The organism is Thiomicrorhabdus immobilis (genome assembly GCF_021654855.1).
Classification (GTDB): Bacteria; Pseudomonadota; Gammaproteobacteria; order Thiomicrospirales; family Thiomicrospiraceae; genus Thiomicrorhabdus; species Thiomicrorhabdus immobilis.
Window position 1 is genome coordinate 1384113 of the sequence record NZ_AP024202.1, and the last position, 57671, is coordinate 1441783.

The following is a 57671-nucleotide window of genomic DNA, read 5'->3' on the forward strand; positions in this document are numbered from 1 at the left end:
AGCATTTAGACTACCTTTACCTGCTGACGGTAGCCGATGTCTGCTCTACCTCCGCCGATGTCTGGAACGATTGGAAAAACTCCTTGTTTTTAGAGCTGTATGACGAAACCTCAAAAGCGCTCGCCTTAAGTATCAATACACCTAAAGACCGACAGAAGAAAGCTTTGCAAACCCAAGAAAAATCAAGAGAAATCCTTGCCAAGCGCGGTATCGCATCCGTCGAATTCAACAACCTCTGGAAAAGCTTTGCCAACAGTGATTTCTTTAGTAAACAGAACCCGAACGAAGTCGCCCGCATCACCAAACTCCTCTATCAATGCAATCACGAAGAAAGCCATATTTTCTTAGAAGAACAATCTCAACGTGGTGCCTCGGAACTGATTATCTACATGCCGGATAGAGACTACCTGTTTGCCTATATCGCCAATGCATTGGACTCTTTAGGTACCGACGTGGTGGAGGCTCGAATTTTCAGTAGCACCGACCATATGACGTTGGTGATGATCTACTTCCTGAATAGAGATACCCACGACTACTTGGATAAAAGCCGCCATTTCGAGGTGATTGATAAGATTAGAACCCAACTTACTCGAGATGAAATTGAACCACTAGATACAACTAGCATGCTGAAAAATCGTCGCACCAGGCACTTTGATACCCCAACCGAGATACTGTTCACTCAAATCAATGATTCATTGACTGAACTGAGCATCACCACTAAAGACTCACCAGGCCTGCTCGCTCGAATTGGCTGTGCCTTAAAGACTGAAAACATTCGCTTACACGATGCCAAAATCCATACGGTCGGTGAAAAAGCGGAAGACGTGTTTTTAATCAGCAACACCCAAAACCAAGGAATAAAGAGCAAGGAACGTCAAACCAAGTTAACCGAAGCGCTACTTGAAATGATTGAACGTGAATAGAAAACCGAAGCCAACTGACCAGGCCTGGTCAATTGAATTTTAAAACCTAAATTTTTGACAGAAAATCAAGCCGTCGCATACTCAAACAATTCAAAAGCATTATCATCCAAGTCTTTGCAAAACAACGCCTTTCTACCCGACTGACTCAAAGTGAAAGCCCACTGCATAGCCGTCAGCTTTTCCACAAATTCCGCTATGGAATCCACACGTAATGCAAAATGGAAATCACGTCCGCCATGCTCTGGTCGCTGGGTTGATTCATTGGGGTTATCCAATTGCATGATATGCAAGCTCTGCCCGGCATGTAAATCGACCCAATAACCTGGAAAACCTAGGTTAGGTCGTTCCAATAGCTCAACCCCCAACAAGGATTGATAAAAACCCAAAGAAGCTTCAGCATCCTTGACAATAATACTGACATGATCCAATCCAATAACTTTTGCCACAAAAACCTCTTAAATCAATTTATTTAGCCGGTGAACAGTCGTTACATCAACCATAAATGAACAACACTAACAATCCAATTAGCGCATTATAGCAAAAGCCGAGAAGGACAAATGTGATTGAAAGGATTAAGAGACGTGTTACAGATAGTTTAGGAATTAGGAATCCGTTACTCAGCCAGAACAGCCGAGTAACGATCATTTTCAAATAAAGAGATTATTTGAAAACATGCTGACCAATTAGTCGTTACTAAATCAGTCGTTGCTATGTAGTGTGCTGTTTAGCCCACTCCATAAGGTACCGTCAGTCATGATTGCTTCAACCGCACCGGTTTGGCTATGACGACGGAACAGCAGTTTTGACTGGCCAGAAAGTTCACGGGCAGAAACGATTGAACCATCAGGCATTTTCACTTTAGTACCTGCCGTGATATACAAACCAGATTCAACAATACAGTCATCACCCAAAGAGATACCAAGACCCGCATTGGCACCCAATAGGTTTCTTTGCCCCATAGAGATGACCTGCTTACCACCACCGGAAAGTGTTCCCATAATGGAAGCGCCACCACCAATATCAGAGTTATCCCCGACAACCACACCGGCACTGATACGACCTTCAACCATAGAGTTACCTAAAGTACCCGCATTGAAGTTTACAAAACCTTCATGCATAACCGTTGTACCTGGAGCAAGGTGTGCTCCTAAACGAATACGATCCGCATTACCGATACGAACACCTTCAGGAATCACATAATCCGTCATACGAGGGAACTTATCGATAGACGTTACGTTCAATTGATGTGCTTCACCGGCAATCGCTTCACGCAAATTTTCAACTTCTGATGGCAAAACAGGGCCGGCACTTGTCCAAGCTACGTTGGTCAATAGACCAAAAACACCATCTAGATTGATTCCGTGAGGTTTAACGGCACATTCAGACAATAAGTGAAGACGAAGATAGGCGTCTTCAGCTGACTTTGGTGCATCGTCAACCGAAGCAATCTCTACCGTTACAAAATCACTTTTAATCAAACCCGCCTTTAAAGCCAAACAGTTACGGGCGATCTCTTTATTAGAACGGGGAAACCATACATCCAAAGTTACGCCAGTTTTAGAATCGCTATAACGGTGTCCAATTCGCTTGATTGTCATAATGCTATCTCTCAATAATTGTTAAAAATAAATAAACAGATAAGTATACCTTCTCTGCAAGACAACGGACACTTTATTAAGGCAAAATTAAGACAAAAACAGAAAATTTAACCTGGCTAAATCCCCTAACTTTACTCTAAACACACTAAAATAGTGCGTTATATTTTATAATTACGCAAACACAACTATCCGAGAGTTACTCCATGAAGATGTACGGCATTCCAAATTGCGATACGGTTCGCAAAGCACAAAAATTTCTAGACAATGAAAAAATCAGCTATCAATTTCACGACTTCAAAAAACAAGGGCTCAGCTTAGCAACCATTCAAAACTGGCTGGAGTCACAGCCGATAGAAGTCTTGGTCAACAAACGTAGCACCAGCTGGAAACTCTTGACTGAAGAGCAAAAAGAAAAACTGATGTCAAAAGAGGATTTAACGGTATTAACTGAAATGCCAACTCTGATCAAGCGCCCGGTATTAGAGACAAACTCGGGGATTTTAGTGGGCTTTAAAGCCGAAGAGTACCAAAAGCTTAATGGATAAAACTGATTTTTATTCCCGCGCTTTCCAAAGCCGATTCACTCAAAATCAATTTGCCTATTTATCACTTCTCAAATAGGCATTTAAAGCCTAAAATGGGCTTTCAAACATAGAACTAAAGATACTAAACATGACAGAAACCATCCAGCTAGCCCAAAAACTCATTCAAATAGATTCGGTAACTCCAAACGATAAAGGCTGCCAAAAGATCATCGCCGACTATCTTAGCCCGCTTGATTTCAAAATCGAAAACTTGAAATTTGGAGATGTCGATAATCTATGGGCTCGCCGTGGAACTGAGTCGCCATGTTTTGCCTTTGCCGGTCACACGGACGTTGTTCCAACCGGCCCAGAAACTGCCTGGACACACCCGCCCTTCTCTGCGCATATTGAAGGCGACATGATGTTTGGGCGCGGTACCGCCGATATGAAAAGCTCAATCGCATGTTTTATGGTCGCCAGTAAACGTTTTGTGCACAACTACCCAAACCACAAAGGTTCTATCGCGTATTTGATTACCAGTGATGAAGAAGGGCCCGCGGTTGATGGAACCGTTAAAGTGGTGGAAACCTTGGAAGCGCGTAATGAAAAGATTGATTACTGCCTAGTCGGCGAACCATCCAGCAGTAAGAAACTGTGCGACTCGATTAAAAACGGTCGCCGTGGCTCTTTAAGTGGTCATTTGACCGTTAAAGGTATTCAAGGGCATATTGCTTACCCTGAACTTGCCGACAACCCGATTCACAATGTCGCTCCTGCCTTGGAGCAACTGGTGCAGGTTCAATGGGATCACGGCAATGAATACTTTCCACCGACCTCTTTCCAGATTTCCAATATCAACGGCGGAACCGGAGCGACCAATGTGATTCCTGGTGACGTGGTCATCCAATTCAATTTCCGTTTCTCGACCGAACACTCTCCCGAATCTTTACAGGAAAGTGTTCACGCGATATTAGACCATCACAACCTGGAATACACACTTGACTGGAACCTATCTGGACTACCATTCATCACTCCTGCGGAAGGCGAGTTGATTCAAGCGATTAGCAAAGCCTCAAAAGCGCAGTTAGGTTATGAACCAGAGCTTTCCACCGGCGGCGGCACATCAGACGGACGTTTTATTGCTCCGACCGGTGCCCAAGTCATTGAACTTGGCCCGCTTAATGCAACCATTCATAAAATTGACGAACAAGTGAGTGTCAGCGATTTAAACCAATTGACCGAACTTTATTACCAGACTTTAGTGAATTTATTGGCTGAATGATGTTTATGACAATTAATGCTTAATTTGGTTTTAGCATGCATGATCAACGCTGCCTGTTAACACCAAACATTCATAAAAAGAGCTTACTATGACGGAATCAGAACTTCCAACCTCCATTCAGTTTCTTCTGATCGCTATACAACTTGTGGCTTTAGGGGTGTTTCTCTACTTTGTGATACCGCTTGTTAAGAGTGAGGATTGGAAGGCAAAGTTTATCGATAATAAAACCGCTCGCTCGATCCTTATCGTATTTATTCTCATTCTTAGCTTTGTGTGGGGTTTAGGGGCTTTTTTCGATGCATTTTTTCCCGTTGAAGAACTCAAATAAAAAGCGACCAGGCCTGGTCAGACTTTCAACCCTAAAAGACATCGCAAAATACCTATTCAATATCCCTTATTTTTTATAAGTATTGTTACCCTATTGACTGTAAAGTTTTTATAGATGGTTTAGAATGGATTCAACTATTATCAATTGCCACTAGGATCTACCATGAATATTGCAAAAACGATTTCAGAAACCATTTTAGGACAAGATGTCACGGTTGAAGAGTGTGAAACCCTTTCTGCTGCGGTGACCAAACGTAACTTAACGGCCGGTGAGGTTTTATTTGAACCGGGAACTAAAGATGAAACCTTATACCTATTGATTAGCGGTAAACTTGAAGTCATCAAGGTACTTGGTAATAACAAAACCATCCATATCGACACCCTTAAGGAAGGTGCCATGACCGGTGAATTAAGTTTTATAGATGGCAACACCCATACCATGCGTTTAGTGGCCAAAAAAGACTCTGAAGTCTTGATGCTGCACAAAGACGCCTTTGAATCCTTAGTGGAGAAAGAGCCAATGCTGACTTACCATGTGATGCGTTCGATCCTGCGTTATTCTCATGTGATGCAACGTAAGATCAACACTAAGTATTTAGAGATGCATCGCATGGTACAAAATCAATATACCGCTGAATATTGATTGCCACGAAAACGCACACTAGAGTTAATACCCTAGTAATAAAAAAGGAGGCACAAGCCTCCTTTTTTATCGAATCTAAAACACCTTAGACAATGGCGATTATCAACGCCCCCTATTCCAAATATAAACTACATAAACCGCCAAAGAGACAATCACCATTGGCCAGAGATTCTCTTCTGAAACGAGGTTTGAAGCAAACACCACAATAATCGCAACCGGTGTAATCCATTTCAAAACCACTAAGAAAAGTTTCATCATCCCAGCTGTTAAGGATAACTCTTGCTGACGGGTTTCATCTTTAAAGACCCAAGCGACAAACACCGCCATTAACAGCCCGCCTAAAGGCAACATAATATTAGCGGTGATAAAATCGATTGAATCAAAGAAAGTCCTATCCGCCAAGAAGTGAACATCAGCCCATTCATTGAAAGAAAGAACCGTTCCGATACCGATAAACCAAATTAAACCGCCCAATATCCAAGCCGCCTTGGTACGCTTGATCCCCCAGTTTTGATCAAACCAGCTCACTGCGGGTTCAATCAAGGAAATTGAAGAACTGAAAGCCGCCATAATCACCAAGGCAAAAAACAAAGTCCCAAAAAACCATCCCCCGGTCATTTCACCAAATGCGACTGGTAAGGTTTGAAACAGTAATCCTGGCCCTGCTCCCGGCTCTAAACCATTGGCAAATACAATTGAGAAGATGACCAGGCCTGCCAATAAAGCCACCGCGGTATCGGCAAAAGCGATCCACAACCCCGCTTTGACAATAGAATAGTCTTTTTGCAGATAAGAGCCATAAACCATCATGGTTCCCAAACCGATACTTAAGGTAAAAAAGGCATGGCCCATGGCAATCAAGACCGCTTGCCAAGTCAATTTGGAAAAGTCTGGTGCAAACAAAAAGTTAAAACTTTGAGCAAATGCCCCTGTGGTGGTGGCATACCCCAATAAAACCAATAAAATCAAAAATAGACCGGGCATCATAAAGTTAATGGCTTTTTCAATTCCGCTCTTAACCCCTTTAGAGACCACAATCACCGTAAACAAACTCACCAGCGTATGCCAAAAAAGCAGTTCGAAAGGGTTGGCCAACAAATGACTAAAATGCTCACCGACACCTTTGGCATCAATACCAATGAACCCGCCTTGTAGACTTTCTACAAAATAGGCAACCGCCCAACCTGCAATCACGGTGTAAAAAGAGAGGATTAAAGCACCTGCCAAAACGCCATTGAAACCCAATAAAGTCCATAAACGACTGGCACCATTCTCTCTAGCGATATTCGCCATGGCTTGTACTGGGTTGGCTTTTCCTGAACGTCCCATAGCCAATTCTGAAAACAGCACTGGAATACCAATCAACAAAATACACGCCAAGTAAACAAGTACAAACGCGCCGCCGCCATTTTCTCCAGTTATGTAAGGAAATTTCCATAAATTACCCAAACCAACAGCGGAACCGACAGCGGCCATAATAAAAACCGTTTGAGACGACCAATAATCTTTAGAAAGTTTTAACTGGCTCATTCATCTTCCTTTATAATAATCTCAATTTAAAACTCATTATACACAAGACTGATATGCACATTCAGGCCAACCACTCCCTACTGCCCTACAACACTTTTAACATTAATGTTAAATCGCAATACTATATAGAAATCAGTAAACAAAGCGATATTCTCACCCTAAGAAGCGACCTTAAAATGGCCTCTTTGCCTTGGCGCATTATTGGCGATGGCAGCAATATCCTGTTTACCCAAGATATTGAAGGGGTGGTTGTTCGCTGCACCTATGACAAACTCAAGATCGTTAAAGAGGATGATGAGAATGTTTGGTTATCCGTCGGCGCGGGAATGAAGTGGCATGATTTAGTGACCTATACCGTGAAGCACGATTGGTGGGGATTGGAGAATCTAGCGCTTATTCCTGGTACCGTAGGTGCTGCTCCGGTGCAAAACATCGGTGCTTACGGTTCAGAAGCCCGTGACACCATCACCCGTGTGCAAACCTTGAATATCTATGATGGTCAACGAATCGAGTATCGTAATGCCGATTGCAAATTCGGCTATCGAACCAGCATATTCAAACAAGAATTCGTCAATAAACTGCTGGTACACCGTGTGACCTTTCGCTTAAGAAAGCTGCGTTTCGGTAAAGCCAATTTAGTTTATGAGCCGCTTAAAAATGCCTTGAGTGATTATTCCAAAGAGAGTCTGACACCACAAATGGTTTATGATGCGGTCGTCACCATTCGACAAAACCGCTTGCCCAATCCAGAACGTCAAGGTAATGCGGGAAGTTTCTTCAAAAACCCAATAATCGACCCCGATTATTTTGAAACCCTTTTGGCTCAGTATCCAGACATTCCTCACCATAAAACCTTGGACGGTAACTATAAAATCCCAGCCGCATGGTTAATCGAGCAGACGGGATGGAAAGGCCGCTCACATGGTCACTCTGCCGTTTCCGCTAAACACGCCTTAGTTCTAGTGAACCTCGGTGGTGCCAAGGGTTCCGACATTGTCGAACTTTATCAGCTCGTTCAGGAAGATGTGAACCATAAATTCGGTATTTATTTAGAGCCCGAAGTCATTGTTATGTAAAACAATACCTTGCATTTTTTTAACCGGGAAAAATCTTCGCTAACGATTTCGTCAATTTAAAGATTTACTCCCTGAATAGCTTGGCGATGAACACTTACACATCTTTGGTCGGAATATTCGCTTCAATCATGCTTTCGATGTCTGAGTTTTGAATATGTAATGTACGGGTTGGGAACGCCATTTCCGCACCATGTGCTTCAACGATATCATTAACCTTCAATAAAACGTCTTGTTTGATTTCGTGAAACTCAATCCAATTGGTGGTTTTGGTGAACGTATAGATAAAGAAATCCAACGACGAAGCGCCAAAACCGTTGAAATTTACAATCAAGGTTTGTGTATTATCAATATCATCATGTTCTTTAAGCATCTCTTTAACTGCCGTTATGATTGCCCGCATCTTACTGGCATCCGCATAACGGATCCCCATGGTCTCTTTTATCCTGCGATTGGTCATGCGAGATGGGTTTTCAATGGCAATATTGGCAAAGATACCATTTGGCACATACAACGGACGTTTATCGAACGTACGGATAGTGGTTCTGCGCCAGCCGATTTCCTCTACGGTTCCTTCAATCTCTTTATCAGGAGAGCGAATCCACTCACCGACCGTAAACGGCTTATCCATATAGAGCATCAAACCACCAAATAGATTGCTTAACAGGTCTTTGGCAGCAAAACCGATGGCTATACCACCTACCCCACCAAAAGCCAGCAATCCGGTCAAACTCACACCAAACGCGTTTAAGAAGAATAGCCCCGTTAAGATGAACACCAACAAACGGATGATTTTTGCAAAGGCTTCTACCGTGACCTCATCCAAACGCTCGTCGCCTCGTGCCAACTCTTTTAAATGAAACTCCAGACGTTGCACTAGACGAATCGCAAACCAACCAAAAGAGAGGGTTAATATCGTCTCTTTAAAAGACAAAATATAGGGCACTAAATTGGTATAAACCTCAAAATGGTTGATGCTGGTTGTCAACATCAAGACCAGCCCCGTCACCCAGATGAAGAAAGAAGCCGGCGATCTAGCGGCATCCACAAAACTGTCTACCCAAACATGTTCGGTTTTTAATAGACGATAGTGAACAATCCGCAAAACATAACGCTGTACGACATCCAAAATCATGGTGACGGTTAGAATCGATAAAAGCAATAACAGCCAAACCTGTCCACCAAAAAGTATCACTAAATCCGTCCAGACTTGTGTTAACCATTCCATTTAAATTAAATCCTGTTGATCTTGTTGTTGATTGATTCTATCGACGACAGAAACCGCCGCTTGCCACAAAGGGTCATACTGTAACTTGGAATATTCGAATTTGCCGTGTGCATGCAAACGGATCAAACGTGCATGCGACAAGGTATTTGAGTGCCAATGCACTTTACTGAGCACCTCATCCGCCGCAACAGGGTCATTACAGACCAGCACCAAATCGCAACCCGCTTGCAAGGCGTTGGCCACTCTTTCAGGAGCACTGCCAAATTCCGTAGCCGCTTTCATACTCATATCATCACTGATGATAGCGCCTTCAAAATGGCACTGTTGACGCAACACTTTTTGCAACCAAAACTCAGAAAAGCCCGCCGGATTTTTATCGACCTTAGGGTAAATCACATGGGCGGGCATCACCGCATCGACACCATTCTCTATCAAACGAAGAAACGGCTGTATATCGTGTTGCTGAATTTCAGCTAAAGAGCGGTTATCAACCGCCACTTCTAAATGGGTATCCGCCTCAATAAAACCATGCCCAGGAAAATGTTTGGCCACCGATGCCATACCCGCTTTACGCATGCCGTTCATCAAGTGAAACGCTAAATGACCTACCGCAATCGGATTGGCATGAAACGCTCTGTCACCAATCACTTTGCTACCGCCATAATCCAAGTCCAAGACTGGCGCAAAACTAAAATCCACGCCCACCGAGAGAAGCTCCGCCGCCAGCAACCATCCAAATTTTTCGGCCGTTTCAAAACTCTGCTTCTGGTCTTTCTCATACAGTTCGCCCAACACACGCATTGGAGGTATATGGGTAAAACCGCTTCTAAAGCGCTGTACACGCCCACCTTCATGATCCACTCCAATCAACAGCTTTGGATGGCGTAAATCGTGAATCTCCTGGGTCAAGCTTTTGATTTGTTCAGGCGATTCAAAATTCCGGCTGAAAAGTATCACCCCTGCAACCATAGGGTCCATTAAACGTTCAATTTCGTGAGCTTGAAGTCGTACGCCTTCAATGTCCACCATAACACTACCTAATGACATGGATTTACCCGCTACGTGTTGCATTGTTACCCTTTAATCCTGTATCTGAAACTGTATTAAAATAAATGAAGCATATCATACCCAAAAACTGGATTGTAAACACAAGCTTAACCCTACTGTAATATTCATTGATTACCATTGTGAGAAAAATAGAAGGAAAAATGAATGGCTAAACTGATTGGCATTGCAACACATCAAGACTCTAGAGGTGAAATCCACACTCACAATGAGATTCAAATCTCCCTGGAAACCGGATTGGAAAAAGACTACCAAGGTAAGAAAAACCCTAATACGAGTGTAACCCTACTTTCTAAAAAAAGCTGGGAGCTTGCTTGTGCACAAGCAGGTAAAGAGCTTAATTGGACCGAACGCCGTGCCAATTTATTAATCGATGATATCGAATTCTCAGACTTGATGGTTGGTCAGCAGATTCAGATTGGCAATGTCTTGCTAGAAATCACCAAAGAAACCGACCCTTGTAGCCGCATGGATGAACTGCAACCTGGCTTGAAAGAGGCATTATCCCCAGATTGGCGTGGAGGAGCGCGTTGCAAGGTTTTGCGTAAAGGTGAAGTCACCATCGGTGACAAGGTGACCATCCTAAAGCGCTTTTAAACAGCTAGTACTCTTATCTCACTATCTGAATATCTAAATAAGTCCAAAAGACAAGTTGAATTTATTGTTCTCAAACAATTGTCTTTAAAAGCGACAAAAAACGACCAGGCCTGGTCATTCCATCTTAGCGTTTTTTATGTAAAAATTATTTAACCGAACGGGTTCTTACATCTAAGTAATCGCGCCATTGGTCACCAATCAGGTTGACCGCCAAAACCACCATCATCAAAGCTAATCCGGGCGCCAGCACCAAATGAGGTGCCACCAATAGATAACGGGTTCCCTCCTTAATCATACTGCCCCATGACGCTTCAGGCGGCTGCACACCCAAACCTAAAAACGACAATCCCGCTTCGGAAATCACCGCACCGGCAATCCCAAATGTCGCTTCAACCCCCAAGGGGGCAAGAATCAATGGTAAAACATGACGGTACAGCATGATTGGCGTCGGAACCGCTAAAGCCCTTGCTGCCAAAATGTGTTCACGGTGGCGAATACTCATGGTTTGGGCTCTTGATAAGCGAGCATAGCCAACCCAGCCAACAACCACTAAGGCGAACACCACGTTCTCAATCCCAGGGCCAAGAATCGCTGCCAGGGCAATCGCCAACAACAAACCGGGAAAAGCCAAGAATACATCAATCACCTTGGTAATGACGCGGTCAACCCAACCCCCTAGATAACCGCTCAACACACCGATGGTGGTACCGATAATGGCCGAGAAAAACACCACCCCTAGCGCCACAAATAACGAGGTTTGCGCCCCTAAAGCGACACGTTGCAAAACAGGACGCCCCAACTCGTCGGAACCTAACCAGGCCTGCTGATTGGGTGCGGATAAAAAGGCATTTAAATCAACGAAATTAGCATCATCGCCAATCAAAAAGCCCAATATAGCCAAAGCCAACCAGGCAAAGACAATCACATAACTCACGACTCTCAACATTAACTCGCCACCCTGATTCTTGGATCCAGCCAAGCATAAACCAGCTCTGTAAGACCGTTGATGGTGATGTAGGCAACACTGATGACCAAGATACAACCTTGCACCACCGGATAATCACGACGTTGGATAGACTCCACCAACAATTGCCCCAAGCCTGGCCAATCGAAAACCACCTCGGTGATTACCGCGCCACCCAATAAGGTGCCAAGCTGTAAACCTAAAATGGTGACTACCGGCAGCAATGCATTCAATAGAGCGTGCTTTCCGTATACGATAGAAGACGGCAACCCTTTGGCTTGTGCGGTACGAATATAATCTTCGTGCATCACCTCTAACAAGGAGGCGCGTAACATTCTGGCCAAGATAGCCGCCAAGGCCGTTCCCAAGGTGATAGACGGCAAAACCCAAGCAAAAGGTTGTTCCACACCACTTACCGGTAGCCACGACAGGCCCAATGAAAACACCAAAATCAACATTGGCCCAAGCCAAAAATTAGGAATTGACACACCTATCAAAGAAACGGTCATCGAGAGATGGTCCGGCCATTTACCGGCACGTAATGCCGCCCAAAGCCCAAGCGGAAAAGCGATCAACACCGCCACCAACAAGGCCATGACCGCCAACTGCAATGTCATTGGAAACCGCTCGGAAATCAGTTCGGCTACGGGTTGTTGAAAAAACAGCGATTGCCCTAAGTCAAACTGCAACAGGCCTGTTAGGTATTGGATATATTGTGTCCAAATCGGCAAATGCAAGCCCAGCTGTTGGCGTAAGGCGTTCTCATCTGTCGGGCTAGCCCAATCGCCTAACATCACCGCAACCGGATCCCCTGGGACTAAATGAATCAAAAAGAACACAAGAGTCCCGACAATCCAGGAAACGAATAACACCGAACCAATCAAACGAAGCATATAAGCGATCAAGCGACAATCTCCACTGGCGTCTGGATATCGATCAAATCGAACAGCTCGATAATATCCTGGTTACGCATACGGATACAGCCATGTGAAACAGGTTGCCCCATAGGCTCTCTGTCGGGGGTACCGTGAATATAGATATAGCGTTGCATGGTATCCACTGAACCCAATCGGTTAATGCCTTTTTCAGTGCCGGATAACCAAAGGATACGGCTTAAAATCCAATCTCTATCTGGAAATTGTTGTGCCAACTCAGCCGAATAAATTTCACCGGTAGCTCTTCTAGCCACAAACACCGAGTTAATCGGCTGGTTTCTCCCTATCATGGCTCGCACGATGTGTTTACCTAAAGGGGTTTGTCCAGAATCTTTCTGACAACCAATGCCATTAAAAGCGGTGCTGACCGGATAGGTTTTGGATAAAACCCTATTCTCAAAAAGCGTGAGGGATTGGTCTGAAATTGATATGCGGATTGAATACGACAAAAATGATCACTGAACTAAATTAAAAAACAGCCATTATTCTACCCTTGATTCACCAAGCATTAAATGGATTACGAAAAATAAAACAACATGGGTGATATATTTTAAGATTGTAGACGGAAAACCAAAATATCGACACATAACAACATCTTAGCTTGATAGAAGGTACGCAAAGTCCTATATAATCGGCAATGTCATAAATAAGTCTGTTTCAAATCCATAAAAATTTTCATAGAGTAAATCATTAAATCTCACCCTAGAGGGTGATTTGCATAACCAAGCTATATCCCTAAACTAGAATTAAATCGACAAACTACTGCTTACACAGATTAGTTTTCGAATTTAAACAATTATTTGTTGCGCCAAACTTGTTGTGAAGCAAGGACGGAAAGCCAAGGGTCTTATTGATATCAAGCTTATAAGATAGCCGGTTGCCAAATAATGAATGGTCTAATAGTTCGCTCTAATAGGTCACTCCATTATTGTCCCTTCTCACATTTTTGTGCCTTCAATATCTCAATATCGAACAAAGATAAGATATTAAAGGAAATAAAAATGAAAAATTCAATATTCAAAACAGCCTTAGTTACTTTTGCCATTTTAGCCGTAAGCAGTCCATATGCGGTTGCCGGTAAATGGAATCAACAAAGCTCAACATCAACCGACACTCAAACAGCAACCACCTCTTCCTTAACCAGTTTTGAAAGCGACAGCTTAAAGTTCATGCGTGAAGAAGAAAAACTAGCACGAGATGTCTACCTAAGTTTATATGACGTTTGGGGTATGCCTATTTTTCAAAACATAGCCGATTCAGAACAGAAACATACCGATAGTGTTGCCAGTTTGTTAACTAAATATGGTATTGAAGACCCTGTTAAGTCGGATGCGATTGGAGAGTACACAGACCCAGCTTTTACCGAACTTTATCACGCATTGGTTGACTATGGTTCATACAGTTATGAACAAGCATTGAAAGTGGGAACGGAAATTGAAGAACTTGATATTGCTGACTTAAACAACCAACTGAATATCGTGAAAAAATCCGACATCCAGAATGTTTACAGCAACTTACTGAAAGGTTCTAGAAATCACTTAAGAAGTTTCTACAGCCTTGTTGTTGACGGTGGATTCGAATACACACCGACACACATCAGCCAAGAAGAGTTTGATGCGATTGTATACTCTGAAAGCGAGACCGGAAACATTAACGATACAACCAGCACTTCAACGTCCACAACCTCGGGTGGAAAAGGAAGACGTTAAAAAAACCGAAGCATAAAAACTGAAGCATAGGGACAAAAGCGCTCTCTCCTCTGCACGACTCAAAACGTCTCTACCTGAAATGCTTTGAAGTTTGTTTGATACGGCCTTTATGGTTACAAAACCATAAAGGCCGTATTTTTAGAACCACTAATCCTCTTTCTCGCCATTCGAAATCAAGTCACACTTTGTGACAATCAAGCAAGCCATCCAAACGTCCATCCGAGTAGAGAACATTTCCGCTTACGCCCTTTCTCGCCACCGCATACTGGTCTTCGTACCACAAAGGCATCGTCGCTAAGGTTTTTTGCAAATGACGCTGCAAGGTTTGGTAGAGCTCGGCTTGTTTTGCCAATTCTTGGGTTTTACCGGCTGAACGAATCAACGCATCCGCTTCAGCATCACGGTAACGTCCCCGATTCGCTCCACTGGGGGGAATCGCTTCAGAATCGAATACATACTGGAAAATATCCGGGCTCTTTATGCCGACCCACGCCAAGCTATAAAGCTGAAATCGGCCTTTTTTAATATCGCTGTAAAAGGTTCCCCAGTCATAACTTTGTATATTGAGGTGAATCCCCACTTGTTTTAATTGCGATTGATAAATCGTCGCCAATCGTATACGCGTGGGATCATTGGAGGTTTTATAACTCAAGCTGATAATCGGTTCATTCTGTTCATTAAAAGTGACCAGGCCTGCTGGTAAAGAAGAGAAATCGAGCTCTTTTAATAAGGATTTCGCCTTCTGAGGGTTGTACTCATAAGCGGGCATATCCTCTACACCACACCAATGCTCCGGAACCAGCAAACCACCGGCTAGACGGGCATGGCCGGAAAACATCGCATCCACAATAGCTTGCCTATCAATACCGTGGGCGATGGCCTGGCGCAATTCGGGCTGTGCGAGTAACGGGTCTTCAAAGTTGAAACCGATATAACCCAAATTGGTTCCTTTATGCCAAGTTACCGCTAATTCAGGTTGTTTTAAACAGTACTGCACCAATTCTGGCGAAAGGTCGTTTTGAATAATATCCAATTCCCCTTTCTTAAGCTTCAAGACCCTGACCGTAGCGTCTTTAACCGGAATAAACACCAGTTGGATGTGATCATTACGACGTTGAATCACCAGCTTCTGTTCCGATAATGACACGAACTCACATGCACCGGAACCGACCGGTTTCTCATGGAATGGATGCTGTTGCTCAAGCAGATTTTTAGGCAGGATTCCAATCACCAAACGCCCTACAAACAAAGCATCGGCTTTCTCTAACACAAACTCTACTTGCTTAGGGTTCAACACCTTAATTGAAGTGATGCCTTTCAAAGAGCCTCTATGAGCAGAGCCAAAATCCGGGTCGAGAATACTTTGATAGGTCGCGGCCACATCTTCCGCAGTCAGGGGCTGGCCATTATGAAACACCGATATTTCTTGCAAAGTGAATACATAACGGGTATCGGAAACTTGTTGCCAAGAAGCCAAGTCTGGAACCGCTTCAAAACGCTCATTAAAATCAATTAACTGGCGATAGAGTAAACGGTTGATACGACTGGAAAGTGCATCCGTAGCTTTGCGAGGGTCTAACATTCTAGGTCGTGCAGTAATACCGACTAGGATTTGAGAAGATTGTGCCTGAGAGTGGCAACCAACCAGGCCTGCTAAACCAAGAGAACTGGTCGCCACTAAGGAGTTTTTAACAAACTGGCGACGATTAATATTCAAATAACGCTACTCCGCTTGATTTTGAATGAAGAGGAGTCAAAAACTTAACTGATGGCATAAAAATCAACGCTATTTTTGCACCGTTTGCAATAAAGGCTCAAAGACCTGAAGGTCTTCGACCGTTAAATTACCCAAGCTCGCCTCAAGTTTTAAACGGTTAATCACTTGATTGTGTAAAGCTTCGATCAAGTTCTTATGTGCGTTTGTTTGATTGGTTCTGGCCGTTAAGACTTCAAGCAGGCTTTTCAAACCGACCTTATAACCTTCTTCGGCTGATTCCAAAAATGCATCGTTAGATTTGACCGCCTCTTTAAGGGCTAAAATCAACTGTTCTCCACGTTCAATATTGAGTACTTGGGTTCTGACACTCAAACGCGCACTTTCTTGCGCATCCCTTAACGATTGCTGAGCAGCAACCGACTTGAATTTAGCCGCTTTGACTTCAGAGTTTGTGCCTCCACCAGAATACAAAGGCATAGAAACGGTTACCCCAACCGAAGTCTTGTTGCTATCATTGAACTGAGCCGCATAGGCGGAATGGTAATCGGAGTAGGCACTATCGCTATATTTTGCTTGTAAAGCCACTGTTGGCCAATACCCACTGCGTTGCACTTCAATCTCTTCACTTGCAGTGGCCAGTTGGGCTTGAGCTTGTTGAACACTTAGGTTTTGCATCTCAGCTTGTTTTTCTAACGCGTTTAAAGCCAAAGAGATTTTCGGCAGGGCTACCGTTGGTAATAACGCTTTTAAGCCACTGTTTTTTAACTGCGACATCGATTGACCGGTAATTTTCGCCAAAGCTTCTAGAGCGACATCTAGATTATTTTCGGCATTGATGGTCTCAGACTTTGACAAGTCATAACTCGACTTAGCCTGTAATACATCTACCCGACTCGATAAACCAAGTTCTTCTGACGCTTGTGCGGTCTGATATTGGGTATAGTCTGCCGCTTCTTTAGTTTTCGACAACTCCAAACTGGTTTGCGCCAATAAGACATCAAAATAGCTTTGAGACACTCTTAAAATCAGATCTTGTTCCGCATTTTTAAAGGTGGCTAAGGCGGCATCAGAAACATATTTGGCTTGTTCATAACGTGCCCAGCTGCTGTGTTGGTACAGCGACTGATTCAGAGTCAAAGATAAATCACGGGCATTGACATCAGCAGAATCAATACTGCTATCGGTTACAAAATAACTACCATCCGCCTGGATTTGAGGCAGTAATGCCGCACGAGCACTTTCAACACCTTGAGAATCCGCTTTATAAAGAGAATCCGCTTGCGCTAATTTGGCATCATGGTTCAAAGCCATTTGGTAAACATCGGTCAAGCCTAAAGCCGTTGCAAAAGCAGATGGACTGCTTAGCGCTAACATAGAAGCGACTAATATGCTTTTACGGAATGATGGCCCAAGCGGTTTGGTTAATGATTTCATTACACGATGTTTATTACTGTTTTTCATTTTCTGTCCAACTGTTAAAGGGGTGTTTACTTAAACTGATATTGTAAAAACGTACTTCTTCGGTGACTTCTCTTCCCGCCCAGGAAGGGATTTCAAACTCTTCGTCTTCACTTTGCATTTCCACTTCAGCGATAACCAAACCTTGATTATCACCAAAAAACTCATCAATTTCCCAAATATGAGTATCTACCTTCACTAAATAACGGTCTTTTTCTATGACCGGTCCGGTAGCCAAGGTAGCTAAAATCTTACGACCCTCCTCTAACGGAATCTCATACTCATATTCGTCTCGACTTAATCCGATCTCTAAACTTTTAATGTTCATATTGGCTTTATCACCTTCAATACGAACCCTGACGGAGCTTTTGGCGTTTTTATCTGATATATCGTTAAGATACCCTTGAGCGAAATGGGTTTTCTGATGCGCTAATGCTTTCCATTCTTGATTCTTTAATAAGAACTTACGTTCTATTTCTCGTGCCATGCTGTTCCTAAAACTTACTGAATAATGATATGAGACTCGGATTTCGAGCTATGGATTATACACACCTGTTGATAGGTAGCGGTCACCTCGGTCACAAATAATACACACAATCACCGCATTCTCAACTTCCTCAGCCACCTTCAAAGCCGCGGCAACCGCACCGCCGGAAGAAACCCCTCCAAAAATTCCCTCTTCCACAGCTAAACGACGCATGGTATCTTCAGCCAACTGCTGTGACATATCGATGGTTCGGTCTACCCGAGTAGCTTCATAAATTTTAGGCATATATTCGGCAGGCCAACGACGTATCCCGGGAATGGCGGCACCGTCTTCTGGCTGAACCCCGACAATCTGCACCTCAGCACTCTGTTCTTTTAAATACATCGACGTGCCCATGATTGTGCCAGTCGTTCCCATTGCACTCACAAAGTGAGTTATGGTGCCTTCGGTATCATGCCAGATTTCTGGCCCCGTCGTATGGTAGTGAGCCAAAGGGTTATCAGGGTTAGAAAATTGGTCTAAAACAATGCCTTCGCCGTTTTTAGCCATTTTGTCGGCGAGATCACGTGCACCTTCCATCCCTTGTTCTTTGGAAACCTCAATCAACTCTGCGCCATAGGCTGCCATCGAAGCCTTACGCTCCATGCTCATATTATTCGGCATAATCAATTTCATTTTATAACCCATCATGGCTGCAGCCATCGCTAACGCGATACCGGTATTGCCGCTAGTTGCTTCAATTAAAGTATCTCCTGGTGCAATCTCACCTCTCAGCTCAGCTTGCTTAATCATATTAATGGCTGGTCTATCTTTTACAGAGCCGGCTGGGTTATTGCCTTCCAATTTCGCTAAAACCACACTATTGGTCTTAGGATTCACCATTCGTTGAAGTTTTACTAAAGGCGTATTTCCAACAAAATCCATTAATGTTTTATATTGCATTGCTTTTCCTAATGTATTGTTTTTTTTGTAGTTAATGCATATCAGACTAATTAAACATAAATCCAGCACAAGTTTAATGAATCTGGTTAATCCATAACCCCACGGCCATTAACACCGGGGTGAAAACATTGATTATGACATTCATTGCCAAAGCGGGCATCAAACTTTTTGGATTATCATAATGCCTTAAAGCAATCTGTACCATAGGAATGGCGAGTACAAACATAACGGCAGCCAATAAAATTTCTACTGGCAGACCAAACCAATACACAGTGATTAAAAGGCTTAAAAAAGCCAATAACTCAAAACCTGCAAAAACATAGATACTCGGGCGCACACCGAGTTTCATTAAAATATTATAGCGACCTACTTTTTTATCCGCCTGCAGATCAGGTAACTGATTCAACAATAAGAGATTGTTGACTAAAAAGAATGGCACCATGGAAAGTGACAACACCAACCAACTTAACTGGCCGGTTAATACAAAATAACTTCCCAGCACCATTAAAGGGCCAAAAGCCAGGCCTGGTGAAATTAAACAGAACCATGGCGACTTGGTGATTTTTGAAGTATATAAAATGACGATTGATAACCCGACCACACCTATCGGTAAAATTTGCCAGCCTTTCAAAAAGAGAAAAGCGATTCCCAACCCAATCAGCAATAAAACACTCACCCTAAAGGTATTTAGAACAGCATTGGCGGCATTTGGATTTAACTGCAAGGCACCGCTTCCACCGCTAAATGGAGTTTTAGCGGTCATAAAATCCAACCCTGACAAATTATCCTGGTATTCATTCAACAAATTAACCGCTATATGGGCTAAAAGCGCTCCCAACATAGTCATAGCCAACCACCACCATGACCAGTCAAACCCTTGATAATTAGCGGTTGATGCCGCTAAAACAACCACAGAAAAACTCAACAGCAAAAATTTCGGCCTAGCGGCCATAAAAACCGTTTTTATCTTTTGCAATACAAATATCCCTTAAGCCTTTCTAATGGCATCAAGTTTGCTTTTTTGACTTAATGATACTCGGTGGTACTCGCTAAACAACCAGCCAAGCTAGTAATGCCAAACCGTAATAATGAAATCTAAGCTGGCTTGAACCACATTGAAATTGATTGCTTAATATAAAGCAATTTAACTCAATTAGTGAAAAATTTATAAGCAACTAAGTCTTAAATCGCATTTACCATGTAATAAGTACCCATTGTTTTTATATGGGATAATGAAATAATGATTAAAATTGACATACCTAGCCAACCGCAAATTCAAAGGATGAAAATATGCTTGCTAATTCCTCTTTAAACACCAAAGTAATACTTTCCGCCTCCATTATTGGTTCTTTAGCAGCATTGGTGATTGGTATTGTCATCTACAACACCTCAATCGTTCCAATCCAACAGAAAGAAAAAACACGCGTCATCAAACAGATGACCACTTACATCAATGACCAGATAAACCTGAAGATTCAGGCAGGCATATTGGGTTCGACCTCTCTATCGATTCAAAAGTCTCTAGCGGATGCTTTAGAAGTTGAAGAAAGAGCCGAAGTTGTGCCACTACTGGCCAGTATTCGTGACCGTTTTAAAAACCAAACCAACTACAAAAACATTCAAACCCAGTTAATTACCGCTGACGGACGCTCACTGGTGAAATCATGGGACACGGATAGTTATGGGCAAGACCTTTCTAGTAACCCTTTGATTAAAAGTGCCAAAAAAGATAAACAAGCATTCGGTTCTTTAGCGATTGGAGCTCGTGGTGTATCAGTCATCGCCATTTCACCGGTTATAAAAGAAGGTGAGATGTTAGGTATGGTTGCGATGATTCAAGGACTGGCTTCGGTTAGAAAGGCTTTTACCAAAGATCTAAACGGCCAGTGGCTATTATTGGTTGACCGTGATTATATTAAACAGCGTTACGGCAGCATGCCGATTATTGAAAAAAATACCCCTTTTACGGATAAATATATTGTCGCCAACGACAAATGGTTCCCTAAAGAAGTGATCGATTTTGCTAAATCTGCATTCCAACCCATCGATGGCACTAATGAGTCGGTCTATAGCCACGCCGATAAAATGCTGATTGACATCCCTGCATTGGACGAAGAAAACAAGGTGTTTGGACGTCATATCTTCATGATTGATAAAGCGGATTACGAAGCACCTATCGACGCTGCTGTTTCTGCTGCAAAAATTTCACTCGCCGGTATCGTGCTTGCCATCCTACTGGTCACCATTTCGATTGTTATCGTGGTTGGGCGCTTAGTCATCAAACCTCTTACAAAGGTTCAACAGAATACCGATAAAATCCTAAATTCAGGCGATTTCAGCATTCGAAATGAAGTCAATGCAAATGATGAGGTCGGTAAAACTTCAGCGGCAATCAATCAGCTTTTAGAACAGATTGGTAAGGCGCTTAACGAGGCGAACCATACCGTGCACGCGATTTCACAAGGTGATTTTTCAAGTCGGATTTCTAGCGACTACCAAGGTGATTTAGAAACTCTGAAAAACGGAATCAACTCAAGCACCGAGACAATCTCATCGGTTATGGAGAACTTATCTAATGCCATGGTTGCCATGCGTGATGGCAACTACAACACCCAAATTCAAATGGGCGATTCAAAGGGTCGTTACCGTGACATGTTGCAAAATGCCCAACAGGCATTCAATGAAACCAATTTGGTTATCAGCGAAATCAATTCGGTAATGATGGCGATGCAGCAAGGTAACTTCAATGAACGTGTAAACATTGAAGCTAAGGGTGATTTGAACACCTTGAAAACCCATATTAATGAATCGATGCAAAGTTTGAATTCGGCCATTAATGACATTGTAAAAGTTGTTACGGCAATGAGTGCGGGGGATTTGACGCAAAACATTACCAATCAGTATCAAGGAGATCTTCTACAGCTGAAAGAAGCGACCAATCAATCTATCAGCACCCTTTCAGCCATCGTTTCTGAAGCGATTCAAGCCGGCATTGTCGTTAACAATGAGGCCAACAGCTTGTCATCAGACTCGGAAGTCTTAAGTGAGAAAGTGCAACAACAGGCCGCTGCCATCGAAGAAACTTCTGCCACTATGGAAGAGATGAACGCCGCTGTGCAAAATAACACGCAAAATGCTATTCAAGCTTCTGAAGTCGTTGAAAAAGTTCAAGGTGAATCTGAACAAGCCAGTGAAGTCATGAATCGCACTATTGAAGCGATGAACAGTATTCAGGATTCAAGTAATGAAATTGCCGACATTGTGACCTTAATCGATAGCATCGCTTTCCAAACCAATCTACTTGCCCTAAACGCCGCTGTTGAAGCGGCCAGAGCGGGAGAACATGGTAGAGGCTTTGCCGTGGTTGCCGGTGAAGTGCGTGCTCTAGCACAAAAATCAGCGGATGCGGCTAAAGACATCAAGACCCTGATTGATTCGAGTGTTCATAGAATCGACCAAGGCACGAAACTTGCCAGCGAATCCGGAGACGTGTTACGCGAGATTACACAATCGATTAATGATGTTTCAGTAATGATTCATCAAATCAATTCCGCCTCTCAGGAACAGGCGGAAGGGGTTTCTCAAGTCTATCAAGCGATTAGTGATATCGACTCGGCAACCCAGTCAAATGCCAGTTTAGTGGATAAGACATCCAGTTCTGCTAACAACATGAAACAGCAGGCTAGCGATTTAAATAGAAGCATGTCTTTCTTTAAAACCAACAATGTGAATAGTAACTATATAGCCCCTAAATCGACACATTCACCAAGCAGTAGTTTATCGACTGATAAAAGTGTAAAAAAAGAGAGTTTACCAGCACCTAGCCGTGTAGAAAGCCAGACAACACCTAAAACGGCTTCTGTCACTAAACCTGTCGCTTCACAAAGTCAGGACAGCGACGAATGGTCTGAGTTTTAAACAACTTTCCAATCAGGATAGAAGATTAAAACCCAGCTTCTCAATAAAAAAACAGCTAGCGAAATGACCTTATAAAAATCAGATATTTTGATTAGAGGGTATATTGCTAGTGATTTTGTTTAGCAATACTAAAAGGCCTGACTTCGGTACTCCACCGAAGTCAGGCCTTTTTACTTTTATCTAGGATAGATGTTTGGGGGATGTTGGATTGTAGGATATTGGGTTATGCTCAATTTTCCAAATAACCTTCTAATCGTTTAAACCAGCCCGCCAACCACCTTGTTTCATCCCTTTCTGGCGGAGCTAAACGTGCCCTTAAAGCCAAACGTGATTTAGCCGACAACACAAATTCACTCAACAACGTATCAGTTGAAATTGAATCAAATTGTTCGTCCTTTATCTGCATGGCATCCAGCACGGAAAACAAGCCCCAACCTTGCCCTTGATAGTTTTCTTGCTGACTGCCAAACCCTTTAAAATTGACATAATCAATCAAGGCAAAACGCCCTTGTTTAGTTTCTGCCAGGCGCCCTACCAGCTTAGTGTAATATTCTTGTTTATTTACTCTATAAGGCTGCAACAACGCTTTGGCAAAACGTTTTTGAAAGCGTTGGACAATAAACTCGGCCTGATAAGCTTGTGTGTCTAACAACCAATCTCTTAAAGCCTTTAATTCCATAGATGACCAGGCCTGGTCAAACTGTTTTTTGCTTTGCCAAGGCGCATTGAAAGGCTCGAGTTGTTGTAAAAAAAACGGGGCTTTTTGGTAATGGTTCACGTAATTCACCATTTCGGGAAAGGTTTCATCAAAGGTTTGGGCAACACCTGTTGGATACCAAATGAAATGGCCGATCCCAAAAGAGGGAAAATCCTCACCGTTGCCCCAATAGGTTAGATATTCCGGTTTGGAGGCACACTCGTTTTGAAATATCCTGTTGCCGATCCATAAGGTTTCCTGTGGACTGAGTTGACCAATGGAAACCGTTGTCGTTTCTTTGGCATAAACCGTTGTGGAAACCATAACGAAAGCACCAAGAATAAAACGCAAACTGTATCTGAAAAAGACGTTGAAAACCGTAAAAACCAGCTTGTTCGAACAACGTGGATTCAACGTTACCAGGCCTGGCAGCGTTGAATGAAGGTGAAATAAATCATGATTCAAACGCATCAAACAAACACGAATCAATCAACTAACAGGGTCGATAAATAGCCGTCCATGTGCTTGAGCATGCCTTTATACATCGTTGGCAACCCAGGTACCACAGATTGTTCAACACAATCCAAAGCCAATAAGTTCTGCGACCACGTTGATAGTTTTGGTGTAGCTTCCAATAAATCGATAGCGGTTAGATTCTTAATAAACTCCATACGCATAAACATTGGCGCATAAGCGGCATCAATCATATTGAATTCAGAACCGTTAAAAAACGCCTTACCCGAGTGAACCGCTTCCAACTGTTGCAACTTCCCCAACACCACGGCTCGCTTTTCATTGGAGATGGCTTCGTCCTTACTGGTCACCATAGCATGCAGAGCCATTAGAATATCGCCACCGAAACTAATCCAGGCGCGGTTTTTAGCTTTAACCAAGGGGTCGCTGGGCTGAAGCGATGGCGGGGTAATTTCATCCACATATTCTTGAATAACCGAAGATTCAAAAAGCACATCGTCCCCTACCTTAAGGACTGGCACTTGTCCTAGAGGGGATATTTCCTTAAACCATTGTGGAGGATTATTGAGGTCGATATAAGTGATATCAAAATCTATGTTTTTTCTCTTCAATACAATTACCGCACGTTGCACAAACGGACATAATTTAAAACTGATCAACTCCAACCTGTGAAACATAACACCACCTTGCAATAAACATTAACACTAAGTTGATTACCATAATACCGATTCGCATCCGAGGGGTAAACACAAAACCCACATCAACCGCTTATATAGATACTATAAATCGGTATAATTAATCAGATACGATATTACAAAATAGTAGGTATTTATGTTTTTTCCCTATATAAAAGATATTGCTTCTACAGAGATCACCACTCTTTCAATCAACCATACGATTGGTGAAGCGATTCAAACCATGATTAAAAGTGACCATAGAAGCATCGTCATAATTGATGGGCATTTTAATCATATATTACTGGCACAAGACATCCTTACCTTAAACAGCGATGAGTTGGATTTAGATTTACCGATATCGGAAGCGGTCATTCACCGTTTACCTAAAATCAACCAAGAAAAAAACATTCTCGATGCCATCCATTATCTACAAGAGCCGATTGAATATATCGCCACCACCGATGATGAGGGAAATTTAGTCGGCTTATTAAGCCACTCGGATCTAATCAACTCAACCGATCCGGAAATTTTGATGGAGAGTTACACAATTGGTGATGTGGTTAAAAGCCAGAAAAACGATATTTGGGTAAAATCGACAGATTCAACAGAGTTTGTACTGAAGAAAATGAAACAATCTGATAAAGATTGCGCCACCGTCATTGAAGATGGAATCCCGGTTGGGGTTTTTACTATAAAAGATGTTTTAAGGCTTTATCGTGACCATAATGATATCCAGCTCCCCATCTCAAACTACATGACCCAACCTGTTGAGGTTTTAACGGCCAGCTCATCCGTGAAACAAGCGATTGAGTTCATTAAATCCAAGCCGTTCAAACGCTTGATTGTAGTTAATTTAGAGCAGCAGATGATAGGGATGATACTACAAAAAGAGCTGATTTCCCTTGCTTACAATAACTGGTCATCAATCATGAAGCAGCATCAACAAGAGTTGTTTGAGATAAACCACCTACTGTCTGAACAAGCAGACCGTTATAAACATCTTGCCGCTTTTGACCCTTTAACCAAACTGTACAATCGTTATAAGTTCATCGAACTTTATGCAACCGAATCGCTTGCCATGCAGCAACGACAACATGCCATGTCCATCATTATGATTGATATCGATTACTTCAAAAAGATAAACGATGAATATGGCCATAATACGGGTGATGATGTGTTGAGAATAACGGCTGAAACCCTGAAAAAACCGATACGTAATGTGGATATTGTTTGTCGTTGGGGTGGCGAGGAATTTATTGTTTTACTGCCGACAGTGGATGAACAACAGGCCATGTTGATAGCTGAAAAATTACGCCTGGCGATTGAACAGGAAACCTTTCCTCAAGGGTTAAGGGTGACTGCAAGCCTCGGTGTTTGTGAAGCGCAAGATGATGAAGGCCTTGAAGAGGTGGTGTCGCGTGCTGATTACGCACTTTATCAAGCTAAAAAACAAGGCCGAAACAGAAGTGTACTATTTAAACAGTAAACCAATCGCTACTACTGATTAAATTTTATCGTTTTTGACTAGTTGGGTGAACTTTTCATAAAGCGAATCCTTATCTTCAACTCGGTCAGGATCCGTGATGATGCAGTCTAATGGACACACACTGATACAGGTCGGTTGGTCATAAAAACCAACACACTCTGTACACAGGTCGGGGTTAATCTCATAGATTTTATCCCCCATGTAGATTGCCTTGTTCGGGCATTCCGGCTCGCACATATCGCAATTGATACAGCCTTTAATGATCTTCAAAGCCATCGATAAAACCTACGCTTTTGCAGCCGCCGCACGATTAACGGCGTCTATCGCTTCTTGCTCTTGTTTCACCTTTTTGGCAGCGGCATCACGCTTGACATCACCACCCCAAGACTCATTACGCATCACTAAACAGAACTTAAGAACAGATTCATCCAAGTCTTTGAACGGATTAGGGATTCTCACCAACCAACCTGAACCTTTCGCGCAATCCACCACTTCATCATGATGGGTTTGCATGTGATCCAACACCATGGAAACATTACCCGCCGGGCTCATGATTTCAATTGAATCCCCCACGCAGAATTTGTTTTTCACATCGACTTCCAAGAAAGATTTACCATCACGTTCAACCACATCAACCACTTCACCGACAAAACGCTGACGCTCTGATTTAGAAACCCCGTATTCATAGTTTTGATATTCAGAGTGCACATGGCGACGCAGGAAACCTTCGGTGTATCCACGACTGGCAAGGCTCTCTAAATCGGTCAATAAAGTTTGGTCGAACTCTTTACCTGCAAGTGCATCATCGATGGCTTTACGATAAACCTGTGCGGTTCGAGCAACATAATAGTGTGACTTAGTACGCCCTTCGATTTTCAACGAATGCACACCCATATCAACCAATTCAGGAATCAACTCGACGGCACGAAGGTCTTTTGAGTTCATGATATAGGTGCCGTGCTCATCTTCAAATGCAGGCATCAACTCACCAGGACGCCCTTCTTCTTCTAACAACATGGCCACTTCTGTGGTTTCACCCAAGCCTAAAGTTGGTTCTGGAGAGTAGCTTGTCACTTCCGGAGCCGCACGTTCAGTACTACCGGTCAAGTCGGTGATATTAGCGACTTCAATACGAGGTGTGCCGACCACATCGCCGGTTTCATCTTCCTTAGCTTCATAGGTGTTGTAGTTCCAACGACATGCATTGGTACAAGTCCCTTGGTTGGCATCACGTTTATTGATATAACCTGACAGCAGACAACGCCCGGAATAGGCGATACATAAAGCGCCATGGACAAACACTTCCAGTTCCATCTCGGGCACTTTTTCACGGATTTCACGAATTTCGGCAATCGACAGTTCACGTGACAACACCACACGACGCACCCCGTTTTGATACCAAAACTTGACAGTCGCCCAGTTAACTGCGTTCGACTGCACCGATAGGTGAATCTCTTGCTCCGGGAATTTCTCATGCACCATGGCAATCAAACCTGGGTCAGACATAATTAACGCATCCGGTTTCATCGCAATAACCGGCTCGATGTCTTTCATGTAGGTATTGACTTTGGAGTTATGTGCCGCGATGTTACTCACTACATAAAACTTTTTACCGAGTTCATGGGCGCGTGCAATCCCTTTCGCCAAATTCTCTTCATCAAACTCATTATTTCTTACACGCAAGCTGTAACGAGGCTGCCCGGCATAGACCGCATCGGCACCGTATGCAAACGCATACTCCATGTTTTTCATTGTGCCGGCAGGCGATAAAAGTTCTGATACAACGGGTGTATTAAGGTTGTCTGCTTTCAAGGCAAATCTCCTAAAATAATGATTTTGATTAAGTGAGGCGGTATTCTATACCAAATGAGATAAATTTTCTTGCCAAAACAACCATTTATCTTCTACGGTTATTGTTGCATTCGCTGGACTGGTTGAGGGTAGAACAATATAAGTAATCTCCTGCGGAATCCGTTGCCTCTTCAAGACATGGCGTTTAAACAATTGCTCGGCTTTTTTGCCATTAAAACAGATGGTCTTAATGGTTGGGTTTTCTGACAAAAGTGATTCAAAATCATTTGCTTGCGGTTCTTTAATATCACTGTCTAAACTTCCTTGACGCTGACAACTCTGCAACACATCCCATAGCACCAGGCCGGCCTGTTTTATTAAACGCTCTTTTTCTTGCTGGGTATTGATTGGTCGCTGAGTCAGCGAATGCATGATTGGCCAAAAGGCGTTTCTAGGATGAGCATAGTAAAACGCCTGATTCAATGATTCTACACTGGGCATGGTACCTAAAATCATCCAGTGAGGGTTTTGAGCTGAGATATACTCAAAACCCTGACAAAAATTTGGTTCTCTATTCATAGTCACTATTTTCACACCGTGTAGACAGCTTCAATAACCGGGTAAAACGCAAAAAACAAAGTATTCTGCAAAACCACCCAAATTCTTAAATCATTTATAAAACAAGTTGTTATATCAAAACATTTAATATTAAAATCAACAATTATTAGTATATTTCATTATTAATAGTGGGTTATTATGTAAAACAACTTAGCTGAGTTTAAAATCAACCATGCCGCTGTGGGTACCGTGATGACGTTAAACAAAAATTTAGTGTTGGTTATATTAATTTTAATACAGCTGACCTTTCCCAATTTGATTCAAGCCAATGAAAAAATCGCCATAGGGATTTTAGCTTTTCGTCCTAAACCTCTGGTTGAAGCTCAATGGCAACCTCTTGCGGATTACCTCAACCGTACAATTCAAGGTGTCGATTTTAAAATCGTTCCCTATAACTATACTGAACTCGAACATGCTATTGAAAATAAAAGCATCGATTTTGTTTTCACCAACTCCTCGCATTTCGTCCAATTGGCACATAAAACCGTACTCTCTTCACCATTAGCCACACTCATCAATAAAAAAAGCGGACAACCCATTCGAAGTTTTGCCGGTACCATCCTCGTGAAAAAGGACAACCGAGAGATCAAAGAACTCAAAGACTTGATCGGCATGGTCATCGCCACCCCGTCAATCAAATCTTTTGGGGGATATAAAATGCAAGCCTATGAACTTCAACAAGCGGGTATAAGGGTTCCAGATCAAATCACCATCAAACAAACAAAAATGCCCCATGATAAAGCGGTTTTTGCGGTTATTTCCGGTGAAGCGGATGCGGCCTTTGTTCGCAGCGGAGTACTGGAAAGCCTTGAAAAACAAGGTCTAATAAAACCTGACCAGGTTCGGGTTCTAAATCAGCAACATGTCAAAGACTTCCCTTTTTTAACCTCGACTCGACTTTATCCCGAATGGCCTTTTGCGTCAATGCCGCATGTTGGTGAAACATTGGCAGGTCAAGTGGCTGGAGCACTGCTTACTCTGCCACATGATGGCGAAGTTTCTCAATCAATCAATATTTATGGGTTTAGGGTACCGGCTGATTATGAACCGGTACGTGAAGTGTTGCGTTCATTGAAAGTCTACCCTTTTAATAAATCTCCAGAGATCACTTTCTATGATTTATGGAAACAACACCAACCTGAGCTTATCGCTTTAAGTTTATTAATCATAACTGTTTTGATTTTAACCATTTTGCTTCTCATATTTTATCGCCGATTGAAAGCAACCAATATAGAGTTAAAAAACAATAATGAATCCTTAAGGATTGCCGCGGTCGCTTTTGATACCCAAGAATCCATTTTCATTACCGACCGGGATGAAAAAATAATCAGAGTCAATAATGCCTTTACTCAAATTACCGGTTTTTCCCCAAAAGAGGTTAGCGCAAAAACCCCACGCATTCTTAAGTCAGGGAAACATGACCCACAATTTTATAAAGCGTTATGGGAAGAGCTTTTAAATAACGGGTTTTGGCAGGGAGAAATCTGGAATAAACGTAAAAATGGAGAGATTTTTCCAGTAGGTCAAACCATTACCGCAATAAAAGATGAGCAAGGCAAAATCACCCATTTCTTATCGACTTTCAATGACATCACCAAAGCAAAAGCGAATGAAGAACGTATCAATAAATTGGCGTTTTACGACCCGTTAACTTCTTTAGCGAATCGCCGTTTATTAAATGACCATCTTCAGCAGGCGCAAGCCCACAGCGACCGCAATAAAGATTATTTTGCCCTCTTGTTTATCGATTTAGACCGCTTCAAAACCTTAAATGATACCTTAGGTCATGACATCGGAGACTTACTACTCATTGAAGTCGGTAAACGTTTACTCGACTCGGTACGTGAAATAGATACCGTCTCTAGAACCGGTGGCGATGAGTTTATTATTTTATTGGAACAACTCGGCAAAACGGATAACAGTGCGGCAAAACAAGCCAAGAAAATCGCTGACAAGATATTGCAGCAACTTGCCATTCCCTATTCCATCAAAGGCCTGGAGCAGAAGATCAGCGCAAGTATCGGCATCAGTATCTACACCGATCACCAAGAAACCATCGATGAGATGATGGTACGTTCCGATTTAGCGATGTATCAAGCTAAGTCAGATGGCCGAAATACCGTCAGGTTTTTTGATCCGAGCATGCAACAATCCATTCAAGCTCGCACCCAGATGGAAACCGAATTGCGCCATGCCATTCAAAAAAATGAATTTATCCTACACTACCAACCCAAAGTAGACATCGATGGCAATATACTGGGCTATGAAGCCTTAATCCGCTGGCAGCATCCAGAAAAAGGACTGTTACTTCCTGGTGAATTCATTAGTTATGCTGAAGACAGTGGATTGATTATCGAAATCGGTACCTGGGTTATCCATAAGGCATGTCTACAGCTAGCACAATGGAGTACCGTAGAAAAAACCCGACATCTTACCCTTGCCGTCAATATCAATGAACAACAGATTGCACGTGATGATTTTGTGGAAATCATATCCCAAGCACTTGAGCAAACCTTATGCCCTCCTCACCGCTTACAATTAGAGATAACCGAAAGCTTATTAATGAAAGAAATGGAGCAAAACATCGACAAAATCAACCAACTTAAGGAGAAAGGCGTTACCTTCGCGATTGATGATTTTGGAACGGGATACTCTTCACTTAACTATCTAAAAAAACTTCCAATCGATTGGCTCAAGATTGACCGGTCATTTGTCAGCGACATGTTACATGATCGGCACGATGAAGCGATTGTTAAAACCATCTTGGCGTTATCAAACACCCTTCATTTAACCACCATTGCCGAAGGTGTGGAAACCCCCGCTCAAGCGGAGCATTTAATTGAATTAGGCTGTCCTATTTTACAAGGCTATTTGTTCAGCGAACCCAAACCGATTGAAGAGCTGGACATTTAATTCTGTTCAAGAAACCTCTAAACCCATAAAAAAAGCGCTAACCCTGATATGGATTAACGCCTTAGATTGAACCTGACACAAAGTCTTAACTAGAGAGAAGGCAAAACCATAACCTCGCTAATCATCAGCCTAACTCTATATAAGAACTCTCTTGCTCGACAAACTCGTCAACGGGTTTGGCCCATAGATCGTATTCATCCGCACCGATAATTTCTACTGTGACAAACTCACCTGGCTGAAGATGAAAGGCATCATCGATAAAGACCATACCATCAATTTCAGGGGCATCCGCCATAGAACGTGCTACGGCACCCTTATCGTCAATTTCATCTACCAATACCTTCATGATTTTGCCCACTTTGGCCTGCATTTTTTCAGCACTGATACGTTGCTGAAGTTGCATAAAACGGTCAAAGCGCTCCTGCTTAACCTCATCAGGAACCTGCTCAGCGATTTCATTAGCGGTAGCTCCTTCAACAGGAGAATACTGGAAACACCCAACACGGTCTAACTGAGCCGCTTCCAAGAAATCCAACAAGTCTTGAAACTCTTCTTCCGTTTCCCCCGGGAAACCGACAATAAAGGTTGAACGAATGGTTAAATCAGGAACCGCTTCACGCCATTTATTAATACGCTCCAAGGTTTTTTCAACATTGCCTGGGCGCTTCATGGCTTTTAAAACCCGCGGATTGGCATGCTGCAGAGGCATATCCAGATAAGGCAAAATTTTCCCTTCCGCCATCAAAGGGATCACCTCTTCGACATTTGGGTAGGGATAGACATAATGCAAACGCACCCAAAACTCATCCACTCCGCCCATTTCTCCTAAAGCTTCCGCCAACCCCACCATTGAAGTTTTAGTTGGTCGTCCTTCGGCAAATTCGGTTTTGTACTTTACGTCTACACCGTAAGCGGCGGTATCCTGCGATACCACCAATAACTCTTTAACACCCGCTTCTTTTAGACGTTTGGCTTCATTAATCACATCCGCCACTGGGCGGCTTACCAAGTCACCACGCATCGAAGGAATAATGCAGAAAGTACAACGGTGATTACACCCTTCCGATATTTTCAAATACGCAAAATGTTTGGGGGTAAGCTTAATCCCTTGAGGTGGAACCAAATCAATGAACGGGTTATGTTTTGGAGGGGCTATGACATTATGTACCGCCGTTAACACCTCTTCATAAGCCGCAGGGCCTGAAACCGCTAAGACCTTGGGATGTACCTCGGTGATTTGGTCCGCTCTAGCACCTAAACAACCTGTCACAATCACCTTACCATTCTCTTCTAAGGCTTCGCCAATCGTATCTAAGGATTCCTGCACCGCACTGTCAATAAAACCACAAGTATTCACAATCACCGTATCAGCATCTTCATAACTGTTTGTCAGCTGATAACCTTCCGTTCTCAACTGAGTCAAAATGCGTTCACTATCAACGGTTGCTTTAGGGCATCCTAAACTGATAACACCGACGGTAGGCTGCTGTTTAGACATAACTATTATTCTCCAATTAATTTGCAGGCTATTTTAACGTATTAACAAAACGCTAACCTACAAAATAGAGCATCGATTTAAGAATACTACGTTGACAACAAGCGTTAGCAAAACAACAGCGAAACACTAATTTCAAAAGAACGGTGGAAAAATCCTGAAATATCCAATACCGTTATAGCAATACAGGTGGATTAATCAGGCCTGCTTGTTTTGTTTTAATTTGTTTTCAATCCAATCCAATTCCCTCAATCTTCAGACCCTATCTTTTTACAAAGTGAAAAACCACCCATTTATGATACAGGTAATGCAAATCATTATCATTTATATTTGACTTTAGTGAATTTTTCCTTATCATTCAATCTAAATGCAAATTATTAACATTTAGATTTACAAATAAACAAGGAAAACAACGTGAATAACAAAACATTGCTTTTAGCCTCCACACTAGCATCTATGACTCTTTCATCAACCTATGCAACGATGGCCTTTGCCGGAGAAAACTTACTTGGCTACACTAAGGGTTCAGAGCCCTTACCTAAGGGGGCATTGGAGTTTTATCAGATATTCACCCAACGAAGCGATAAAGGTCAAGGTAGCTACTCCGCCCTAGATAGCATCACTGAGTTGGAATATGGTGTCAGCAATCGATTCACCGTTTCCGGAGCCCTGATTGGTCGCTCGGTTGACACCAAGGGATTGATTATCGGTGGTTATCTGCCACAAGAAAAAACTCAAGGCCTAACCCTATCTGGTTTTGAAGCAACGGCCAAATACGCCTTTTTAACGCCCGCTTTAAATGATATTGGGCTGTCAACCAGTGTGGGCATTGAATATGACACCATCGACAAACACTCAGGCCAGGATAAAGAGACCATTTCGATCAACTTAGGGCTTCAGGCACAAAAGTATTTCATGGATGGGCAAATGGTTTGGTTGGGTAACCTTGACATGGAAACCACCCATGCAACCAGAGCCAAAATTGATGGAATTAATGATGAAGAAGAATGGCCAACCAACCCTGAAATGGAAATTGGCTTAGGGATGAGCACAGGTCTATCTTACCGTTTTGCCTCTAACTGGTCATTTGGTGCGGAAGCCTTGTATGAAATGGAATATGAAACTGAAGTCGGTCTAGAGCGCTGGTCGCTGTTTGCAGGTCCGTCCATCCACTATGGCGATAAACATTTCTGGTCAACCTTGACGTTTCTATCGCAAATTTCTGGAGGGGGGGAAACTTACGAAAACCAGTCAGACACCAATCTTCACCTGATTGAAAAAACGAAACAAGAGATAAAATTTAAGATTGGTTATAACTTTTAACTCTAATCCACGCTCCTAAAAACCCGCCCTTTTTATCAAGGGCTTTTCAATATATAGAAAATGGATCTTGAAAATGAAATCAATAGCTCCGCTATTTTTATTGCCTGTTGCCGCAATCACTTGTCCCGCCTATGGCATTCAGTACCTCAGTGTGCAACAAGCTCAGACCGCTCTTTATCCGCAAGCCAACCAGTTTACCGAAAACTTCATCGAATTGACTGCAACACAAAAAGAGCAGATTGAATCGATCAGTGATGTTCGCCAAAGATGGAAACAACAAAAAACCTGGAAAGCTTATAAAGGTGACGAGTTTTTGGGTTGGTTTATCGTAGACAAAGTGATTGGCAAACATGAATTCATCACCTATGCGGCGGCCATTTCAGCCCAAGGCGAAATCTTAAACATCGAGATAATGGATTACCGTGAAACCTATGGTGGCGAAGTCAATGAAGCCAGCTGGAAGTCGCATTTCAAAGGGGTAGATAAAAACAGCCCGTTAGAGTTGGAGCAAGACATACCGAATATTAGCGGTGCCACCCTGTCTTGCCGTAACGTTACCAATGGGGTAAAACGCCTACTTGCTTTATATGAAGTGGCTCTAAAACCATGAAAACCACCAATTACATTAAACGTATGAAACCCCTATTGGGCACCTTTGTAGAGGTGGGGATACTTGACTCGGAGACGAAGGATATCCATCAACAGAACCGCTATTTTGAGGTCGCATTCAAAGCGCTTCAGACCATTGCGAGCCAAATGAGCTTTCACCATGAAGACAGTGCCCTGTCTCAATTGAATAAATCACCACGAAGATGGGTTTCCTTACCAAAAGAAACCCTTAAGGTATTGGCTTTGGCCAAACAATTGGGAGAACAATCCGCCGAACTGTTTAACTGCACGGTGGGCGGCCATTTGGTACAAAACCAGAAATTACCCGATCACTTCCCACATCGGTTCAATTTGTCGGGTTCATCCATGGATATTGAAATCAAACAGAACCAAGCTCGACTGATCACCCCGGTATTAATCACCCTGGACGGTATCGCTAAAGGGTATGCCATTGACTTCGCATTGGAAAAACTCCAGTCTCTTGGGGTGCAGTCGGCCTGGATTAATGCTGGCGGAGATATCAAAGTGATTGGCGAAATAAAACTACCTATCCATCGTCGAAAAGTCTCGCAAACAAACTCGCTTGAGCCGCTAACCGAATTGACAAATTGTGCCTTGGCAACTTCTCAGATTAGCCGCGACCTAAGTGTTACGCTTCCAAGCCAAATTGTCGATACACAAGGAATCGAGGCGCAAGAAGGCTTGATCAGTGTCGCCACCAGCCAAGCTTGGCTAGCCGATGGCTTAACCAAAGTATTGGCACTGCTACCTGAAAATGAAAGACAGCAGATGGCTCATCAATTTTCTGCCGAATACTTCTGCTCGAAAGCAAGTTGAACAGGACGATTGCAAGCCGATTAAATTAAACAAAAATACACCAAAGATTTCCAGAGATTTTATGAACGGTTACCCTAAATTTTTTCTGCCATCCTTAATGGCAACCACAACGCTACTCTTCATCAGCGGCTTATTATTACTGCCATCGTTAATCATCTTTCGTTTGCAATGGGACATCGATTGGCTCATGGAGCTGCCTTTAAGCAGTGGCGACCTACGGCTTTGGACAACCGCAATACATGTTGTATTTGGCTGGTTAATGGTCTGGTTCATTGGAAGTTTATGGACGATTCACATTCGCAACCACTGGCGCAGAAAAGAGAACATCACAAGCGGACTGGTTTTCATGCTGTTTTGGGCGCTGATTATTTTCAGCAGTCTGTTTATTTACTACTCATCTAACGAGACGTTATCTGAATACAGCAGTTTAGTGCACAGCGTTTTGGGCATGCTTGTTCCACTTGGGTTATTCATACATCGTTATCACGGTAAAAAAAGCAGCAAACCGATTCCATGATTTTTCGACAAAAAAAAAGCTACCAGGCCTGGTAGCTTTCAAATTGAAATGATTTGGAACCGTTTGAAAATTGTTAAAACGGCTTAACCACCACCAATATGAGAATGACGGTGACTAACAATAGCGGAATCTCATTTGCCCAACGGTAGTAAACACCACTGTGGTCTAAATGCCCTTGCTGCATCTCCTGCATACGTTTTTTGGTCCACATATGGTAAGCCAGCATGAGAATCACAAAGACAATCTTGGCGTGTAGCCATCCCATGCCTTCGGCCAGAGGAAAATACGCCAACCACAACCAAATACCGGTACCCACCGCCAACATCATCATAATGGTCATAAAACCATAGAGTTTTTTCGCCATGATCGCTAAACGAGCAACGTCTTGACCGGCCTCTTTACCCTCAACAAAATGCACAAAAATTCTAGGCAGATAAAAAATCCCCGCCATCCAAGACATCATAAATAAAATATGAAAGGTTTTAAGCCATAACATGGGTATTTCTCCAAGGGTGATTTAATTTTTAGTATCATACCTGTTTTTTAAAAAACTAATAGTTGAGTCGTCATGAAAATCGAAAACAATAAAGTGGTACAAATCAAATACGTTCTTACCGATGCCGAAGGGAATCAGCTTGATGCTTCGGGTGACGAACCTTTAGCTTACCTACATGGTAACCATAATTTGATTCCTGGTTTAGAGGCCGAACTTACCGATAAACAAGCGGGTGATAAATTCACAGCAACCATTCCGGCTGAAGAGGCTTATGGTCCTGTCCAAGAACACCTTGTCCAATCTGGTGTGCCTATCGATATGTTTCAAGGCGTTGAATCTTTGGAAGTGGGCATGCGTTTTGAGGCCCAATCCGAACAAGGTTTCCACTCGGTGGTGATCACTGAAGTAAACGAAGAAACCGTTACGGTTGATGGCAACCATGAAATGGCTGGTATGGATTTAACCTTTGAGATTGAAGTGGTGGATGTACGTGATGCGACTGAAGAAGAGATTGCACACGGCCATGCACATGGCGTTGGCGGTCACCACCACTAAGCCCTTTTGAAAGACACCAGATAAGGCAGAATCAATTAGGCTACAAACCGTGCACAAAGTTCGCTGACACGTTATCATAGTCGGAACTTTTTAAATTATCTGCCATATGAATGGTGTTGAAAAGAGACCTTTTAGACTTAACGGATTTACCAGGAAATACAGAGATGAATATTCAAAAAGACAAAGTCGCCCTAATCGAATACACCTTAACGAATGAACATGGTGAGCAAATTGATGCTTCCAACGGCAATCCGCTTGCCTATTTACATGGTCATCACAATTTGATTCCTGGCCTTGAAGCTGAGCTAGAGGGTAAAAAAGTCGGTGACAAATTCACCACGACCATCGCCGCTGATCAAGCGTACGGTGAACGTGTCGATGCTTTGGTGCAAACCGTGCCTCAATCGATGTTTCAAGGCGTTGAAGAGTTGGAAATCGGTATGCGTTTTGAAGCTCAGTCAGAACAAGGTATGCACTCGGTTGAAATCACCCATATTGAAGACGACCAAATCACCGTTGATGGCAACCACCCGCTTGCAGGTCAGGCATTGACCTTTGAAGTTGAAGTCGTGGGTTTACGCGAATCGACTCCTGAAGAGCTTGAACATGGTCATGCACATGGCGAAGGTGGACATCACCACTAACATATTCGGTTATAACCGTTTCATAGCACTAAGCCCCGCCTCTCTGGGGCTTTTTCATACTTAGATTTCGATAGAACAGCCAGTTGCACCTAAAAAATACATCGCCAAGAATCCTCTTATCAGCTAACCCATACCGTATAAGCCGCAAACCGTTTCTAGCCCGATGCACACAAGCCCACTCTTTCTTATAGACAACTATTAAATACCTTTATTTTCAATCCCCCGCAAGCCGAGTAAAATCACCTCCTACCTTTACTTTACTTGAAAGAGCGGAAATTTGATTATGGAGAATCAGACCCTTGCCAAATTAGGCAATATTAATGAACCTTATCTTGGTAAGACACTAAAAGAATTGGATGCCCTCTCTTTTGCAGATAAGTTAATGACCATAACCCTGCCTTACCCGGCCAAAGGCAACGAAGCGGCAATTTCTCAAGCTATCCGCCAAATAATTGGCGAGGACTCTCATTCACAAATCGCATTTGAATATCAGATACGCCCTTCGGCAAGAGTTTCTGCAGAACAACCAGGCCTGGCCAATATCAAAAACATTATTGCGGTCTCTTCTGCAAAAGGGGGGGTCGGTAAATCCACGGTTACCGCCAACCTGGCTTTGGCCTTACAAGCCGAAGGGGCAAAAGTAGGTGTGTTAGACGCCGATTTATATGGTCCAAGCCAAGCTAAAATGTTTGGTATCGATGATTTACGCCCTGAAATCAACGGTGACAAAATCAAACCGATTAAAGCCCACGGAATCGAAATCGCCACCATCGCCAACCATATCACTCGTGAATACACTCCGCTGATTTGGCGTGGAGCGCAGTTGGATTCGGCGTTAAAAACCCTTTTGTTTAACACGGAATGGCCAGAACTGGATTATCTGGTGATTGACATGCCTCCAGGAACAGGAGATGTTCAACTGACCATTTCCCAGCAGATTCCAGTATCCGGTGCGGTGGTGGTCTCCACTCCGCAGGAGATTGCATTGCTGGATGCCAAAAAAGGGCTAAAGATGTTCCACCAGGTGGACGTTCCAGTATTGGGAGTGGTTGAAAACATGAATATGTTCATTTGTCCTAAATGCGGTCATGAAGAACATATCTTCGGTCATGATGGTGCGCAACTGATGTCTTTGCAATACATGGTCAACTTCTTAGGTTCTTTGCCGTTAGACAAACGTATTCAGGAGGAGACCGACAGCGGTAAACCGACTGTCATGGCTGAGCCGGAATCTAAGATTGCCCTTAACTTTAGAGAAATTGCACGCAAGGTGGCTTCGGCTCTATATATACAAGACAGTCAAGCTCCGGTGGTTCCGCAGACGGAAGAGCAGCTTAAAGCTCAGTCATCCAATCAAAAAACCATCCAATGGAATATTTAAGGTCATCTTTGATGTCACATAAAAAAGCGCCTTAACCGTGTAGTCGGTCAAGGCGCTTAACGACTCGATGTTTGTCATGCATACTTTGGCATCAAGAGACTTTTCAAAACAACCCAAAATCAACCCAAAATCCACTTACAGCCATTTCGATAAAAAACCTCGCCTATCCAATACTTCATTTTCATCAACCGCAATACCATCTTCGGTATTGTCTTTGGCTTGTTGTTCGGCTAATTGCCTAGCCGCCAATTCCTGCTCGACTTTTTCATAATGCGCTTTTCTGAAAGCTATCACCTCCGACCAAGCGGCAAAGGCTTTTTCATTATCCGCATACTTATCCATGATTTGCACCAAAGGCTGTAATAGATAATGGCCTAATTCAACGTGATAATTCAAATAGCCCTTTTGCTCAGCCCCGCCAATTTCAAACGTCTTTAAAGGCCCAATCACCATATAATCTTGATCAAGCCTTGCTTGAGCTTGCCACTCTTCCTCAATTTGCAAATCTTCCGTTAATTCAGCTAGAACCGGTACATAGAGATTGCACAACATCCAAGGTGTAAGTAAGAACCCGGTAATCCATCCATCCACAAATTTCACGCCACGTAACTCAACCTCAAGATTGTGATTGACCCCCATCCACTCATCCTCAAAATTTTTATGATAAGTGTTTTTGAAGGTGTCGATAATCAAGTCATGCGCCTCTTGTAAGGTTTTGGCTTGAATGAATTGCCAATCAGACTGACCAGGCCTGGTTGGTTGGTTGATTTCGCTTTTTTGGCTTGAATTTGACATCATTTCATCTCAAACAAGGCTTCTAAACGTTTGGCGTAGTCGCGATAGAAACTCAAATCAGCGTGAATGCGCACAGCCTTGGCAAACTTGGGAACCCAGCCATGTAAATGCTCTAGAATTTCTACCAGAAAGGCTTGCTGCTCGTTGTAATTCTCTAACACAAAGGCTAAAAACTCTAATTCGGAACCCAAATAATCTGCGGGTAACTCCGCATCAGGCTTGTATTGAACTTTATTGTATAAAGTCTGAATCGAAAACGTGCTGTCCCCGATCATGCGCCCTTCTGCCCATACCGATTCAAACGGCGCACATTCGGTTTTTGGGTGTCCGGACACAAACAAACGGGTATGCTCCATCTGCCATCTCTCCAATGGCGTTGAGGCAACCTCTTCAACCGCCTCTTTTGAGAGCCAATCCAGTTGAGGTGCAAGCTCTTGAATCGCTTCCATCGATTCTTCACATGGCTCGCCTAATAAACCGGCTAAAACAATCAATTCTTGGATTTTCTCTGACATATACTTTCCTTAGTTTTTGAGTCAACCGAACTCAATTCGGTTGATTCTTAAAACCTCATTCTAAATGCATAAAAGCACCCAACTTGAGTGCTTTTAGATAATTAAGGGTAAAGCGAATTTAGTTTAGCTTAAATTAAACTCACTTAACTTCATTTTGGATATGGCAGTTCCCAGATTCCGGCCAATAACATGTAATGACGAAGGATATACCCCCCAATCAAAACCAAGATAGCGGAAACAATGACCAAGAATCCATTGGTCGGTAACTTATGCGTTACCATGGCCAGGTTGATGATGAAAGGCAACAGTAAACCACCCACTACAAAACCATATAGCCAAACGGGATCACTCCATAGTAAATCATGAGATGCCTGAGCGTTTAATGAACCATTGAATAGGTAGAAGAAGAAACCCAAAACAATGATTAACTCAATACCAATCAACCAGGTATCGATCAATTCAAAACGGTGACGCAGTTCATGATCATTTTCTCGCACCACAACATATTGCAATACCAGCAAAGTCGCTAACGCGGTCGATACCGCCGACACGGTAAACAAAACTGGAATACCAGGGTTATGCCATAAGGCAACGGCTGGGAAAGACTGTAACAGCATACCCGTATAAACCGCCGTGAACACTGACATGAATACCGTACCCCAAGCCATTGGGCCAGCGTATTTGCTACCAAACCATTTAAAGAACTTCAGTAACTGACACCAGCCTAAAAATTTTGGTGTAGGAATATGCGGCAAAGTGTAAATAAGTCCCCAAACCATACCAAATATAATCGACCAGGTACCCCAGGCAATCCAGGAATCGGGCTTGTTAAACACTCCCAACAATACGTGCCAAACCGCCAGATGGTCTAACAGGTGATAGAACAACATGGCCGAACCGACCGACAACATCGCAAAACCTGTCAGGTTACCCCAAATCATCAGTAAGGTGTTATCCTGCCCAAAGGCTTTAACACGATGGATAATGGTTGAAATAGCCATTACCATCGCCCCCATCCCCCCTAAAAAGAGATAAACGGCAACTAACCAGTTCCATTGCTCTTGTCCGAAATAGAACATAATTTACGCCTCCTCTCTCAATAAGTCTGTTATTTGCGCATTTGGTGTGTTCGCAAATGGGCTATTGGCGTCAAAAGCCGCATGATGCTCGGTGTGTCCGTGCATATCCTCATTCTGTTTACGTTCGAATGTTGTGCCGTTTTCACCCCCCATCGGATGCAAACCACCTTCTGATTTTTGGCCATTGAAGGTGCCACGTTCAAAATGCACCGTCTGCTTTTTAACCGGAATATAGTAAACATTGGGTTTTGTGCCTAAATGGGCCATTAAGGGTTCTGCAATTCCAGAGTTGATGATTTGCGTCACCGGATCGTTTGGATTATCCAAGTCAGCAAACTGACGAGCATTCCCCACACAGGTTTCCACACAAGCCGGTAAACGGTTGTCTTCAACTCGGTCACGACAGAAGTTACATTTATCGACCCCTGGACGTGTTTTTTTCAGGGTTTCTTCACCAAATACCGCTTTCTTCTCGGTATTGTCATCGTAATCCAATGCATAACGGGCATCGTATGGGCAAGCCAAGGTACAGGCTTGACAGCCCATACACATATCGTCATCGACATCGACAATCCCGTTATCCATCTTGTAAGTCGCACCCGTTGGGCAAACCGTTACACAAGGAGGGTTATCGCAGTGGTTACATAAGCGCGGGAAGAAAACTCGCATGGCATCTTCATCGCTCTTACCCTTAGAAATATCATGTACCTGAGTACGCCATTTATCAGACCAGAACGGCGTTTGGTTTTCTACCGCACACGCCGCCATACAAGCGTTACAGCCAGTACAAGTGTTTAGGTCAATTAACATTGCATAATGAGCCATCCGTGACCTCCTTTAAACTTTTTCAACTTTGATAGTGAATTCTTGCGAACGGAAACCGGCCACCACTGGATCGACCTTGTAACCAATCACTTTATTGATTGCACTACCAAAACCAACTGCTCGGCTTAAGGCCGCGTTTTCCGTTCCGAAAGAGGAATACATAAAGACCGACTCTGGCTGAACTTGGTTGGTCACATAGGCTTTACCATCGACATTCAAGCTTTCATCTTCCAGGTTGGTGATTTTAATTTTGTCACCGGTTTTGATATTCAACTTATCCGCACGGGTTGGGTTAATCCAAATACCGGTGTAAATGTCTTCTTTGAATGTATTGATGGCCGACAATACCGGGTTGTTGGCGTTGGTAGAGCCATGCGAAACCGTCGGTGACTTACCATAAGTGAAGTAGAATTCACCGTCACCCAACATGCGGTCTTGTAAGACTTTCTCACCCAAAATCCCCGATGGGAAATGGGTGGCCAACACACCAAAGTTAGGCGCACGGGTTGTGCTGTTACCACGTATCATTTCAAATAAGCCTGAATAGAACTCGATACGTCCAGACTTGGTTGGTACGGGCATTTTTTGAGGCATGGCCGCTTCTTCAAGCAGTTCATCCATGGTTTTGATGTAATAAACCCCTTTTTCACGCAACACTTTCTCAAAAGTTTCCGGCGTTTCACCCACTTCATGTGCCGCATGTTCCATGCTCACACGGCGGTAAGCCGCCGCGATAGGTGCTGCTGTGCCCTTAGCTTGTTCTTCGGCCACATACTTTTTGGCTTTTTCGGCTGACAGGCCTGCTAGGTTATCGATGGTTTGATAATAGGCTTCAACCCCAGCTTTACCTGAAATGATTTCTGTCATTTTGAACATCACATCGGTCACTTCTTGGGTATCGTATAAAGGGTCAATCGCTTTGAAACGAGTGGTCAAACCTAAATCTTGGTTCACCCCGTTGCCGTAAACACCCGGTTCGTCACGCTCTAGATAAGTCGAGTTTGGAAGAATGACATCGGCATAAGCGGTGGTATCAGAAGGTAAAACATCCATACAGACCACACAACTGACGTTTTCATGGTTTAGCATCTCTTTCCAGTAAGAGTCCGGGAAATAGTGATGTACCGGGTTAGCGCCATTGATGAAGAATGCTTTGGTGAGGTATTTTTCACCCTTGTACTCCACCTCACCACGAACCGATTCAAACAGACCGGTATCGGCCATGACCGGTAAAGAGACCCAAGGTTTACCCGCGGCCTTTTGCTGTTCTGCAAACGCATACGCCCACGCCGGCTTACCATGATTGAAGTTTTTAGGGTTACTGAAGACATCGACCACCATCTCGGCGAATGGCATACCTGCCGTAGTGGCTAACGGATGAAGTTGTTTCTCACCTTTCATACGGGCTTCATGTGTGGTGTGCACTTTGTGACGTACTTCAGCGGCGTTAATCCAACCGCCTTTGCTGTCAATCCCGCCAATCAAGGCCTGCAACATCGCTTGAGTGCGGCGCAACATCTGCACGTTGTTATAACGTGCACCCATCCAGCCTGGATCGATAATCGCCGGTTTGATATGTGAGTACTCATAAGCGATACGCACGATATCTTCAGCTGGAATCGTGGTGGTTTTAGCCGCAAACTCAGGCGTGACATGTTTGATTTCATCCAACTGGGCTTCAAAAACCGTTTGCACCGCCTTACCTTTGACCATCACCCCTTCAGGTAATCTCAAGGCGGGAATGATACGCTGACCGTTAATGTCCAATTCATTGGCGTTGTCGTGCGATTTCACTTTTTGAACCGAAGCCGTGACTTCATCATAAACCGAGAAATTGCCGTTTTCATCGCGAATAATTTGCCATTCACCCTCCGCGTCTTTTTCAATCAAGAACGGTAAGTTGGTGTGTTTAGTACAGAACGATTTGTCATAGTAATCTTTAGACATGATTTCATTCATCATCGCCATGGCAAAATCTAAATCGGTACCCGGACGAATGCGCACCCACTCATCGGCCTTGGCCGCGGTTTCCGATAAACGCGGGTCTAACACCACAATTTTAGCACCGCGCTGAATCCCTTCGGCCGCACGTACCACACGAGCTGTTGAAACAGCCCCCATGGAACCGTTATTGGCGATATACATGATGTAACGTGCATTATCAAAATCAGGTAGGATTTCATCGTGGATATTGAAGTTACCGGTTACCGCATCGGTTCCTAAGTGACCGGTCGTCACACAATGCTGCATCGGGGATGCCACAATGTTTGGAATTTGGTTAGCCATGGAGAAAGCTACCGCCCAGTTCATATAGAACACACAGTTGGTCCAGCCGCCTACCGTGGTCCACTCCCAAGGCTTGACCTCTTTGGTGTTCTTGGCGATGTATTCGTACACCTCTTCCCAAGTTGCTTTACGGAAAGCCATCTCACCACGCTTAGAGCCTTCAACACGAATCATCGGTGTCTTGAGACGGTCGGTATCGTAAGTTTGGAATAAACCGGATTGACCACGCGCACAAGCACGACCTCGGTTTAGGGTTGAGTGCGGGTTACCCTCCAACTTAACAATGCGACTGGTTTCACCATCTGTTAAGGAGCGAATCTCGATATTACACAAAGAAGAACAAAAGTTGCAGATCGTATAATCTAATTTTTCTTTCATCTGTTTGCGCTTGCTGTCCGCAAACATCAAATCATCCCACGAAGGTAGATGTGCTGAAGCGATTTTAGAACCTGATAAAGCGCCGATTGCTGTTGTTGCAGCAGCACCTTGGATGAAGGTTCTTCGAGTGAGTTTTGGAAATGACCATGCCATAAAACTTTTCCCTGTTTTTGACTAATAATATGCATTTTGACGTTGTCGAGTATAAGCAGGTGCTTATGACAATTAAAATCACTTATATTAATAAGGGAAAATAAATTTTATGTATAAATAAACCCAGTAAATAACTGGGTTTTTAATGATAACCCTATGGAATAAGGGTTTCGCAGCTAAAAAAAAACCCAAGATAGAATCTTGGGTTTTCTATTCAAGCTTTATTTAAAAAGTATTTAAACAAAAACTTGATTGAAAGTAATATTGGAAACTAACCTTTCCAAGTGTTTTCGATAGAGGACTGTCCTTTAAATGGCATGATCCACATCTGATAAAGTGACGTGAATAACATGATTGCTGCCGCCACACTGTAACCAAAACCACCAATAATCACAAAGTAAGCAAAGTTGGGGTTCATTTTGGTTAACCACCAAGAAGCGATATCGACAATTAAGAAAGCGAACGGTATAAAAATAATCACCGCTTTAATCCAAGGTCTAAAACCAACCGCCATAGAGAAGATTAAACCGACAAAGAAGAAGATAAATGAGATACCGAACAAGTGGATATGAGAAACACGCGTTAATGAGCCGATTTCAGCACCATGGTCTACTGCAGCAATCTCTTTAATGACATCGTATTTGGTGACATTCGGTAACGTTGGAATATTGACATGACACATGGCACATTTTGCATCAACAATCGGTTTGATTGTTGAGTTCCAGGTTGCTTCATCTGCACCTTCTCGAGCCCACTTAATCATGGTTAAGTTCTCTTCAGGTGTCGCTTTATCCTTCATGGAGCCATGTAATTTACTTTCAAGTTTAGAACCATTACGGTTACCGTAGTAACTGTAAACGATGTCATCTACCGATAAACCAAACTTTCCGTCAGCCATACCGTGAGTCAACATGATTTGGGCTCCCGCCATCATCAATCCCAAACCTACTACAAAAATATACCCTGTAAAAAGAGCCTTCACTGACAAGGACAAGCCAGGTAGGTTCAACCAAGAACTTTCTTTCATATTAACTCCATTAAATTGGTATGGTTATTAAGTCAGCACTTATGATAAGTCCAAGGTATCGGGTTTTCATAAGCAATTTTTTCTATTCTTTTCTAATAAAATTATTAATGAAGAGATAAAGACTTATTCCGCTAGTCTGAAAGCTTCCAGTCACTTTCACCAACTAAACCTTTTTATTAATAATAAAAACTACTTATACCAATAGGATAAATCCACTATTTTTGGAGAGAAATCAACGGCGGGAACCGATCCAACAATCCGAAGATGTAAAGAGAACTAGGGTTTATCGATAATATAATCTTCGTAATCAAGTCCTGGACAATCCACCACCACGGGAATGGCACTCAATCCGACCCCCGCCTTTTTCATCGAATTCGCCGTACCGGAAACCAGTGGATGCCAGTCAGCCAATCCTTGACCTCTATAAATCATACGATAAGCACAAGTGTCGGGTAGCCAATCAAACTCCGCCACCCGCTCCAAAGTGAGCTGCACACATGTGGGTACATTGACGGAACGGTTTTCATAATCTTTACAAGCCCCTGTCTCCTTATCTGAATAAGGGCAAACGACCGAGGTATAGACAATTTCATCCGTTTCATCATCTTGCAATTTGGTCAAGCAACAAAGCCCACAGCCATCACACAGCGACTCCCACTCCGATTGTGTCATCTCATCCAAGGTTTTCGTTTCCCAAAAAGGTTTTTGCTTGCTGTTCATAATGCTCTCTGATCGTTATCGGTATTGTGTATTTATCTTATTTGAAATAAGTCCAAGGGGTTTGCCACGCCTTCAACAATTTTTGGCAGTCGGCCTGTAAAAAACGCTGTCCTTCATCCGGCTGGCAGATAAACTCATAAGGCGTCTGCTGTAGTTCAAAACGTATGGCATACGCATGTAGATAGCCTCTATCTTCGAGTTTAGCCCGGTTTGCATCGCCATAACGTGCGTCGCCGCAAATAGGCGCTGAAAGGCTTTTCATGGCGACACGTAATTGATGGGTTTTACCCGTTTTTGGTTTTAAAAGGAACAGGCGTTCCCCCGGATGAATCAATGCGCTGATAAATTGCGTCACCGCCGGATTGGTTTGGGTTTTGGTTAACATCCAAGACCCACGGCGTGCCGCAACCATGTCCCCTTTAATCCAACCTTGTTTCTTTTTAGGTTTTTGATCCGATATCGCAATGTAAAATTTTTCGACCAAATGGTTTTCAAACATTCGTTGAAACCGTTGCGCCGTCGGCTTATTTAAAGCCAATATCAATAAACCGGATGTCATCTTGTCCAGACGATGTACCGGATAGATTTCTGATAAATTCAACTGCTGTTGAACCAACACGACCAGGCCTGGTAGCTCTTCGCTATGGAAATTCACACCGGCAGGCTTATTCACCACGATAAAGTCGTTATTTTGATAAAGGATTGAAATCACGTGTTTTGGGTATCACTCATTGTCGTTAATGTAAACTCAGCCGTTTGTAGGGTTTGTCCATTAATAATTAATTCGATCTTGTGCAGGCCTGGTAAGTAGTTGCGAGTGCTGATTGGCTTGAAGTTATGCTGTAAATGAAACGTACGATATTCCGTTTGATAGTCAGATTCAGCAAGTTTGAAAACTTTTCGATACGGTACTTGCGACTTTCTTAAAAACCATAATGCATATTCTAACCGCAACAAACCCATCGGTTTGTTGGATGTTAGATTAAATTGCCCATGTAACTTCTCACCAATGGCCACCTTGGTATCCAACTGCCAGTCACTTAACCTTAAGTGGCTGACGTCACCATAACCCATCAACATCAAAGCCCGACTGTCACCTTGTTTCAGCAGGGTTCTTAAACCATGTTTAATGATCCACTGTGTTTCTGTACAAGCATTGAGCATCCAGGTTTCCGCTAAATCTAAAACCCATTCACGCTGAGTTTTACTTAAATCATTGATTAAATTGGCTACACTTTTTTGCACATAACGACTTGAATCGGATTTTAGATTTTCGAGGATCGGCCTAACCCAATCCGGATTTTTCGCAATCCACGGTAGATGTGTCGCCCAAGGCAACCTCGGCCGCACTCCTTCACTGGCAAGGCGCCTTAAATGCGCATCATCACTTTTAGACCAAATTAATAATTGTTGTTTACTCTGTTCCGGATATTGATTGATAAACACCCTTATCGCATATTCGGCCGTACTGTTTTGGGTAAACAACGCCAAAGCCTGCATAGAAGCCTCAAACTCATCTAAACCATAGAGTTCAACAAAATCCGCAAAAATAAAATGGAACAGACCGGAGAATTCAACCGAAACCATCTGTAATAACGACAAAGACTCCCTGTAGGAAGAATTTAAGGAGCGGTTTAACTGCTTAGAGAGTTTTCTAACCCGTTGCTTTAAACCAAGTTCAGGCCAACTACCATCCAATATCGCGTTTTCAAATTCATTGGCATCGAACTCCGGTTTCAATTGCTTGACCAGGCCTGTCAATTTTTTGATTTTTACTACATCGATTTCATTTTTCAACAATTCTGCCATATAAATTATCTTTTATTTTCAAACAGTTAACATTTAAAAAAGTTATTAAACCTAAAACTGGCACAGCCCTTGATATAGGAGGTATTGTAAAAGCAAAAAATATCGTAAAACTGTCGATTAATTGACACTTTTACAGATAAAGAATAAAAGGAAACTCACCATGTCGACCATGAATACCACACAAAAAATTCAAACTTGTTTAGAGTTTATCGATCAGCGTTTAGAAACCACTTCTGAACAGACGATTCAAATTGCTGAAATGATTATTGCCGATATCAAACATTTAACCGAGGGTTACCAAGCGGCCATTGAGAGCGGTAATCTACAAAGTCATTCAGAATTGGTTAGAGCCACACAGATGAACTGGGTCAATCAATTACATGACATCATTCTGGAACAGACCAACCGCGATTTGAACGGTCAGGTGATTATCGCATTACAAAAATTTGTAAATAGTTTGAATGAAAACCAACTCAAACACTACCCTTTTGAACTACCTAGTGCGGTAGCCAGCAAGCAACCACATGAACATGACTATTTAACACAAGACGAAATCGATATCTTGATGGGTCAGCAAAACCTATTTAACGATATGGTTACTCACTGAACAACCTAACGTATCATTGCCGTGATAAAGTCCGCTTGGAGGTTTTTACCATCAAGCGGACTTTTTTATTGGCGCGAATAGATAGCCTCTATATAGCATCCCAATAAGGTTTACCCGAAAAATACTCCACCAAAAAGTCGATAAACCCACGTGCACTCTGTGATAAAAAACGGTTCTGCGGATAAATCGCATAGCCATTTAAAGTCGGTAACTTATAATCGGGCATGACTCTAATCAACTCGCCTGATTGCAGTTCTCGCCAGCAGACAAACGTGGGGATGACCACCAAACCGTGTCCACCCATCGCCAACATTTTCAAAAAGTCACCATTATTGGATTGCAAACGTCCTTTGATGGCTAGGGTCTCTTCAGCGCCTTGTTTATCGATTAACGTGAACGTTTCAGCGCTTTCCGCAGAGTAACGTAAAAAGGTTCGTTGACTCAATTCCTTAACCGAATTCGGTTCCCCCTGGATCTCAAGGTATTCTGGACTGGCACAAATCACCAGCTCTATCGGCAATATCTTTCTCGCTTGTATCGAAGAGTCATGTAACACCCCGATTCTAAAAGCGATATCAACCCCTTCTTCCACCAAGTTGATCTCCTTATCGGATAAATCGACTTTGATTTTCAGCTTAGGATGTTTTTTCATAAAAGCATCGATGACCGGAGTCATATGCAATAACCCGAAAGAGAGCGGTAAAGCCAGATTCAACTGGCCTTCGAAATGTTCACTCGACTTTACCACGACATTATCCAGCTCTTTAACCGAATCCACCACACCTAAAGCCCTCTCATAGTAGAGTTTACCCGCTTCGGTCAGATTAAAGCGCCGAGTCGTTCGATGAATCAACTTCGTTTGTAGACGACTTTCCAATTCAGTTAAACGTCGACTTACTGCGGATTTAGCGATATTGAGCTGTTCAGCGGCACGGCTAATGCCGCCAGATTCGACAACTCGTAAAAAAACCTGGATGTCCTCTAATTGTCCCATGATTACCTCGAGTGAAAACAAACGCGTAGTGTTGCCAAAAAAAGAACACTTAATTGAAATTTTGCCAGTTTATTCTCAATAAAACAACAGTTATGCTATATCTAAATCCATACAGACCTAGTCATGCAATAGACAAGGCTATTCAAGAGGATAAAACCATGCGACAAACCTATCGAACCGTTATCGGTAAAACAAGAGGAATGCCTGCTTCCGATGGCGCCGGAGTCCGTCTAACCCGAATTATCGGCAGCCCGGAACTGAACTACCTAGACCCTTTTTTAATGCTTGATTACTTTGAATCGACAGACCCGAACGACTACATTGCCGGCTTTCCCCCTCACCCTCATAGAGGATTTGAAACCGTGACCTATTTACTGGCGGGTAAGATGCGCCATAAAGATAACAAGGGGCATGAAGGCGTGATTGAAACGGGCGGCGTGCAATGGATGACCGCCGGCAAAGGCATTATCCACTCTGAAATGCCCGAGCAGGAAGATGGCTTATTGATGGGTTTCCAACTCTGGGTTAACTTGCCCTCTTACGCCAAAATGGTCGATGCCAGCTACCAAGAGTTCACGCCTGAGAAAATCGCCGTTGAACAGCGCGATGGGGGGACCGATAAAGCCACAACCATCAAAGTGATCACCGGCAAAACCTCTTCAGGTACAATTGGCCCAGTCAAAAATGATTACATTCAGCCGTTAATGATAGACGTACAACTACCTAAAGGTGCCGAGTTCACAGAAAGCTTAGATTTCAATGCCAATGCTTTCATTTATCTCATTTCCGGTTCACTCAAGGTGCACAATGCAATCCCAGGGGTTGAGCAGATTCAAGCCAAGGAACTGGCTGTGTTAAGTGAAGGCGAGAATGTCCACTTGAGTGCCACCGCAGACGACACCCGGTTTTTACTGGTCGCCGCCAACCCGATCAATGAGCCGATTGCCAAAGGCGGCCCTTTTGTGATGAACACCCAAGCAGAGATTAAACAAGCCATCAGCGATTATAATAACGGCCTGTTTTAATGCTATGATTGGAAAACCGTTGTTTTAAACCAAGATAGAACGACCAGGCCTGGTAAAAACCACTAAACGACCAGGCCTGGTTGATTTGATTACAGAGATAACGATTAACGCTAAAACCCAATGCCAAGCAAGAAAACTTATGCCAAGCCAGCAATATCAAATCAAGATTCATTCGCGGATTTCTGAAATCCCAGCAGATCAATGGAATGCTTTAGTCGAGAATGACCACCCATTCATTAAATACGCTTTTTTGCACGCCTTGGAAGAGCACCATTGTGTGAGTGAAGATTATGGCTGGATTCCGCATCATATCGCTATCTACAACAGTCAAAACCGATTGGTGGCAGGCATGCCACTGTATGAAAAACACAATAACTACGGCGAATTTGTATTCGACCAGGCCTGGGAACAAGCGTGGAACCAGATTGGCTTACCCTATTATCCCAAATTGGTTTCTGCTACCCCTTACACCCCGGTTTTAGGACAACGATTGTTAATCGACAGCCAATTACCGGCTGAACAACAAAACCAACTGTTAACCCTATTGTTCGACAGTATGACCGGGTTTTGTGAACAACAGAATATGAGTGGTGCCCATATTTTGTTTGCCAAACCGGAACAGCAAGCGTGGTTGGCCAAACAGGAGAATCCAAACAGCTACATTCGGCATGATTGTCAATTCCATTGGCACAACCGAAACTACCGCCATTTTGATGATTTTTTAGCGCAACTCAAACCGAAAAAACGCAAAAACATCCGTCAAGAACGCAAAGCCATTCAACAGACAGGCATCCGCTACCGTGTATTAGATGGGCATCAGGCCACTGAAAAAGATTGGCAGGACTTTGACTTCTTTTACCAAAAGACCTTCATTGAAAAATGGAGCACCCCAACCCTCAATCTGGAATTTTTTAAGAAAATTGGTGATTCCCTGGCCGACAATATCGTTTTGGTATTGGCTGATCATCAAAACGAATGTATCGCCGGCGCATTGATGTTTAAATCCGACACCCACTTATACGGTAGACATTGGGGGGCGGCACATGAGGTCAAACACCTGCATTTTGAAGTCTGTTTTTACCAAGGTATTGAATATGCCATAGAACATGGCTTAAAAGTTTTTGAACCTGGCGCGGGAGGTGAACACAAAATTGCCCGAGGCTTTAGTCCGGTTGCGATGCAATCCACCCACTGGTTAACGGTAAACCCATTTGAGCAAGGGATCAGCCGCTTTATTGAGCACGAAAAACAGGCGATTGAAGATTATATGCAAGAGTGCCGACAACACTCACCATATCAATCCGATTAAGGAATTGGATTAAGGAATTGGACTAAGCAACCAGATTAAGCAATCCAATCAAATCCGAGCCTACAATCTTTATGCGAGACAACCTTTGTCTGATAGGACATTACCAGGCCTGGCAGGATTTAAACACTCATCAAATCAACGGCTTGATTATGTATGTTTCGTATGAATGAAAAGCAATCTCAAACGCTAAACCATCATTATCATTAAACAACAACATACCCTTTCAAAACAATTATTTATTAAACAATGTTAATGTAGATTAAAATTAAAAAACCAAACGATCCTCTAGCTTTTCCAAGGCTTTTAAAACACAAGCCTCATCCTTTTCACCACCCGGTGCACCGCTCACACCAATCGCACCGATTCTCGCGCCACCGCTGACAATCGGCACACCACCCACCATCATCAAAACGCCATCTACGTGGTTCAATTCCGGACGGATATCCCCTCTTTTAGCTCTGAAATCACCCGATTTCAAACCCGACATAATGGTCGCATTCGCTTTTTCTTCGGCGATCTGCAGGGTGAATTTAGAGGCGAAATCATCACGTAAGGCAACACGCTGGTTACCATGCTTATCAACCACCACGGCACTTACCGAAAAACCTTGCTGACGGCAGGCCATAACCGCTTCGCTGGCTAAGTCTCGTGCTAGTTCCATACCGATGTTTTTCTCTTCCAACACATCCTCGGCATAAATCTCCGTCACCGGGAAAAGCAGGCTCAAGCCCAGAATAAAACCGGCTGTATAAGACGTTTTGTTTTTAATGCTATCCGCTAGACACTGCATGGCAACACTCCTAAAAACGATTCATTATTTAAAGCTTTGATTATTCAAAGATGGGCTATTTAACGCAATCATAAATGGCAAACTCCATTCTGCCATCTTGCAAAGGTGAAATGGCTACAATGGTGTCGCCACGCATATTCACGGCCTCATTTTTTGCCAATAAGATCAAATCTTTTTTGATAGCCGCCGTATCTCTATCGTAAAGCCCCACATGACTCAATACAGAAGACGTTGTGGTACCGAGTTTAGTACACCCCGTCACATCCTTCTCTTCAAGTAAAGCGACGTTAAACGCGCCTGGTAGAGGTTGAATCCAACTACAAGCGGACAGTAAGAAAACCGAAGATAAGCCCATGCCGAGCAATAAGATTTTTTTCATGTTGATATCCATTATTGAAATAGTAACAACACTATAAACCAAAGTTTTATTTGCTTAAAGCGAAACAAGAATTTAACTTAAGCTTATAAATAGACCCACACCACAAAGTCGATTGATATGCATGCCAGGCAACCCTTATTTCAATTTCTTGTCGGCATTCACTTTGGTATAAAAGGCTAGGGATAAAATAATCAAAGCGATACCAATAATCAAATACAGCGCGTAAAGCATCTGTGATGCATCATGCAAAGCCATCTTGAAGACCACCATCAACGCTTCAATGGATAAGGCGATAATAATCGCCGTTAAAAACTTGGATAACAGCCTTGCCTCGTCTTTTTTATCCGAATAAGCCTTATAAACCACCTCTCTTTCCAATAGGGTCTTGGCTAAATCAAATATCGCCAAGCCCATTGTCAAAGCGATAATCGGTTTAAAGACACTTTCCAGGGTATATTCCGAAGGGTTGACCAATTGTAAAAAGTAGTCGTAAAACGCATAACCAATCGACATAACCGAAAAGAACATCAAAGACACACCAATACCGAAATAGAACGCCTTGGTAACAAAGTTGAAAGTAGGATGGCGTTCTACCAGGCCAAAACGGGATAACAGGCTGCTTAAATTGAAGTCAAAAAAGAAGTTTTGATTATTGGTAAACACCATCATGGTGATACAGGATTCACCGGTTGCCGAACTCATATAAGGCGCACTGATAAACACCCCCTCCTCTTTTTTAACCATTTGGGTAGCTAAATAACTGCGGTTTTTACCTCTTGCCGTAGTCAGAAGTTTATGTCTAAAGATATTCGGGGATGTCTGTTTGAACTTGTCATCACTGACATAAATCAGCTCTAAACTGGGGAATATTCCAAAAAAACTTTTAATCGTGCTCACATCGCTTGTCATATATTGTGCGTTGTTGCGCAACGTCTCAAACAGGAACTTTTCAATTCCCGATTTATGTTCGTTATAGATACTGATAAACTCTTGCATGGTAATTCTCCTTAATTACCGTCTTTATAGCGACCAAAACGCCAAAATCATATTCATTTTAAAATTCAATCAGTTAACCGAATAACATCTTATTTGAGGGAAATCCCCGTCGTCTGCATATCGAAAAAGGTGCTAATTTGGTGCAACTCAAGCCATCTAATAGCTCTGTCTATCACCGCATTGCGGCTCGCTCTTTCGAAAACATCCGAGTACCTCACCAGGCCTGGTAAGTCTTGTTGAATCCATGCTGAAGAGTTCGCTTTTTATTTTTATCTTTGCGATAAACGCAACACAGTTTTCATCAACTAAACGTGATGCATCTTATTCGGCCGTGTTACTATTTTTATGTTGAAAAAAAGCCCAACAGAGTTGTTGCTTTGTCGGTCAAATAAAAAAAATCACGAGGTTCTCATGAAAGACCAGATGCAAAACCAGGCGAAAAGCCAGTACCCAAGCCTATTCACCCCCATAAAACTCGGAGCCATCGAATGCCCAAACCGTATTTTCATGGCGCCGCTTACCCGTGCCCGCGCAGGTGAAATCCATCAACCCAATGAATTGATGGCGCAATACTATGCACAACGTGCCAGCGCTGGCTTATTAATTGCCGAAGCGACTATGGCGATGGAGGGGTGTAGCTCCTTCTGGAAGGAGCCAGGCATCTACTCTCAAGCGCAAATCGATGGCTGGAAAAAAGTCACCGATGCGGTACACGAAAAAGGCGGTCGAATCTTCCTGCAGATTTGGCATGGTGGCCGTACCTGTCACCCGGCACTCAACCAAGGTAAAACACCGGTGGCTCCTAGTGCCATCGCCGCTGAAGCTGAAGTACATACCCCAGAAGGAAAGCTGCCTTACAGCGTGCCCCACGCACTGACTTTGGAAGAGATTCCAACGGTTATCCAGGGTTTCAAACAAGCGGCGATCAATGCCAAAGCCGCCGGATTCGACGGCGTTGAAGTGCATGGTGCCAATGGTTATTTAATAGACCAATTCTTGCGTGACGGAAGCAACCACAGAACCGATAGCTACGGAGGCTCCATTGAAAATCGTGCCCGTTTCTTGTTAGAAGTGTTACAGACAACCATTGATGTTTGGGGCAGTGATCGTGTAGGGTTGAGAATTTCACCCCTCAACAGTTACAACGACATGCGAGACAGCAATCCAATCGCCCTAACGGAATGGTTATGTAACAAACTCAATGATTACAACCTGGCTTATCTACATATCATGCGAAGCGACTTTTTTGGCCTTCAAAAAGAGGAAGTTCTCGAGGTATGTGAAAAAAATTATCAAGGCAACCTAATTAGCAATATGGGATACGATGCCGATGAAGCCGAAGCCGCCATTGCCAACAGCAACATTGATGCGATTGCCTTTGGGGTAAGCTTTTTGGCCAATCCTGATTTGCCAGAACGTATTCAAGCCGGCGTAGCCTTGAACGAGGCTGATCCAGACACCTTCTACACGGAAGGGCCTGAGGGTTATACCGACTACCCATTCATGAATCAGGCATAATCCAGTTCATTAGAAATCAACGCAAATTACCAGTCCAACTTAGCTGGCCTGGTAATTTGTTTGGTTTGCTATACAATTTCAGCTATCAGAGATTCATAGAGCAAGCCCAACATGCAGATACAACCGCCTTATAACAAACCTTTTTCACAATCCAGTGAAGAAAACAAAGACGTTATCCTGAAGATTATCGCCCCGCTTCTGGCTGATAGACAAACCCTATTGGAAATTGCCAGTGGTACCGGGCAGCATGCGGTATTTTTTGCGGAACAAATGCCGCAATTGACTTGGCAAACCTCCGACTTGCTTGAGTCCCATTCGGGCATAAAACAATGGCTTAATGACGCGAACTTGCCCAATGTGCTCCCTCCCTTTCAACTGAATGTTTCAGAAGATACCTGGCCTAACACTCGATATGACGCCGTTTTCAGTGCCAATAGTTTTCACATTATGGGCGAACACAATGTGGAGGATTTCTTTAAAAACGTCTCCAAAGTTCTGAATGACAATGCTCTCGTCCTGATTTACGGCCCTTTCAACTACAACGGCCAATTCACCAGTGACAGTAACGCCAACTTTGATATTTGGCTCAAAAACCGCAACCCTCAAAGTGGTATTAAAGATTTTGAATGGTGTGACGCTTTAGCCAATAAAGCGGGATTAACCCTGCTTGACGACTTTGAAATGCCGATGAACAACCGAATTTTAGTTTGGAAAAAATCAAAAAAGAGACTCCCTCAACGTGAAATTGAAAAAATGAACCGGATTATCAATGAGGCAAATAAAAGGGGAATATCAGTGTCTGAACTGGCTGATGAAGTTTTTAGAGAGATGTTCGAATAACATCATAAATCAATCTTCGATTGATAAAAACACCTGATGTTGCTCATATCAGGTGTTTAAAGCCATCAAGAAGGTAATTGCGGTTTTATAGCGTCCAGATTCAAAATACGTGTTGACGGCAAATAGATCAAACAGGGAGATTCTTATAACTTTCTTTAAGACGGATATATAACTCATCACCCGAAAAGTCAGT

57 protein-coding genes and 1 riboswitch (2 of these 58 cut by a window edge) are annotated in these 57671 nt (G+C 43.1%); of the genes, 23 read left to right on the top strand and 34 right to left on the bottom strand.

The genetic code is table 11. The features are described 5' to 3' along the window. Window positions 1–923, top strand: the final stretch of a protein-coding gene (gene glnD, locus L6421_RS06245) for a [protein-PII] uridylyltransferase (RefSeq protein ID WP_237260570.1). 1720 nt of this gene lie to the left of the window's left edge; the window shows 923 of its 2643 coding nt (coding positions 1721–2643); its start codon lies off the left edge, out of view; the stop codon is at window positions 921–923. A gap of 65 nt (window positions 924–988) precedes the next feature. Here glnD and L6421_RS06250 read toward each other — a convergent pair whose 3' ends face one another. Beyond that, window positions 989–1369: a VOC family protein gene (locus L6421_RS06250; RefSeq protein WP_237260572.1), complete on the bottom strand. Its 381-nt coding sequence runs from the start codon at window positions 1367–1369 to the stop codon at window positions 989–991. 252 nt (window positions 1370–1621) lie between these two features. Then, a complete protein-coding gene (locus tag L6421_RS06255; RefSeq protein WP_255695470.1) occupies window positions 1622–2521 on the bottom strand; it encodes a DapH/DapD/GlmU-related protein in 900 nt (299 codons plus the stop codon). Window positions 2522–2724: 203 nt separating this feature from the next. Between L6421_RS06255 and L6421_RS06260 the strand changes: the two genes are divergently transcribed. The 4 genes from L6421_RS06260 (at window position 2725) to L6421_RS06275 (ending at window position 5297) form a co-directional block, all read left to right on the top strand. Beyond that, window positions 2725–3066, top strand: coding sequence for an arsenate reductase (locus L6421_RS06260; protein WP_237260574.1), 342 nt, complete (start codon window positions 2725–2727; stop codon window positions 3064–3066). Window positions 3067–3193: 127 nt separating this feature from the next. After that, window positions 3194–4327: a succinyl-diaminopimelate desuccinylase gene (dapE, locus tag L6421_RS06265; protein WP_237260576.1), complete on the top strand. Its 1134-nt coding sequence runs from the start codon at window positions 3194–3196 to the stop codon at window positions 4325–4327. A gap of 88 nt (window positions 4328–4415) precedes the next feature. Continuing rightward, the gene (locus tag L6421_RS06270) at window positions 4416–4655 is read left to right on the top strand and encodes a hypothetical protein (RefSeq protein WP_237260578.1); all 240 of its coding nucleotides are present in this window, start codon (window positions 4416–4418) and stop codon (window positions 4653–4655) included. Between the two features lie 162 nt (window positions 4656–4817). Beyond that, a complete protein-coding gene (locus L6421_RS06275; RefSeq protein ID WP_237260580.1) occupies window positions 4818–5297 on the top strand; it encodes a Crp/Fnr family transcriptional regulator in 480 nt (159 codons plus the stop codon). A 102-nt stretch (window positions 5298–5399) separates the two neighbouring features. On the opposite strand, the gene L6421_RS06280 is transcribed toward L6421_RS06275, so the two are convergent. Next, entirely contained in the window at window positions 5400–6827 is a 1428-nt protein-coding gene (locus L6421_RS06280; protein ID WP_237260582.1) for a sodium-dependent transporter, read from the bottom strand. A 53-nt stretch (window positions 6828–6880) separates the two neighbouring features. Between L6421_RS06280 and murB the strand changes: the two genes are divergently transcribed. Next, window positions 6881–7903: a UDP-N-acetylmuramate dehydrogenase gene (gene murB / locus L6421_RS06285; protein WP_237260584.1), complete on the top strand. Its 1023-nt coding sequence runs from the start codon at window positions 6881–6883 to the stop codon at window positions 7901–7903. Between the two features lie 94 nt (window positions 7904–7997). Here murB and L6421_RS06290 read toward each other — a convergent pair whose 3' ends face one another. Both L6421_RS06290 and nagZ read right to left on the bottom strand, forming a co-directional pair. Beyond that, a complete protein-coding gene (locus tag L6421_RS06290) occupies window positions 7998–9128 on the bottom strand; it encodes a mechanosensitive ion channel family protein (RefSeq protein ID WP_237260586.1) in 1131 nt (376 codons plus the stop codon). Next, entirely contained in the window at window positions 9129–10199 is a 1071-nt protein-coding gene (gene nagZ / locus L6421_RS06295; RefSeq protein ID WP_237260589.1) for a beta-N-acetylhexosaminidase, read from the bottom strand. It lies immediately after the preceding gene. A 141-nt stretch (window positions 10200–10340) separates the two neighbouring features. On the opposite strand from nagZ, the gene L6421_RS06300 reads away from it, so the two are divergent. Next, entirely contained in the window at window positions 10341–10790 is a 450-nt protein-coding gene (locus L6421_RS06300) for an MOSC domain-containing protein (RefSeq protein ID WP_237260591.1), read from the top strand. 145 nt (window positions 10791–10935) lie between these two features. Here the strand turns inward: L6421_RS06300 and L6421_RS06305 are convergent, their stop codons facing one another. Genes L6421_RS06305 through L6421_RS06315 form a run of 3 tightly spaced genes read right to left on the bottom strand, consistent with a single transcriptional unit; the run spans window position 10936 to window position 13138 of the window. Then, window positions 10936–11736, bottom strand: coding sequence for an ABC transporter permease (locus L6421_RS06305; RefSeq protein WP_237260593.1), 801 nt, complete (start codon window positions 11734–11736; stop codon window positions 10936–10938). Then, a complete protein-coding gene (nikB, locus tag L6421_RS06310; protein WP_237260595.1) occupies window positions 11736–12659 on the bottom strand; it encodes a nickel ABC transporter permease in 924 nt (307 codons plus the stop codon). Before nikB ends, L6421_RS06305 begins: the two co-directional genes overlap by 1 nt. Beyond that, on the bottom strand, window positions 12656–13138 hold the full coding sequence (locus L6421_RS06315) for a L,D-transpeptidase (protein ID WP_255695471.1): 483 nt from the start codon (window positions 13136–13138) through the stop codon (window positions 12656–12658). Before L6421_RS06315 ends, nikB begins: the two co-directional genes overlap by 4 nt. Before the next feature lie 348 nt (window positions 13139–13486). Continuing rightward, window positions 13487–13574: riboswitch (cyclic di-GMP riboswitch) on the top strand. A 116-nt stretch (window positions 13575–13690) separates the two neighbouring features. Here L6421_RS06315 and L6421_RS06320 point away from each other — a divergent pair. After that, window positions 13691–14398 carry a DUF2202 domain-containing protein gene (locus tag L6421_RS06320; protein ID WP_237260597.1) on the top strand — a complete coding sequence of 236 codons (708 nt, stop codon included), beginning with the start codon at window positions 13691–13693 and terminating at the stop codon, window positions 14396–14398. Between the two features lie 178 nt (window positions 14399–14576). Here the strand turns inward: L6421_RS06320 and L6421_RS06325 are convergent, their stop codons facing one another. The 5 genes from L6421_RS06325 to L6421_RS06345 form a co-directional block, all read right to left on the bottom strand. Then, window positions 14577–16115, bottom strand: coding sequence for an ABC transporter substrate-binding protein (locus L6421_RS06325; RefSeq protein WP_237260599.1), 1539 nt, complete (start codon window positions 16113–16115; stop codon window positions 14577–14579). A 69-nt stretch (window positions 16116–16184) separates the two neighbouring features. Further along, the gene (locus tag L6421_RS06330) at window positions 16185–17576 is read right to left on the bottom strand and encodes a TolC family outer membrane protein (RefSeq protein WP_237260601.1); all 1392 of its coding nucleotides are present in this window, start codon (window positions 17574–17576) and stop codon (window positions 16185–16187) included. Beyond that, on the bottom strand, window positions 17563–18060 hold the full coding sequence (locus tag L6421_RS06335; protein ID WP_237260602.1) for a CYTH domain-containing protein: 498 nt from the start codon (window positions 18058–18060) through the stop codon (window positions 17563–17565). The genes L6421_RS06330 and L6421_RS06335 overlap by 14 nt, the downstream gene beginning before the upstream one ends. 48 nt (window positions 18061–18108) lie before the next feature. Next, window positions 18109–19002: a cysteine synthase CysM gene (gene cysM, locus L6421_RS06340; RefSeq protein ID WP_237260604.1), complete on the bottom strand. Its 894-nt coding sequence runs from the start codon at window positions 19000–19002 to the stop codon at window positions 18109–18111. A gap of 73 nt (window positions 19003–19075) precedes the next feature. After that, window positions 19076–19978 (bottom strand): prenyltransferase, encoded by a 903-nt coding sequence (locus L6421_RS06345; RefSeq protein WP_237260606.1) that lies wholly within the window; start codon window positions 19976–19978, stop codon window positions 19076–19078. Window positions 19979–20292: 314 nt separating this feature from the next. Here L6421_RS06345 and L6421_RS06350 point away from each other — a divergent pair, with 314 nt between their 5' ends. After that, window positions 20293–22920: a methyl-accepting chemotaxis protein gene (locus L6421_RS06350; protein WP_237260608.1), complete on the top strand. Its 2628-nt coding sequence runs from the start codon at window positions 20293–20295 to the stop codon at window positions 22918–22920. A 229-nt stretch (window positions 22921–23149) separates the two neighbouring features. Here L6421_RS06350 and L6421_RS06355 read toward each other — a convergent pair whose 3' ends face one another. Next, window positions 23150–24088, bottom strand: coding sequence for a hypothetical protein (locus L6421_RS06355; protein WP_237260610.1), 939 nt, complete (start codon window positions 24086–24088; stop codon window positions 23150–23152). Window positions 24089–24102: 14 nt separating this feature from the next. After that, window positions 24103–24768, bottom strand: a complete 666-nt coding sequence (locus L6421_RS06360) for a glutathione S-transferase family protein (RefSeq protein WP_237260612.1) — start codon at window positions 24766–24768, stop codon at window positions 24103–24105. Window positions 24769–24922: 154 nt separating this feature from the next. Between L6421_RS06360 and L6421_RS06365 the strand changes: the two genes are divergently transcribed. Then, a complete protein-coding gene (locus L6421_RS06365; RefSeq protein ID WP_237260614.1) occupies window positions 24923–26254 on the top strand; it encodes a diguanylate cyclase in 1332 nt (443 codons plus the stop codon). An 18-nt stretch (window positions 26255–26272) separates the two neighbouring features. Here L6421_RS06365 and L6421_RS06370 read toward each other — a convergent pair whose 3' ends face one another. Genes L6421_RS06370 through L6421_RS06380 form a run of 3 tightly spaced genes read right to left on the bottom strand, consistent with a single transcriptional unit; the run spans window position 26273 to window position 28624 of the window. Continuing rightward, on the bottom strand, window positions 26273–26530 hold the full coding sequence (locus L6421_RS06370) for a YfhL family 4Fe-4S dicluster ferredoxin (RefSeq protein ID WP_237260616.1): 258 nt from the start codon (window positions 26528–26530) through the stop codon (window positions 26273–26275). A 9-nt stretch (window positions 26531–26539) separates the two neighbouring features. Next, window positions 26540–28066, bottom strand: a complete 1527-nt coding sequence (gene trhP / locus L6421_RS06375) for a prephenate-dependent tRNA uridine(34) hydroxylase TrhP (protein WP_255695472.1) — start codon at window positions 28064–28066, stop codon at window positions 26540–26542. 45 nt (window positions 28067–28111) lie between these two features. After that, window positions 28112–28624 (bottom strand): DNA-deoxyinosine glycosylase, encoded by a 513-nt coding sequence (locus tag L6421_RS06380; protein WP_237260617.1) that lies wholly within the window; start codon window positions 28622–28624, stop codon window positions 28112–28114. Window positions 28625–28855: 231 nt separating this feature from the next. Between L6421_RS06380 and L6421_RS06385 the strand changes: the two genes are divergently transcribed. Then, window positions 28856–31576, top strand: a complete 2721-nt coding sequence (locus L6421_RS06385) for an EAL domain-containing protein (protein WP_237260619.1) — start codon at window positions 28856–28858, stop codon at window positions 31574–31576. 124 nt (window positions 31577–31700) lie between these two features. Here L6421_RS06385 and rimO read toward each other — a convergent pair whose 3' ends face one another. After that, the gene (gene rimO / locus L6421_RS06390; protein ID WP_237260621.1) at window positions 31701–33074 is read right to left on the bottom strand and encodes a 30S ribosomal protein S12 methylthiotransferase RimO; all 1374 of its coding nucleotides are present in this window, start codon (window positions 33072–33074) and stop codon (window positions 31701–31703) included. A gap of 411 nt (window positions 33075–33485) precedes the next feature. Between rimO and L6421_RS06395 the strand changes: the two genes are divergently transcribed. From L6421_RS06395 to L6421_RS06410, 4 genes are all read left to right on the top strand, one after another. Further along, a complete protein-coding gene (locus L6421_RS06395; RefSeq protein WP_237260623.1) occupies window positions 33486–34394 on the top strand; it encodes a DUF6662 family protein in 909 nt (302 codons plus the stop codon). 73 nt (window positions 34395–34467) lie between these two features. Continuing rightward, a complete protein-coding gene (locus tag L6421_RS06400; protein WP_237260625.1) occupies window positions 34468–35004 on the top strand; it encodes an FMN-binding protein in 537 nt (178 codons plus the stop codon). Continuing rightward, window positions 35001–35840, top strand: a complete 840-nt coding sequence (locus L6421_RS06405) for an FAD:protein FMN transferase (protein WP_237260627.1) — start codon at window positions 35001–35003, stop codon at window positions 35838–35840. Before L6421_RS06400 ends, L6421_RS06405 begins: the two co-directional genes overlap by 4 nt. A gap of 61 nt (window positions 35841–35901) precedes the next feature. Next, on the top strand, window positions 35902–36357 hold the full coding sequence (locus L6421_RS06410) for a hypothetical protein (protein WP_237260628.1): 456 nt from the start codon (window positions 35902–35904) through the stop codon (window positions 36355–36357). A gap of 73 nt (window positions 36358–36430) precedes the next feature. Here L6421_RS06410 and L6421_RS06415 read toward each other — a convergent pair whose 3' ends face one another. Continuing rightward, window positions 36431–36853, bottom strand: a complete 423-nt coding sequence (locus L6421_RS06415; RefSeq protein WP_237260629.1) for a CopD family protein — start codon at window positions 36851–36853, stop codon at window positions 36431–36433. A 72-nt stretch (window positions 36854–36925) separates the two neighbouring features. Between L6421_RS06415 and L6421_RS06420 the strand changes: the two genes are divergently transcribed. The 3 genes from L6421_RS06420 to apbC all read left to right on the top strand — a co-directional run bounded on the left by L6421_RS06420 (window position 36926) and on the right by apbC (window position 39433). Beyond that, the gene (locus L6421_RS06420; RefSeq protein WP_237260630.1) at window positions 36926–37408 is read left to right on the top strand and encodes an FKBP-type peptidyl-prolyl cis-trans isomerase; all 483 of its coding nucleotides are present in this window, start codon (window positions 36926–36928) and stop codon (window positions 37406–37408) included. 164 nt (window positions 37409–37572) lie between these two features. Beyond that, window positions 37573–38052 (top strand): peptidylprolyl isomerase, encoded by a 480-nt coding sequence (gene slyD / locus L6421_RS06425; RefSeq protein ID WP_237260631.1) that lies wholly within the window; start codon window positions 37573–37575, stop codon window positions 38050–38052. A 283-nt stretch (window positions 38053–38335) separates the two neighbouring features. Beyond that, window positions 38336–39433 carry an iron-sulfur cluster carrier protein ApbC gene (gene apbC, locus L6421_RS06430; RefSeq protein WP_237260633.1) on the top strand — a complete coding sequence of 366 codons (1098 nt, stop codon included), beginning with the start codon at window positions 38336–38338 and terminating at the stop codon, window positions 39431–39433. 135 nt (window positions 39434–39568) lie between these two features. On the opposite strand, the gene hybE is transcribed toward apbC, so the two are convergent. From hybE to L6421_RS06475, 9 genes are all read right to left on the bottom strand, one after another. Next, window positions 39569–40228, bottom strand: a complete 660-nt coding sequence (gene hybE / locus L6421_RS06435; protein ID WP_237260635.1) for a [NiFe]-hydrogenase assembly chaperone HybE — start codon at window positions 40226–40228, stop codon at window positions 39569–39571. Further along, window positions 40228–40743, bottom strand: a complete 516-nt coding sequence (locus L6421_RS06440; protein WP_237260637.1) for a TorD/DmsD family molecular chaperone — start codon at window positions 40741–40743, stop codon at window positions 40228–40230. Before L6421_RS06440 ends, hybE begins: the two co-directional genes overlap by 1 nt. Before the next feature lie 149 nt (window positions 40744–40892). Continuing rightward, a complete protein-coding gene (gene nrfD / locus L6421_RS06445; protein ID WP_237260639.1) occupies window positions 40893–41822 on the bottom strand; it encodes an NrfD/PsrC family molybdoenzyme membrane anchor subunit in 930 nt (309 codons plus the stop codon). A gap of 3 nt (window positions 41823–41825) precedes the next feature. Then, on the bottom strand, window positions 41826–42647 hold the full coding sequence (locus tag L6421_RS06450) for a 4Fe-4S dicluster domain-containing protein (protein ID WP_237260641.1): 822 nt from the start codon (window positions 42645–42647) through the stop codon (window positions 41826–41828). Window positions 42648–42659: 12 nt separating this feature from the next. Continuing rightward, window positions 42660–45464 carry a molybdopterin-dependent oxidoreductase gene (locus L6421_RS06455; RefSeq protein WP_237260643.1) on the bottom strand — a complete coding sequence of 935 codons (2805 nt, stop codon included), beginning with the start codon at window positions 45462–45464 and terminating at the stop codon, window positions 42660–42662. Window positions 45465–45735: 271 nt separating this feature from the next. Beyond that, window positions 45736–46491 carry an Aq_1264-related membrane protein gene (locus L6421_RS06460; RefSeq protein WP_237260645.1) on the bottom strand — a complete coding sequence of 252 codons (756 nt, stop codon included), beginning with the start codon at window positions 46489–46491 and terminating at the stop codon, window positions 45736–45738. Between the two features lie 276 nt (window positions 46492–46767). After that, on the bottom strand, window positions 46768–47211 hold the full coding sequence (locus L6421_RS06465; protein WP_237260647.1) for a YcgN family cysteine cluster protein: 444 nt from the start codon (window positions 47209–47211) through the stop codon (window positions 46768–46770). 37 nt (window positions 47212–47248) lie between these two features. After that, window positions 47249–47923 (bottom strand): TIGR01621 family pseudouridine synthase, encoded by a 675-nt coding sequence (locus tag L6421_RS06470; RefSeq protein ID WP_237260650.1) that lies wholly within the window; start codon window positions 47921–47923, stop codon window positions 47249–47251. After that, window positions 47920–49020 carry a DNA alkylation repair protein gene (locus L6421_RS06475; RefSeq protein WP_237260652.1) on the bottom strand — a complete coding sequence of 367 codons (1101 nt, stop codon included), beginning with the start codon at window positions 49018–49020 and terminating at the stop codon, window positions 47920–47922. The genes L6421_RS06470 and L6421_RS06475 overlap by 4 nt, the downstream gene beginning before the upstream one ends. 160 nt (window positions 49021–49180) lie before the next feature. On the opposite strand from L6421_RS06475, the gene L6421_RS06480 reads away from it, so the two are divergent. After that, entirely contained in the window at window positions 49181–49627 is a 447-nt protein-coding gene (locus L6421_RS06480) for a hypothetical protein (protein ID WP_237260654.1), read from the top strand. Between the two features lie 88 nt (window positions 49628–49715). Here the strand turns inward: L6421_RS06480 and L6421_RS06485 are convergent, their stop codons facing one another. After that, on the bottom strand, window positions 49716–50621 hold the full coding sequence (locus L6421_RS06485) for a LysR family transcriptional regulator (RefSeq protein ID WP_237260656.1): 906 nt from the start codon (window positions 50619–50621) through the stop codon (window positions 49716–49718). 158 nt (window positions 50622–50779) lie between these two features. Between L6421_RS06485 and L6421_RS06490 the strand changes: the two genes are divergently transcribed. Further along, complete coding sequence (locus L6421_RS06490) at window positions 50780–51646, top strand: pirin family protein (protein ID WP_237260658.1); 867 nt, start codon at window positions 50780–50782, stop codon at window positions 51644–51646. A 139-nt stretch (window positions 51647–51785) separates the two neighbouring features. Further along, window positions 51786–52955 (top strand): GNAT family N-acetyltransferase, encoded by a 1170-nt coding sequence (locus L6421_RS06495; protein WP_237260660.1) that lies wholly within the window; start codon window positions 51786–51788, stop codon window positions 52953–52955. Between the two features lie 265 nt (window positions 52956–53220). On the opposite strand, the gene L6421_RS06500 is transcribed toward L6421_RS06495, so the two are convergent. The 3 genes from L6421_RS06500 to L6421_RS06510 all read right to left on the bottom strand — a co-directional run bounded on the left by L6421_RS06500 (window position 53221) and on the right by L6421_RS06510 (window position 55120). Beyond that, window positions 53221–53745, bottom strand: coding sequence for a GlcG/HbpS family heme-binding protein (locus tag L6421_RS06500; RefSeq protein WP_237260662.1), 525 nt, complete (start codon window positions 53743–53745; stop codon window positions 53221–53223). Between the two features lie 55 nt (window positions 53746–53800). Continuing rightward, a complete protein-coding gene (locus L6421_RS06505) occupies window positions 53801–54124 on the bottom strand; it encodes a DUF4156 domain-containing protein (RefSeq protein WP_237260664.1) in 324 nt (107 codons plus the stop codon). Between the two features lie 135 nt (window positions 54125–54259). Then, window positions 54260–55120, bottom strand: coding sequence for a hypothetical protein (locus L6421_RS06510; protein WP_237260665.1), 861 nt, complete (start codon window positions 55118–55120; stop codon window positions 54260–54262). Window positions 55121–55531: 411 nt separating this feature from the next. On the opposite strand from L6421_RS06510, the gene L6421_RS06515 reads away from it, so the two are divergent. Together L6421_RS06515 and L6421_RS06520 are read left to right on the top strand one after the other, a co-directional pair. Next, window positions 55532–56638: an alkene reductase gene (locus L6421_RS06515; RefSeq protein ID WP_237260668.1), complete on the top strand. Its 1107-nt coding sequence runs from the start codon at window positions 55532–55534 to the stop codon at window positions 56636–56638. A gap of 111 nt (window positions 56639–56749) precedes the next feature. Beyond that, the gene (locus tag L6421_RS06520; protein ID WP_237260669.1) at window positions 56750–57478 is read left to right on the top strand and encodes a DUF938 domain-containing protein; all 729 of its coding nucleotides are present in this window, start codon (window positions 56750–56752) and stop codon (window positions 57476–57478) included. 127 nt (window positions 57479–57605) lie between these two features. Here the strand turns inward: L6421_RS06520 and L6421_RS06525 are convergent, their stop codons facing one another. Beyond that, window positions 57606–57671: the 3' portion of a dUTP diphosphatase gene (locus L6421_RS06525; RefSeq protein WP_237260671.1), read on the bottom strand. 633 nt of this gene lie beyond the right edge of the window; only the last 66 of its 699 coding nucleotides appear in the window; its start codon lies beyond the right edge, outside the window; it ends in the stop codon at window positions 57606–57608.

What these genes read in the sequence shown, in the direction of transcription:
- L6421_RS06415 (WP_237260629.1), bottom strand. Translation starts at nt 36,853, where the DNA reads ATGTTATGGCTTAAAACCTTTCATATTTTATTTATGATGTCTTGGATG.
- L6421_RS06520 (WP_237260669.1), top strand. Translation starts at nt 56,750, where the DNA reads ATGCAGATACAACCGCCTTATAACAAACCTTTTTCACAATCCAGTGAA.
- L6421_RS06335 (WP_237260602.1), bottom strand. Translation starts at nt 18,060, where the DNA reads ATGGCACGAGAAATAGAACGTAAGTTCTTATTAAAGAATCAAGAATGG.
- dapE (WP_237260576.1), top strand. Translation starts at nt 3,194, where the DNA reads ATGACAGAAACCATCCAGCTAGCCCAAAAACTCATTCAAATAGATTCG.
- L6421_RS06360 (WP_237260612.1), bottom strand. Translation starts at nt 24,768, where the DNA reads ATGTTTCACAGGTTGGAGTTGATCAGTTTTAAATTATGTCCGTTTGTG.
- L6421_RS06500 (WP_237260662.1), bottom strand. Translation starts at nt 53,745, where the DNA reads ATGCAGTGTCTAGCGGATAGCATTAAAAACAAAACGTCTTATACAGCC.
- L6421_RS06510 (WP_237260665.1), bottom strand. Translation starts at nt 55,120, where the DNA reads ATGCAAGAGTTTATCAGTATCTATAACGAACATAAATCGGGAATTGAA.
- L6421_RS06365 (WP_237260614.1), top strand. Translation starts at nt 24,923, where the DNA reads ATGTTTTTTCCCTATATAAAAGATATTGCTTCTACAGAGATCACCACT.
- rimO (WP_237260621.1), bottom strand. Translation starts at nt 33,074, where the DNA reads ATGTCTAAACAGCAGCCTACCGTCGGTGTTATCAGTTTAGGATGCCCT.
- L6421_RS06460 (WP_237260645.1), bottom strand. Translation starts at nt 46,491, where the DNA reads ATGAAAGAAAGTTCTTGGTTGAACCTACCTGGCTTGTCCTTGTCAGTG.
- L6421_RS06305 (WP_237260593.1), bottom strand. Translation starts at nt 11,736, where the DNA reads ATGTTGAGAGTCGTGAGTTATGTGATTGTCTTTGCCTGGTTGGCTTTG.
- L6421_RS06455 (WP_237260643.1), bottom strand. Translation starts at nt 45,464, where the DNA reads ATGGCATGGTCATTTCCAAAACTCACTCGAAGAACCTTCATCCAAGGT.
- L6421_RS06405 (WP_237260627.1), top strand. Translation starts at nt 35,001, where the DNA reads ATGAAAACCACCAATTACATTAAACGTATGAAACCCCTATTGGGCACC.
- L6421_RS06465 (WP_237260647.1), bottom strand. Translation starts at nt 47,211, where the DNA reads ATGAACAGCAAGCAAAAACCTTTTTGGGAAACGAAAACCTTGGATGAG.
- L6421_RS06380 (WP_237260617.1), bottom strand. Translation starts at nt 28,624, where the DNA reads ATGAATAGAGAACCAAATTTTTGTCAGGGTTTTGAGTATATCTCAGCT.
- L6421_RS06290 (WP_237260586.1), bottom strand. Translation starts at nt 9,128, where the DNA reads ATGGAATGGTTAACACAAGTCTGGACGGATTTAGTGATACTTTTTGGT.
- L6421_RS06440 (WP_237260637.1), bottom strand. Translation starts at nt 40,743, where the DNA reads ATGTCAGAGAAAATCCAAGAATTGATTGTTTTAGCCGGTTTATTAGGC.
- slyD (WP_237260631.1), top strand. Translation starts at nt 37,573, where the DNA reads ATGAATATTCAAAAAGACAAAGTCGCCCTAATCGAATACACCTTAACG.
- L6421_RS06330 (WP_237260601.1), bottom strand. Translation starts at nt 17,576, where the DNA reads ATGAAAAACAGTAATAAACATCGTGTAATGAAATCATTAACCAAACCG.
- L6421_RS06505 (WP_237260664.1), bottom strand. Translation starts at nt 54,124, where the DNA reads ATGAAAAAAATCTTATTGCTCGGCATGGGCTTATCTTCGGTTTTCTTA.
- hybE (WP_237260635.1), bottom strand. Translation starts at nt 40,228, where the DNA reads ATGTCAAATTCAAGCCAAAAAAGCGAAATCAACCAACCAACCAGGCCT.
- L6421_RS06350 (WP_237260608.1), top strand. Translation starts at nt 20,293, where the DNA reads ATGCTTGCTAATTCCTCTTTAAACACCAAAGTAATACTTTCCGCCTCC.
- L6421_RS06490 (WP_237260658.1), top strand. Translation starts at nt 50,780, where the DNA reads ATGCGACAAACCTATCGAACCGTTATCGGTAAAACAAGAGGAATGCCT.
- L6421_RS06450 (WP_237260641.1), bottom strand. Translation starts at nt 42,647, where the DNA reads ATGGCTCATTATGCAATGTTAATTGACCTAAACACTTGTACTGGCTGT.
- L6421_RS06515 (WP_237260668.1), top strand. Translation starts at nt 55,532, where the DNA reads ATGAAAGACCAGATGCAAAACCAGGCGAAAAGCCAGTACCCAAGCCTA.
- nrfD (WP_237260639.1), bottom strand. Translation starts at nt 41,822, where the DNA reads ATGTTCTATTTCGGACAAGAGCAATGGAACTGGTTAGTTGCCGTTTAT.
- murB (WP_237260584.1), top strand. Translation starts at nt 6,881, where the DNA reads ATGCACATTCAGGCCAACCACTCCCTACTGCCCTACAACACTTTTAAC.
- cysM (WP_237260604.1), bottom strand. Translation starts at nt 19,002, where the DNA reads ATGCAATATAAAACATTAATGGATTTTGTTGGAAATACGCCTTTAGTA.
- L6421_RS06480 (WP_237260654.1), top strand. Translation starts at nt 49,181, where the DNA reads ATGTCGACCATGAATACCACACAAAAAATTCAAACTTGTTTAGAGTTT.
- L6421_RS06370 (WP_237260616.1), bottom strand. Translation starts at nt 26,530, where the DNA reads ATGGCTTTGAAGATCATTAAAGGCTGTATCAATTGCGATATGTGCGAG.
- L6421_RS06275 (WP_237260580.1), top strand. Translation starts at nt 4,818, where the DNA reads ATGAATATTGCAAAAACGATTTCAGAAACCATTTTAGGACAAGATGTC.
- apbC (WP_237260633.1), top strand. Translation starts at nt 38,336, where the DNA reads ATGGAGAATCAGACCCTTGCCAAATTAGGCAATATTAATGAACCTTAT.
- L6421_RS06400 (WP_237260625.1), top strand. Translation starts at nt 34,468, where the DNA reads ATGAAATCAATAGCTCCGCTATTTTTATTGCCTGTTGCCGCAATCACT.
- L6421_RS06475 (WP_237260652.1), bottom strand. Translation starts at nt 49,020, where the DNA reads ATGGCAGAATTGTTGAAAAATGAAATCGATGTAGTAAAAATCAAAAAA.
- L6421_RS06410 (WP_237260628.1), top strand. Translation starts at nt 35,902, where the DNA reads ATGAACGGTTACCCTAAATTTTTTCTGCCATCCTTAATGGCAACCACA.
- L6421_RS06385 (WP_237260619.1), top strand. Translation starts at nt 28,856, where the DNA reads ATGACGTTAAACAAAAATTTAGTGTTGGTTATATTAATTTTAATACAG.
- L6421_RS06270 (WP_237260578.1), top strand. Translation starts at nt 4,416, where the DNA reads ATGACGGAATCAGAACTTCCAACCTCCATTCAGTTTCTTCTGATCGCT.
- L6421_RS06255 (WP_255695470.1), bottom strand. Translation starts at nt 2,521, where the DNA reads ATGACAATCAAGCGAATTGGACACCGTTATAGCGATTCTAAAACTGGC.
- L6421_RS06355 (WP_237260610.1), bottom strand. Translation starts at nt 24,088, where the DNA reads ATGCGTTTGAATCATGATTTATTTCACCTTCATTCAACGCTGCCAGGC.
- L6421_RS06320 (WP_237260597.1), top strand. Translation starts at nt 13,691, where the DNA reads ATGAAAAATTCAATATTCAAAACAGCCTTAGTTACTTTTGCCATTTTA.
- L6421_RS06485 (WP_237260656.1), bottom strand. Translation starts at nt 50,621, where the DNA reads ATGGGACAATTAGAGGACATCCAGGTTTTTTTACGAGTTGTCGAATCT.
- L6421_RS06420 (WP_237260630.1), top strand. Translation starts at nt 36,926, where the DNA reads ATGAAAATCGAAAACAATAAAGTGGTACAAATCAAATACGTTCTTACC.
- L6421_RS06260 (WP_237260574.1), top strand. Translation starts at nt 2,725, where the DNA reads ATGAAGATGTACGGCATTCCAAATTGCGATACGGTTCGCAAAGCACAA.
- nagZ (WP_237260589.1), bottom strand. Translation starts at nt 10,199, where the DNA reads ATGCAACACGTAGCGGGTAAATCCATGTCATTAGGTAGTGTTATGGTG.
- L6421_RS06280 (WP_237260582.1), bottom strand. Translation starts at nt 6,827, where the DNA reads ATGAGCCAGTTAAAACTTTCTAAAGATTATTGGTCGTCTCAAACGGTT.
- L6421_RS06300 (WP_237260591.1), top strand. Translation starts at nt 10,341, where the DNA reads ATGGCTAAACTGATTGGCATTGCAACACATCAAGACTCTAGAGGTGAA.
- L6421_RS06495 (WP_237260660.1), top strand. Translation starts at nt 51,786, where the DNA reads ATGCCAAGCCAGCAATATCAAATCAAGATTCATTCGCGGATTTCTGAA.